Below are 57,671 nucleotides of genomic sequence, written 5' to 3' on the forward strand. Positions count from 1 at the left end.
TGGTAGTGTGGGGTTACCCATGTGAGAGTAAGTCATCGCCAGCTCATTATTCTAAACACCCCGGTCTCGAAAGAGATTGGGGTGTTGCTTTATGGGCGGACTTTAATTTTTAATAAAAGATAGGTCCAAAATTAGATTTGTATTGTTACTATATTCTATGAATATAATGATGAACTCTATTATTTTTGGGTACGTCCATGAAAATCGATTCTTTCTCTCCAATACCTGAAGATGATGAAGAGCTATCTTTGCCTGCATTGATTTATTGGGCATCTCTAGGTGATATCGATCAAGTAAAAGAATTACTAATAGAGGGAGAGGATCCTAATCAGATAGATGATGAGGGATATAGTGCTCTACAAGCAGCTGCTGAAAATGATCATTTAGAAATAGTTCAACTCTTAATTGAAAAAGGTGCGCGTGTCGCTTACAAAAGTGAATACACAGCATTAGAGCTTGCAGAAATGGCAGGTAATACTAATATAGTGGAGTATTTAAAGAGTTTATAAAATTAAAAAGGCCTCTTTTGTTTAGAAAAGAGGCTTTTTGTTCAATTTAAGACAAATGATATTTTTGCAGCTTTTCAACAATTGATTGAAGTCCTTTTACTTCAAATTCATTGGCTTCAAATTTTTCATCTTTATTGCGTTTAAAGATATCTCGTATTTCTATTACAGCATTTGGGTCAACAATATTTAAACTTGAAGTGACTTGGCGTATTTGGCTAATAGAACGAGAGCCATTTGTTGAGCCATAGCCAATAAATGCGGCTGGTTTACCACTCCATTCTTTACCTACATAGTCGAGTGCATTTTTTAAAGCTGGACTGTAACCATGATTGTACTCGGGGCTAATAAAGATAAATGCATCAGCTTTGGCAATTTTATCTGCCCATTCTTGTTGTTTAGGTTGATCATAAATACCTGTTGCAGGTGGGTGAGAGCCTGAAAATAATGGTAAATTCCACTCTTTTAAATCAATTACTTCTGTCTGAAAATCTTCTAGATTAAATGATGGAATTGCTGTTTCTAACCAATTGGCAATTTTAATAGCTGTGCGTCCTTCACGAACACTTCCTACGATGATATAGACCAGCATATATTTTTCCTAAGGATTTTTATCTTTATAACTTAATTCATTACATAGGACGTGAGAATATAGAATTTGTAAGGATTCTTATGTCATGCATAAAACTTAAATAATAAAAAAGCCCTCAATCGAGGGCTTTTTTTACATTAACTTAATGCCTTGCTGGCCAGCTGGAGTTACTTTGAATATCTCTACTTCAAAAGTAATATTTTTGCCAGCTAAAGGGTGGTTGAAATCAATTTCAGTAATATCATCATTCACTGACTTCACGACACCAAATAAAGTTGCTTTTGCTTTATCTTCAAACTCGATCATGTGACCAGGAATAGGTCGTTGTTCGAATTTAACCGTATCAAAAGTTTGTATATTTTCAGGGTTCCAAGGACCAAAAGCATCTTCTGGTGGAAGATGTACAGTACGTCGATCACCTGCACGTAAGCCGAATAAGGCTTTCTCAAAACCTGGTAACAAGTTACCGTCGCCAATAGTCAAGCTAACAGGTTCTTCACGGCTACGTGTATTGTCAATTTCTACGCCATTTTCAAGAGCAACAGAAAAGTGTAGGTCAACTTTAGAACCGTCAGTAATACGAATTTCTTCATTAGGTTGAATAATTTCGGTCATATTATGCATCCGAATTTTTAGGTCTTTGCTTCTCAAGGAAGAATGTATCGATGAGTAACAAAATGGTACCTAGAGTAATGGCACTGTCCGCAATATTAAAAGCTGGAAAGTGATGATTTTGGTAATAAACATGAATGAAATCGACCACATACCCTAAAGTAATACGGTCAATTAAATTACCAAGTGCTCCACCTAAAATTAAAGCGATAGCTACAGGTAGCACCACCATTTTTTTAGGCATACGTAGCAACCAAAATATAAAAAGTATTGAAACTAAGCCTGCCAAAGATGTGAAGAAATAGCGTTGCCATCCTCCAGCATCAGATAAAAAGCTAAAGGCTGCACCATAGTTATGTAATAGTGTCCAGTTTAAAAATGGAAGCACAGGTACAGGATCTGCATAGTTCAGATGTGTACTTGCAATCCATTTTGTCCATTGATCCAAAACAATGGCAAGGACAGAAAGTCCAAGCCAAATGAGGTTGTGCGGATAAAACTGGAATAAGCCTTTTTTAGCTTGTGAATTAGGCATATTTTCTCACTTCGCCACGACCAGTGACGTTCACAATACAACGACCACATAAACCAGGATGATCGGCGTGTGTATTTACATCAGGAAGGACATGCCAGCAACGTGCACATTTTTCACCTTCAGCTGCAGATACTTGTACACGTAAGCCTTCCATTTCAGTTGCTTCACCTTGTTCAGCAAATGGATGTACTACTACTTGCGAAGTAATAAGAACAAAACGGAGTTCATCAGCCAGTTGGTTTAAAACTGTTTGTAATGATTCATTTGCCCAAAGTTCAACTTTGGCTGAAAGATTACTACCGACAAGTTTAGCGTTACGAGCTGCTTCAATCTGTTTATTTACTGCAGATTTTACGCTAATCAATGTTTGCCAGTCTGCTTCAGAAAGCAAGTTTGCTTTTGATGAAACAGGTAGGTCATACCATTCAGCTGTAAATACATACTTCTCAGTTTGTTCTGGAATAAGTGGCCACGCTTCTTGAGCTGTGAAGCTTAGAATAGGACTCATCCAGCGAACAAATGCTTGTACGATATGGTAAAGCGCTGTTTGTGCAGAACGACGTGCTTGTGAGTCAGCCTTAGTGGTGTATTGACGGTCTTTGATGATGTCTAGATAGAAACCACCTAAGTCATTAATACAGAAGCTTGTTAACGCACTACACACAACATGGAAGTTCATTTCTTCATATGCAGTGATAATAGTTTGTTGTACTTCATTTGCACGTTGCAAGATGTATTGATCAAGAGCGATAAGATCATCTACTGCCAGAGCATCTGTACTTGGTTGGAAACCATTTAAGTTTGCAAGCAAGAAGCGTAGCGTATTACGAATACGACGGTAGCTATCACTTACACGGCTAAAGATTTCTTTTGATGCTGCGATTTCATAGCGATAGTCGCTAGATGCTACATATAAACGTAAACCGTCAGCACCAAGTTGTTTGATAATTTCTTCAAGCGGGATGTAGTTGCCTAAAGATTTCGACAATTTACGGCCATTTTCATCCACTGTGAAACCATGTGTTAACAAGGCTTTGTATGGCGCACGATTATGAATTGCCATAGACGTTAATAAAGAAGATTGGAACCAGCCACGGTGTTGGTCTGAACCTTCTAAATATAAGTCAGCAGGGCTTTCTAATTCTTCACGTTGCTCAAGTACAGCGTAATGCGTTGTACCAGAGTCAAACCATACATCAAGCGTATCGCGAACAGCATTGTACTGTTCAGCATCTTCACCAATGAAGTCTTTGGCTTCACGGTTAAACCACGCATCGATGCCTTCTTGTTCGATAAGTTTAGCAACTTCTTCGATGAGTTCAGGCGTACGAGGATGCAATTCATTCGTATCTTTATGAACGAAGAAAGGAATTGGTACACCCCAAGTACGTTGACGTGAGATACACCAGTCCGGACGGCCTTCGATCATTGATTCAATACGGTTTTTACCCCAGTTCGGTACAAACTCGATATCGTTTTCAATGGCGTTAAGCGCACCTTCACGTAAACCTTTTTGATCCATGCTGATAAACCATTGTGGTGTAGCACGGAAAATAATCGGAGTTTTATGGCGCCAGCAGTGTGGGTAGCTGTGTTTAATCGGTTGATGAGCCCATAAGCGACCCACAGCACCTAAAGCTTCGATAATCTTTGGATTAGCTTTATAGATGTGCTCACCAGCAAAGATTGGTGCCGTTGGTAAGTAAACTCCGTTACCACCCACTGGGTTTTCAACTTTAAGATTGTATTGAATACCTACTTTATAGTCGTCTGCACCGTGGCCAGGCGCAGTGTGTACAGCACCTGTACCGCTTGTTGCGATAACGTGTTCACCTAAAATAACCGGAACTTGGCGATCGGTAAGTAAAGGGTGTTGTAAAGTAAGGTTTTCAAGAGCTGAACCAGTAAAGTCAGCTAAAACAACTGGGTTTTCAAGCTTGTAACGTTCAATTGCTGAAGCAACTAAGTCTTTAGCAAGAATAAAGTTTTGCTTACCACGCTCAGTAGTCACTTGTACCAATTGATATTCAATTTCGGCATGCAATGCAACTGCTTGGTTCGCTGGTAATGTCCAAGGTGTAGTCGTCCAGATTACGATATCAGTTGGATCTTGAACGTCTACATTTACACGAGCGCTTAAGTCTTTTAAATCTACAACGCCAAAACCAACGTCAATTGCATCAGATTTTTTGTCTTCGTATTCAACTTCAGCTTCAGCAAGTGCTGAACCACAGTCCATACACCAGTTCACTGGCTTTAAGCCCGGCTGGATGTGACCATTTTTTTGAATTAAACCTAAAGCACGAACGATATCGGCTTCTTGTTTATAGTTCATGGTGAGGTAAGGATTATCCCAATCACCTAAAACACCAAGACGTTTAAAGTCAGCACGCTGTAAATCAATTTGTTTTAGCGCATATTCACGGCAGAGTTTACGGAAAGTCGCTGCGTCAACTTTTTCGCCTACTTTACCTACTTTTTCTTCAACTTTTAGTTCGATTGGCAAGCCATGACAGTCCCAACCCGGAACATATGGTGCATCGAAACCTGCCAAAGTACGGCTTTTTACGATGACGTCTTTGAGTACTTTGTTAACCGCATGACCCAAGTGAATTGTACCGTTCGCATATGGAGGGCCATCATGCAAAATATATTTTTTCTTGCCAATACGCGATGCACGAATCTGCTGATAAATGTTGTCGGTATACCACTCTTCTAACCATTTCACTTCACGTACTGCCAAATTTGCTTTCATTGCAAATTCAGTATCCGGCAGGTTTAGCGTGGCTTTGTAGTCCACTGCATTTTCAGTAGTTTGCTTATCGCTCATGCAAGTTGTCTTCCAGTTTAATCAGCTTGGGAGCCGACATGTTTTACAATCAAAATTCGAATTAAAAAGGAAATTGTGTCGTGTCTTTACGATATTGTCGTAATTGTTGCACGTCATTATCAATTCCTGCCTTAAGTGCCTCAAGCGAAGGGTAGTTCAATTCACCATGAAGATAGTGAAGAAAAGTCACCCGCATAAATAAGCCATACAGATTAGCAGAAACATCAGGGAAATGTACTTCTAATCTCCACTCTGGATGTTCTTGCTGAATGGCTGGGCGAGTACCGACATGACCTGCACCATAAAGGCTATTTTCATGATATCCGGCAATTCCTGGCTTTTCAGGGTCATCCTGAAGCACTTTTTGAGTTAGCGAAGTTGTTTCGCAAATGACTTCAACGCCATAAATACCATTTAAACAAGGCTTATGGCGGTTGAGACGGACATTAATCGTTGGAAAATCTAAAGTTCGTCCAATTTGGTCGCCATATTGAACTCGTCCAGTAATACTGTAAGGACGGCCTAATAATTTAGCTGCTAAAGCGAGATTACCCACTTGAAGCACTTGGCGAATACGAGTTGAACTGACGCGTTCACCTTCGAGTTCAATCGTATGTAAATTTGTGACTTGAAAGCCGTAATTTCTTAAAAATTCGCTGTTGCCTTGACGGTCTTTACCGAAATGAAAGTCATCTCCTAAAACCAAAGCTTGAGCATTTAATTTGTCTTTTAATAAATCTGCGAATTCTGATGCGCTCATGCTACGGAAATGCTGGTCAAATTTGGCAACCGCAATGTAATCCACTCCAAGTTCAGCGAGGTATTCAACTTTTTCTCGTAATGAATTAATACGAGGTGGAGCATCGTAGCCTTTAAAGAACTCAAGCGGTTGGGGCTCAAAAATCATGACCAATGTTTTTAAGCCTTGTGCTGCAGCAATTTTTTTCAGTTGAGCAATCATCGCTTGGTGACCTAAATGGACACCATCAAAATTACCAATAGTTACCGCTGTTTGCGGCAACTGGAAATTGGGCGATAACGCATTAAGACGAAGCAGTTTCATGAACTTAAAATATGGCTATTTTTGCAAGGGCTATATATTGCCATAATCTCACAGATTCGTCTTGTTGTTGTGTTTTTACTCAGGTATTTTTCAATATGAATATCTTTTATATCTAAAAAACTGATGAATTAAATAAAAATAAATCAATTTTTCTTATTATTAATTTATCCTACTATAGCTTCATCCACTCTTTGACTAGAGACTCAAGATGAAAAGACCCTTTTACCAATTAAATCAAAGTAAAGATGTTATACGGCATTTTACCCCAAATTGGTTTACAGCAACTATGGGTACTGGTGTGGTGAGTATGATTTTAATTCAGCTTCCATTTGCCAAATCATTTTTATTTATGCTGGCGACGCTGTTATGGCAATTTAATATTGTTCTATTTAGTGTTTTTTCAGGTCTTTATTTATTGCGGTGGTTTCTTTTCCCTCATGAAGCGAAGCAAGTATTTAATCATCCAAATATGAGCTTGTTTTTAGGCGCTATACCGATGGGGCTCGCAACCATATTAAATGGCTTTTTAAGCTTCGGTGTCGGGCTTTATGGTGAAGTAGCAATCCATATTGCTCAAGCTTTATGGTACGTCGATGTATTTTTAGCACTCGCAATTGCTTGGATTGTGCCGTTTTGCATGTTTAGCCGTCAGAACCATCAGCTACATACCATGACTGCAATCTGGCTTTTACCTGTCGTTGCTTGTGAAGTAGCAGCAAGCTCTGCGGGCATGTTGGTTGCACACTTACCAGCAGATTTGCATAGCTTTCATTTATTAATGGCGGGCTACGTACTTTGGGGAATTTCTGTTTTACCTGCATTCGCTATTTTGACCATTTTAATGCTGCGTATGGCTTTGCATCAGTTACCGGAAAAAGAAGTCGCAATTTCTAGCTGGTTATCTTTAGGTCCAATTGGAACAGGTGCGTTAGGTCTATTGTTGCTAGGTGAACAGGCAAAAAGAGTGGCGCCAAATGTAGGATTTGACCAGTTTGCCAATGTATTTCAAGCATTAGGCGTGGTAGGCAGTTTGGTACTGTTAGGCTTTGGGTTATGGTGGCTAGGTCTTGCGATATTAACAACGCTTCGTCATGCAAAAACAGGTATTCCGTTTAACTTGGGATGGTGGGGCTTAACCTTTCCACTTGGTGTGTTTATTTTGGCTTTATTTAATTTAGGGCATCAGGTTGAAGTTGTATTTTTACAGTATGTTGCAGTGGCACTTAGTGTTTTATTATTAGTGATGTGGAGCGTTGTAATGAAGAAAACCTTAGCCGGAGCCTATAGTGGGCAACTGTTCTTCTCTCCATGTTTAATCGCCTTACAACAAAAAATGCAGTAATAGTGAAAAGGTGCAAAAAAGCTTTTGCACCTGATTTATACTTATTTTCTAATTTATTTAATTTTGATTTGAGCTTTTTGAATGAACAAAGATATCGCTTTAATTATGGCACTTCCTAATGAATCTAAAGGTTTGTTTGAGCAAGCAGGTATTGAAGTCCATTATAGCGGTATCGGTAAAATCAACGCTGCCTTTAAAGCATTTGAAGTTATTCAAAAAACAGGCTGTAAAACTCTAATTAACTTAGGTTCGGCAGGAAGTTCATCTTTTAATCGACATGATTTGGTCGAAGTAAAAACTTTTGTGCAACGTGATATGGATGTTTCACCATTAGGGTTTGAAGTCGGTGTAACGCCGTTAGATGAACACTTACCTGCTGAAATTCATCTTCAATCACATTTTGCTGATTTACCAAAGGGCATTTGCGGGACAGGGGACTCATTTGAAACGGGTCAGCCGAAAGTCGCTTGTGATGTGGTGGATATGGAAGGGTATGCCTTAGCCAAAGTTTGCCATAAGCTAGGTGTACGCCTAATTTCAGTCAAGTATATTACTGATGGCGCAGATGATACCGCTCATTTAGATTGGGAAGAAAATTTATTATTGGGCGCGCAAAAACTCTTGGCTCTTTATCAAAATCATTTCTAAAAAAAAGATCGGCAAATTTGCCGATCTTTTTTTGTTTTAACGAGGGATTACGCCGTAGAGCATGAGATGTACTGTATGCTCAATCGAGCGTTGGAACATACTGCGGTTTCGCAACGTTTTTCCAGTCACCATTTCCATTTGCGTGGCAAAATCGGCATAGTTTTGTGTAAGACCCCAAATATTGAGTATTAACAGTTCAGGATCGATATCTGGGGAAATTTTACCTTCTTCCTGCCAAGTCTGAATGACTTTAGCTTTGCGCTTAAATAGCTTTTTCAAAGGCCCTTTCAGTATAGGTAAAATGTGCGGCGCCCCTTGGATAATTTCCAAAGCAAATAGTCGCGAAGCTTTTGGTTGGCTACGTGAAAGTTCGATTTTTTGTATTAAGTAGTGAGACAAAGCTTCGGCTGGTTCTAACTCAGCTTCTAAGGTTTGTAAGGGAGCAAGCCATTTTTGTAAAACTGTGGTCAGCACTTCCACATATAAAGACTCTTTATTTTCATAGTAATAGAAAATATTCGACTTATGCATGTCAGCGAGTTGGGCAATTTCATCCAGACTTGCACCACTGAACCCATATAGTGAAAACACATCAAGGGCGGCAGCAAGAAGCTGATTGCGCTTTTGAGTACTCTTCTTTTGTTCCATTTGCTGCATAAATTAAAAAGATAGTGCTCCCATTGTAAGGTAAATCGTTTGATTTGTGCACAGGTGTCTCACTTTTTTAGTGAAAAAACGGATAGTTATTTGAGCAATAGATATACTATTGTGCAAAAAATAGAGAGATTCACTAGTTTATTGTTATTCTTGAAAATATTTTTTTATATTCGCCCCAAAAAAGAGCAATAAATCATCAGTTTTATTGCTCGTTAATTGGACATTTTGTAGTTGAAATGGTTCTCATTACTCATCTCAGCTTTAAGTTGCTAAAACAGCATCGAGTACTTGTTGTTCAAGTTGGGCAAAAGTTATGCTCTTTTTACGCGGACGTGGCAAATTCACTTGGAAACTTTGGGCAATTTGGCCCTTATCTAATAGGATAATACGGTCGGCCAGTTGTACTGCTTCACTTACATCGTGTGTGACCAAAATGGCAGTAAAACCTTGCTCTTTCCATAAACGTTCAATCAAGCTTTGCATCTCAAGACGGGTGAGCGCGTCTAATGCACCTAACGGCTCATCTAACAGTAAAATACGTGGAGTATGAGATAATGCGCGAGCTAGCGCTGTACGCTGGCGCTGGCCACCTGAGAGCTGTGAAGGCCACTGTCCCGATTTTTCTTTTAAACCCACCTTTTCCAGTAATTCTTCTGCCAAAGCATGTTGTGATTTTGGTAGTCCAAGTTGAACGTTTTGAAGAATATTTCGCCAAGGAAGTAAACGTGGGTCTTGGAACATAACCCGAATGTCATCGTTAGTAATGCCTTCGCGTAAATGTCGCGCAGATTTAAATTTAATTTCTCCGAAACTTGCTTTTTCAAGTTGGGCAATTAAGCGTAGTAACGTACTTTTACCGCAGCCACTACGACCAACGATCGCTAAAAATTCGCCCGGTTGAATATGCAGATTAAGATCTTCAAGAACTTTCACCTCACCATAAAACTTGTAAAGCTGTTCAATCAGAATCTCTGCACCTACGACAGGTTCTTGTGACTCTGGATGATTTTCTGGAATGAGCTCTACGTCATTCTGATTAATATTTAAATTCAGATTTGTCATATTTTAAGCTCCCTTATTTTTGATAACCAGCGTGCCAACGTAGTAAATAGCGTTCCAAAATTTGTGCTAAAACATCGGCTAACTTGCCTAATAGGGCGTAAAGAAGAATACCGACCAGAACCACATCTGTTTGCAAAAACTCTCGTGCATTCATGGTCATATAACCAATACCTGCTTGCGCTGAGATCGTTTCAGCCACAATGAGTAATACCCAAACCAAACCTAAGGCAAAACGTAGACCCACTAAAATAGAAGGCATTGCACCTGGTAGAATAATTTCTTTGTAGAGCTGCCAGCGGGAAAGCCCATAGCTTTTACCCATCTCAATCAATTGTGGGTCGACTGAACGAATTCCATGATAGGTGTTGATATAAATTGGGAAGAAAACACCGACAGCAACTAAAAACAATTTTGCTGTTTCATCAATACCAAACCACAAAATCACCAGCGGAATAAGCGCAAGAGCTGGGATATTACGAATCATCTGTAAGGTTGTATCGAGTAGGGTGGAGGCGAAACGCGAAGACCCATTGAGCAGACCTAATAGCAAGCCTAAACCACCGCCTACTAAAAGCCCAAGCAATGCACGACCAGCACTTACTTTAACGTGATGCCATAGTTCTCCACTCACCAAAAGATGCCAAAAAGCTGAAATGACAGCACTTGGAGCAGGTAAAATACGGCTTTCTAAAAGACCCGAACTTGAGGCAATTTGCCAAACAACCAATAGAACAATTGGGAAAATCCAGGGCAGCAAACGCTGCCCGATTTGTTTTGTTCCACGTGAAACAATATTTACATCTTGGCTCATGCAGGCTCCTTGACGGAACTATTTTGCTTCTTCTCGTCTGGAACATAGTTGTTGGCAATAATCTCACCGAATGGACCAGTTAAGTTTGGCTGAGCAAGTTTAGCTCGGGTCTCAATTGGTAATAACGGGAATACTAACTCTGCAAAACGGATCGACTCTTCAAGATGTGGATAGCCCGAGAAAATAAAAGTATCGATACCTAAATCAGCATACTCCTGAATACGAGCAGCAACTGTTTCTGGGTCACCTACAAGTGCCGTACCTGCACCACCACGGACTAAACCAATACCTGCCCAAAGGTTTGGAGAGACTTCTAACTTGTCTCGGTTACCGCCATGTAGTGCGGCCATCCGTTGTTGGCCTACCGAGTCCATTTGTGCAAATTTTTTCTGTGCTGCAGCAATAGTTGCATCGTCGAGATATTGAATAAGCTCGTTCGCTGCTGCCCATGCTTGTTCGTTGGTTTCGCGAACAATGACATGCAAGCGAATGCCATAAGTTAATTTACGGCCTTTAGCCTCGGCTTTTGCACGAACATGCTCGATCTTTTGTTTGACTGCTGCTGGTGGTTCACCCCAAGTGAGGTAAGTGTCTACTTGCTCCGCTGCAAGGTCGACAGCGACATCTGAAGAACCGCCAAACCAAAGAGGTGGGTAAGGCTTTTGAACAGGTGGGTAAAGTAGTTTTGCATCATCTACTTGTAGGCGTTCACCGTGGAATGTAAAAGCTTCACCCGTATGTGAGCGTGTCAAAATTTCACGCCAGATTTTTACGTATTCATTGGCAGTTTGATAACGCGTTGAGTGATCTTCATATAAACCATCACCGCGTAGTTCTGCTTCATCGCCACCAGTCACTAAGTTGAGTAGCACACGACCATTCGACAAGCGATCAAATGTAGCAGCCATACGAGCAGCCAAAGCTGGTGTTGTTACACCCGGACGTAACGCAACTAAAAACTTAAGGTGCTGAGTTGCATCAATTAGACTAGCCGCCGTAATCCACGGGTCTTCACATGAACGGCCAGTTGGAATAAGTACACCTTCATAACCTAAATTATCTACTGCCACAGCAATTTGCTTCATATAGGCATGGTCAACCTGACGAGCGCCTTTACTTGTACCTAAATAGCGACTATCACCGTGGGTAGGAATAAACCAGAAAATTTTCATGTGCATTACCTATATGTCTATATGAAATTACTTCGCACCCCAAACAGCTTGTTTAATGCTGATTGATTTTGGAATGATGCCTTGTTGAGTAAAGATGTCTGCAAGCTGCTGTTGTTCAGCAATCACTTTGCTGTTAAGAGGAGCTGCTGCTGATGGACGTGGACGACGTTTAATGAATAAATCACTAGTTGCAGGTTTTAAGCCTGTACTTTGGCCAATCGCACTTGCTGTTTCTGCTTGATGGCTTTGAACCCATTTGTCAGCTTGATTAATCTGTTTGATGAGTTCAGGAACAGCTTTTGGATATTGCTTAACAAAATTTGGAGCTGCTAAATAAAAGGTATAGTTCGGACTTAAACCTTTACCTGAAGCAAGTACACGAGCTTGGTCTTCTAGTTGTGCTGAAGCGTAGTAAGGGTCCCAAATTGCCCATGCATCAACGGCACCTTTTTGGAATGCAGCGCGCGCATCGGCAGGTGTGAGCCAAATTGGCGTAATGTCGCTCCATTTTAATCCCGCTTTACGCACAGCCTGTACGAGCAAGTAATGTGAACTAGAACCTTTTTGCAACGCAATACGTTTGCCTTTTAGGTCTTTAAGCTGGGTGAGCTGCGAGTTTTTAGGAACTAAAATTGCTGACGCTAATGGCTTAGCTGCTTCATAAGCAATGTAATATAAAGGCTTGCCCGCTGCTTGAGCATAGACTGGAGGTGTATCTCCAGTAACGCCAACATCGAGTGAGCCAACAGCCAAGGCTTCTAAAATTTGAGGGCCAGCCGGGAACTCGTTCCAAGTGATCTTGGCATTTGGAAATTCTTGTTCAAATAATTTTTGCTGCTTCGCAATTGCAAAGTTAATCGAACTTTTTTGAAAACCAATACGAAGTTCTTTCACTGTTGGATCAATTGCCCAAGCTGGCGCTGCGATTGTTAAACCTAATATAGCTACTGCACTGATGCGTTTAGCTAATTGTGCCCACTGACTCGTATTGAATAATGACTGATGTTGCATATTGATATCCTTGTTCCCCTTGAGGTCAGGCACAGCATTTATATGATTATTTAAGCTGTGCCCAAGCTGGGTTTATTTCAGTTTTAGAATGGCATCTTGAATGGTGAGCTTGTTAGGAATGAGCTTTTGCGCATAAAAGGCATCAGCTACTTGTTGTTGTTCTTGTGCCACCTTGTCAGATATTGGTTGAACACCAAAACCCATTCGCGAAATAGAAGTTTTGAGTACATCAAATTCAAGTGCCGTAGGTTTTTCGAGTAGCTTGGCCGCTTCATCTTGATGCGTGCTGACCCATTGGGTTGTTTGATTTAGCGTTTGCACAACAGTGTTGAGTACTTTTGGATTACTTTCTGCAAATTTACGATCAGCTAAGTAGAACTGATGATTGCTTACCAAGTTTTCACCTGTTGCTAAAACTCGAGCCTGAATTTGATGTTCAGCTGCTGCAAAGAACGGGTCCCAAATGACCCATGCATCGACAGCGCCTTTTTCAAAAGCAGCACGTGCGTCTGATGGCGGTAAATAAACTGGTTGAATATCACTTAAGCTTAAGTTGTTGGCTTCTAGAACTTTCAATAATAGGTAGTGAACATTCGAACCCTTATTCAGTGCGACACGTTTGCCTTTTAAATCCTGAATTGAGTGAATAGGAGAGTCTTTTTGGACCAATAATGCTTCTGCTTTTGGTGCAGCCGGTTGGTTTGCAACATAGACTAAATTTGGGTTGGCTGCTTGAGCAAAAATAGGTGGTGCTTCGCCAGCCTCTCCCAATGAAACGCTTCCGACATTTAGACCTTCAAGTAATTGAGGACCCGCAGGAAACTCGACCCATTTCACTTGTACGCCTTGATCTTTTAGCGCTTTTTCCAAGTCACCACGAGCTTTTAAAATAGGAAGGATGCCATATTTCTGGTATCCAATATTTAGAGTTGTGGTGGTCTGTTCCTCTTTTTTAGCACAACCACCTAGCATCATCACTCCCGCAAGGCTGGCAGCAATGACTGAATATTTTGCCCATGAAGTGGAATTAAAAAGTGCCATGTGGTTTCGTGCTCCCCGAAAGAGAAAAAGAAAAATAATTGGTTGAGCAGATACCCTAAAGGGATTTTTATTTCATAAAAAATAAGTATTCGGTCTTTATTTATACAAAAAAAAGCTAAAAACATTCGGCGATAAACTTATGCAAAAAAATGATTTATTAAATAGAATAATATTTTGAAAATAACGTTTAAGTTTTTGTAAATAAAATGAAAAATATGAAATGAAGAAAATTTAAAGATTTAAAAAAAGTACAACCATACATTAATGGTATGTATGGTTGTACTTTTGGGACTAAGCTTATCTGAAATAAGAATATCTTAAAAAATGCAAAGACTATGGAAGTAGTTTTTTAAACACTAAAGAATTTCTTTGATAGTTATATAGTGCCTGACGGGCATTTGGTAATTCATCAACAGTGACTTGGTGGAAACCATGTTCTAAAAACCAATGAGCAGTTCGTGTTGTTAAGACAAATAATTGACGAATGCCTTGTTGTTTGGCCTTTTCTTCAAGGAATTGCAGAATTTGGCTACCACGATTTGATTTGCGATAACTAGGGTGTACTGCTACACAAGCAATTTCTGCCGAACGAGTTTCATTAAATTCAGTTGGAATTGGATAAAGAGCAGCACAAGCCAAAATCATACCGTCTCGTTCAATAACCGCAAACTGGCTAATTTCCTGCTCTAAACGTTCACGCGAACGATAAACCAAAATGCCTTCTTCTTCTAACGGGCGCAATAAATTCATTAAGCCACCCACATCTTGAATATGGGCTGTGCGAACTTCTTCATAGTGCGCATCGGTAATCATGGTACCCACACCGTCACGGGTGAAGAGTTCTTCAATGAGCGCGCCATCATAGGCATAAGAAATTAAATGAACACGGTGAACACCCGATAAAGATGCCTTTTTTGCTTCCTGTAAATGTAGGGTTAGGGTGGGGCTACTGGTCTGGTATTGCTGAATATAGTAATCAAGTTGATGCGGGCTCAATTCACGCAATAATTGTCCTTCTTCATTAAGCAAACCTTGTTGTTCACCTAAAAAGATTAATTTGTCTGCTTTTAAATAGGTCGCAGTTTTCGTTGCAACTTCTTCAGCTCTTAAATTAAATACTTCACCAGTGGTTGAATAACCAGTCGGGCCCAGTAAAACAATATTATCGTTATCGAGATGACGCTCAATCGCATCGGTATCTATGGAACGAACTTCACCCGTAAGCTGAAAATCCATTCCATCACGAATACCATAAGGTTTAGCTGTTACGAAATTACCTGATACAACATCTATTCGAGCGCCGTACATTGGAGAATTAGCCAATCCCATAGATAACAGTGCTTCAATTTCTAACCGAATAGACCCCACAGCACTCATGACACAGCCTAATGATTCGCGTGTGGTAATACGGCTATTGTCATAAAAAGGTGTTTCGATACCTTTATCTTTAAGGTTTTGATTAATTTGTGGACGGGCGCCATGGACTAAAATTAAGCGGATACCAAGTGAATGCAATAAAGCAATATCATGAATAATATGTTCGAAATTAGGATCGCGGACGGCTTCACCGCCAAACATTAATACAAAAGTTTTATCGCGATGGGCATTAATATAAGGTGCTGAGTGTCGGAACCAATGTACATAATGTTGGGTGTTATTATGTGATTTCTCTAAAGACTTAGTTGGCATACCGATCTCGAATCAACAGCAAAAAGATATAAAGATGATTCTAAACAAAAAAGCTTAAAGTCGCATGTTTTAGATATAAAAACACCCAAATTAGATTTGGGTGTCTGATATTTTGTTAAATTAACGAATCACTTTAATGATTTTATGGCTTTGTTCATTTACCAGTACATAGTTACCATTCACTTTATACCATTTTTGAAAACGCCCTGGCTTGGTCAGTTTCTGGTGTGAGCGGTAGTCAACTGCATAACGTGGGTGCTGATATTCACGGGGTACAACTTGACCTGCTCGCCAGTCATTGCGATGGTCGTCTTTTTTAATCACTTTAACTGTTTTTACTTCATGGTTTGGGTAATTACCATGACGATCATGGTCATTTGGAGCAGCCATTGCTGTTGTTGCGATTAAACCACTCATTGAAAGAACAATTGCTGTTGTTAGTTTTTTCATCATGAACCTCGAATGATCAATTAAATTTCGATAATTGAAGATTAGTGAATAATTAAAGATAAATCGTGAAGACTAAGAACGATAAATGTGAAAAAATTCTATGAAATAAGAAGAAATTTAGAATATATGAATTTTTATTATCTAATTGATATATAAAATAAAAAAAGGATAAAGCCGATGGGCTTTATCTTTTTTACTAACTGATGAGTGAGGAGCTATCAGTTTTATAAACCACGAATGCTAACAATACTGTTAGAGTCTGTGTCGACTAAAATATAGTCATTGTTAATTTTATACCATTGCTGGTTACGGTCTGGTTTAGGCAAGTTACTGTCTCTATAGTCGACCTTATAGCCATTGCCGCGATAATGCTGTGGCATGACATAACCTGGCTGCCAGCGATGTTGTTTTAGACGCTCAAAACCACGTTCTTCACGCATACGGCGCTCATCGCGAAAACGATCTTCATCATCGTCACGGTCATATTTGTGCCCACGATCATTCCATTCACCACGAGGCCCACCTTTAGGCCCTTTCTGGCCATGTCCTCGGTCAAATGGAGGATCAGCAAAGCTTGCCATACTAGTAGTCAGTACGGTTATGCAAAGAGTTAAGGTAGTGAACAACTTTTTCATGATGCATCCTCGTTTACATCTGATGTCTCTCATGGTGAATACTCTACGCGTAAAATGCAGAGAAACTGTGAAGATCATTTAATGCTTCAATTAAAATTACGGATAGATCCAGAGTTTTTATCAATAATAAAAAAGGCTTGTATATATCTTTTCAGGTATAGCCAAGCCAGATGTGATGATCGGCCGTAATGTATTTTAGCTTTTCATCCGTAATTATTTAATCCTGAGCATCAATACTTTGTCCATTGAGCGCCAAACTATCTTCACCCATTAAATAAAGATAAGCCGGCATAATCGACTCAGGTGTCAATAATGTTTTTGGATCTTCTTCAGGATAGGCTTTTGCACGCATTGCAGTGCGTGTTGCACCAGGGTTAATGCAGTTAAAGCGGATATTTGGATAGGTATGCTCAGCTGCAAAAATTTTACTTACAGCTTCAATCGCAACTTTAGACACTGAATACGCGCCCCAGAGTGCACGTGCTTCGCGGCCTACGCCAGAGCTGGTAAATACCACAGAAGCGTTATCTGATTTTTGTAAAAGCGGGAGTAGGGCTTGAGTAAGAGCAAAAGGCGCACGTAAATTGACTGACATCACATCATCCCATACTTCTGTTGGATAATGTGCCAGTTCTACTCGATCACCTAAAATGCCGGCATTGTGCAAAATACCGTCTAGACGTCCAAATTGCTTTTCGAGAGTATTTACTAAAAAGTCATAATCACGATCAGAAGCACTCGAAAGTTGTAATGGTAAAATTGCAGGCTGAGGAGCACCTAAACCTTCAATTTCATCATAAATTACTTCAAGTTTATTTAAGGTTCTACCATGCAAAACCACAGTTGCGCCGTGTAAAGCATAACTGAGGGCCGCAGCTCGCCCAATTCCATCACCTGCACCGGTGATTAAAATAATTCGATCTTTGAGAAGATCTGGACGAGGTTGATATTCTGAATATTTCATTGGTAAACCTCCTTCTTTTTATATTGATATAAATAACTGTTAAAAAAGCCTGTAAAACTCTTGTGTTAACCTATCATACGCTGATTTCCCTGTAGAACAGGAAGCTTTTGACGTAACATCTCGTGTAATTCTGTCACCGTATTTACAATCGAATCGGCTTGCCAAGCGGCTAAATCATCACGATGTTCGATAGGTAAATAACCGTATGCTGCCAAGATGGTATACATATCGGCATTGCGACCAGCATCAATATCACGTGGATGATCACCCACATAAATAATTTCATTTGCTGGTATATTTAACTGCTTTGCAGCCAAATACATTGGTTCAGGGTCTGGCTTGGTTTTAGAAACGTCTTCTGGACACACTAGAACTGCACAGCGTTCAGTCAGATTTAATTTATCTAACAATGACTCACTTAACCCACGTGGTTTATTGGTCACAATACCCCACGGAATTTGCTGAGCTTCTAACTCTTCTAAAAGCGGATACATGCCTTCAAACAGGTCTGTATCGACGACAATATTATTGCCATAAATATCTAAAAAGTTTTGTCGATGCGCCAAGAAAATTGGATTGGCTACATCCAGTTCTGGATAAACCAATTTGACCATCGCACGTGCACCCTCAGAAACCTGAGTACGGATGAGGTCTGCATCAACTACAGGGCGTCTTGCATCACGACACATTTGTTGAATAATACGAATAAAGTCGGCAGCCGTGTCGATGAGAGTGCCGTCTAAATCAAATAAAACAGCTTTCATCATGCACCTGTATTTACTGTATGAACCATATAGTTAACATCAACATTTGGCGCTAACCAGTAATGCTTGGTAAGCGGATTGTAGTGCAAGCCTGTCATTTCTTTTAAAGTTAAGCCTGCATTACGAATGTCATGTGCCATTTCTGAAGGGCGAATAAACTTGTGATAATCATGCGTGCCCTTTGGAAGCATGCGTAATACGTATTCAGCACCAATAATCGCAAATAAATATGACTTTGGGTTACGGTTAATGGTCGAGAAAAACACATGACCACCTGGCTTCACTAAAGCCTGACATGCTTTAACAATAGATGCTGGATCAGGAACATGTTCCATCATTTCCATACAAGTGACCACATCGTATTGGCCTGCTTGCTCTTGAGCCAATTCTTCAACTGGAATTTGGCGATATTCAATATTTTGAACATTGTCTTGCTGAGCATGCAAACGACCTACAGCTAAAGGTGCTTCACCCATATCAATACCGAGTACATCTGCACCACGGCGAGCCATACTTTCAGCTAAAATACCGCCACCGCAGCCAACATCAAGTACTTTTTTGCCTGCAAGACCACCAACACGTTCATCAATCCAGTTTAAACGTAATGGGTTAATTTGATGAAGTGGGCGAAATTCAGAATGTTGATCCCACCATTTGGCAGCAAGTGCTTCAAACTTTGCGATTTCTTGTAAATCAACATTCAATTGCGACATGGTGCTACCTCTAAACTTGAGTTATCTTTTTGGATGTAGTTCGCCGTTAGTGTAGCGATTATTGGGAAAAAAGCGATAAACCCAATAAAAAACTTCACAGAAGCAAAACGAATTTAGCATATTTGTTTTATATTTAGGGCATAAGCTAATGCATAACAACTTAGAGGAAAAGCTGTAGCAATGAAAAAATTGGTTTTGGGTGGTTTGAGTGCAGCAATTATGGCCGTATCGGGTAGTGCAATGGCAGCAGATTTCGTTGCTGGTAAAGACTACACCGTGATTGCCAATCCAGGCAAAGTGGAAGTACCGGGGAAAATCGAAGTACGTGAGTTCTTTTGGTATGGCTGTCCGCACTGTTTTAAACTTGAACCACATATGCAAGCGTGGTTAAAACAGGCGCCGAGTGATATACGTTTCGTACGTACACCAGCTGCTATGAACAAAGTATGGGAACAAGGGGCACGTACTTATTATACATCTGAGGCATTAGGTGTACGTAAGCGCACGCATTTACCACTATTCCATGCGATTCAGGTAAATGGTCAGCAGATTTTTGACCAAGCTTCTGCGGCTAAGTTCTTCACACGCTATGGTGTGCCTGAACAGAAATTTAATAGTACTTACAACTCATTTGCTGTGACTGCAAAAGTTGCCGAGTCAAATAAACTTGCTCAACAGTACCAATTAACAGGCGTTCCTGCTGTAGTGGTAAATGGTAAATATGTTGTACAGGGTGAAGATGGTAAAGTTACTCAAGTACTTAACTACTTAATTGAGAAAGAACGTAAAGCAAAATAATTTTGATTGCGTTAGAAAAAGGGCTTCATTAGAAGCCCTTTTTTAATATTTAATTACTTTCACAATCACGAAATAATTCAATTAATTTTGATGACCTTCTTCTTCAATCTGGAAATTTAGCGCATCAAAATTGGTGGTTTGAGTAGGTAGTGACAATGCCTGATTAATATATAAATTAATTAATTTTTGGCGAGAACCAATCGAACGCTGATAGTAAGTCGAATTTAAAAGTAGTGATGCGCCGTAAGTCAGTGACCAGATATAAGATAAATAGTCACGAATCGACATATCATAATTTAATGATTTTAAATAACTTTCGGTAATATCTTTAATCGCTAGAATACGTTGCTGACGGATTTCATACAGCTCTTCAAAAAGGTGCTTCAACTTAGACTCTGTCATCGTCAGATTTTCTTCAAGTTGATGCAATAAAATGGTTTTTCCTGGGGTGAGTAAATGATGAAGCATGTAACGCGGTGCATACTCTTTGAAATCAGTATTATATTTTTGAGAAATTTCTAAAATTTGTTTTTCATTTTGAATAATGAGTTCAAGCAGAAGTTCATTTTTACTTCTAAAGTGCTTATAAAGCGTACCTTTTGCAATATCTAGCTCGGCCACTAATTCATCTAGAGTAATTTCCTGATTGTTTTCTAGTAACAATTTTTCAGCAACGCTTAGAATTTTTTCTTTGCGCATCAAAAATTGTGTATGACGATCAAGATTCATAGGTATTCCCGCACCAGTTTGGCCTAACGAATAGTTTACTTCCTGTAAAAAGAAAAAGACTTTTCTCGAAATTTTAGCCTTTTTCTTTCACTCTTTACGTATTAACACATAACCTGTTTTTTGTCATTTGCCAGTTTTACCGTTCCCAGTTGGCAATGCCTCTAAACAGTAAGCGAACTTGTGTAGATGCATTTTCAATAAAGGCAGTTTGCTGCTGTTTGAGTTGCTCACCTTGATATTGTTTGGCTAGGTTGAGCCACGTCATTGCCCACGTAAATGACATATTTGTCAAAATGGTAGATAAGACATTTAAGTCTTGAGGGTTTTGAATATGTTTAAAATTTTCGAGCTTAGTGAGATCTGTCGTTAAGTCTTCAATTAAAAATTCAATTTCTCTGGCAATGGCTGCACGAACGGTTTCCGAGCCGCCCCAACGTTCAGCAATCATAAATTGCCATTGTTTCGGGCTATGGTTCACTGCCTGCACAAATAGCTCAATGCTGGTTTGAGTTTTAGCAGATTTATGTTGTAAATAACTTTGTCCAAGTTGATGCAAAACGCTTTTTAAATGCAGCGCGACTTGATCAACCAGTTCTTTACCGAGTTCATCCATGTCTTGAAAATGACGATAGAACGCTGTTGGTACCAAACCTACTTCACGTGCAACTTCACGCAAACTGATACTACTGAACGAACGCCCAGACGTACTCAGATGCAAGGCTGCATCGAGAAGTGCCTGACGACTTTGCTGTTTTCGTTCATCCCGTATCGACATTAAAAAAACCTATTTAAACCGTGAGCCAAAGTCTAACAAAAAAGAGCAAACTTTCATAAAAAAAAATAGTGAACAAGTGTTGACTGAGTGAACACTTATAAATATAGTGTACACATGTTCACTATACGAACATGTGTTCACTCAAATAAATAGCCAGAAACAAAAGAGGAACGTATGAACGCAACACTTAACTATCAACCGCATTGGGTTCGAGAAGATTTCGTTGATTTTATTTTGCAAAAAATTAACGTGTCTTGGGCTTGGAAAAGGGTACTTGCAGAAGTTACCGTAGTTCAGCCACTTCATACCGATATGGTGCTCATCAAGCTTAAACCGAATCGTAATTTTAATTTTGATCAGGCTCGTGCAGGTCAAAGTATTTTACTGACTTTACTTATCGATGGTGTTTACCAACAGCGTAGTTACTCGATTATTGAAGTAACCACTCAAGGTGAAATCGCTTTAGGTATTAAAGTACAAGGCTTGGTGTCTCGTGCAGCTCAACTATTACATGTCGGTGAGTGTGTTGAAATTTCACAGCCACAAGGTGATTTCACTTTGCATCAAGGCCAGCAGCCTGCGATTTTGATTGCTTCAGGAAGTGGCATTACTGCAATTTATTCACTCTTGCAGCAAGCTTTGAAACAGCAGCTTGAACAAATTCATGTCATTTATTTTAATCGTGCAGAAATTTTTCATGCTGAATTAAAAGCTTTGGCAGAAAAGCACCCACAGCTTCAATATCATTTTTTTAATACTACTGAGCAAAAGCAGCATTTAACGGAAAGCTTACTGCAAAAGCTGGTTCCTGACTTTGAGCAAACAGCAACGTATGTTTGTGGTCATCACGGCATGATGCAACAGGCAAATGAAATTTATGCTCAAAAAGGTGCTCAGTCTCAGCTTCATCAAGAGTATTTCCAACCACTTCAAGTGACTGGTACACATGCAGCACAGCCTGTTATTTTCCGCCGTGCCCAACACGAGTTTTTAGCTGAAACAAATTTACTGAGCAGTGCAGAGCAAGCAGGACTACGTCCGCAACATGGTTGCCGTATGGGTGTCTGCAATAAATGCAGTTGTACCAAAGTAAGCGGAGTGACTCAAAATCTGTTAACAGGTGAAATTGAAGATCAACCGAACCGTCCAATTAAACTATGCGTGAGCCAGGCATTAAGCCCAGTCACGATTGATCTATAAAAAGAATTAAAGAGGATTAACCCTATGAATATGGCATTAGAATTTTCTACCGTTTCTAAATCTGCTCATTTAACACCTGAACAGACTGAAGAGTTTGGTCGCCGTGTTGAACAAATTCGTCAAGAAGTGATGCAAAGTCTTGGTGAACAAGACGCAAAATATATCTACAAAGTACGTAATTTTGTTCGTTATACCGAAATCGCATCGCGTGGCATGTTGATGTTTGGTGGGTGGATTCCACCTGTTTGGTTATTGGGAACAGGCTTACTTGGTATTTCTAAAATTGTAGAAAATATGGAACTTGGTCATAACGTTATGCACGGTCAGTTTGACTGGTTAAATGAACCAAGTCTGAACGGTAATACTTACGATTGGGATACTATTGCCTCGGGTGATGACTGGCGTGAAACACATAACTATGTGCACCACACCTATACCAATATTGTCGGTAAAGACCATGATGTTGGTTATGGCATTTTGCGAGTAAGTGATCAACAGAAGTGGGAACCTCGCCACCTGTTTAATATTCCACTCGGCCTACAGTTAATGTTTTTCTTTGAGTGGTATGTAGGTGTACAAAACTTACATCTTGAAGATGCATTAGTTTATAAAACCAAGAGCTGGAAACAAGTTTGGAAAGATTCGGCTAAAGTCCGTAAAAAAGCCACACGCCAAGTTTTAAAAGATTATGTATTTTTCCCTGTGATCTCTGGCCCTATGTTTTTACCGGTTTTTGCAGGAAATGTAGTTGCGAATATTATTCGTAACTTGTGGTCATCTGCGGTGATTTTTAATGGTCACTTTACTGAAGATGCAGAAACGTTTGAGCCGGATAATACCGACACTGAAACTAAGGCAGAGTGGTATTTACGTCAGATTCGTGGTTCAAGTAATTTTAGTGGGACAGAGTGGCTGCATTTTATGAGTGGTAACTTAAGTCATCAAATTGAACACCATTTATTTCCAGATATGCCTGCCAACCGCTATAAAGAAGTAGCCCCGAAAATTAAGGCACTTTGCGCTGAATATGGTATTCACTACAACGAGGCGAACTTTATGCGCCAGTTCTGGAGTGTATGGGTACGTTTAGCAAAATGTTCACTGCCAAACCATACCACAGGAAAAGTAATGCAGACATTGGAAAAGTTAAAAGCAAAATTTAAATTTGCGTAATCTTAGTTAATCCAAAATAGCTCCTTTTTAGGGGCTATTTTTATTTTTGAGTTATGAAACTTGCAGACTTACATTTGAAAGTAGGGAATAAACTCAACCTGTCAAAATCCTTTGCTATACTATGCCCAAGTTTGTATTTAAGAGAAGTTAGGAAGGATTATGCGTATTGACCAACGTGCATTAGACCAATTACGTGAAGTGAAAATTACACGAAACTACACCCGTTATGCTGAAGGTTCTGTGCTGGTCGAATTTGGTCACACCAAAGTCCTTTGTACTGCAAGCATTGATAACTCAGTGCCACGCTTTTTAAAAGGCCAAGGCCAAGGCTGGGTAACAGCAGAATATGGCATGTTACCGCGTTCAACACATTCTCGTTGTGACCGTGAAGCTGCTCGTGGCAAACAAACAGGTCGTACTCAAGAGATCCAACGTCTGATTGGCCGTAGTTTACGTGCTATGGTTGATTTGAAAAAGCTTGGTGAAAATACCATCACAATCGACTGCGATGTCATTCAGGCTGATGGCGGTACACGTACTGCTTCAATCACTGGTGCTGCAGTAGCCTTAGTTGATGCTATGAATGTTTTACTTGCACAGAAAAAAATTAAGCATGATCCGCTTAAAGGATTAGTGGCTGCAATTTCTGTAGGTATGTATCAAGACGAAGTACTTCTTGATCTTTGCTATGAAGAAGATTCGAACTGTCAAACTGACTTAAACGTAGTAATGACACAAGCGGGCGAGTTTATTGAAATTCAAGGTACAGCCGAAGATAAACCGTTTACTCGTGCACAAAGCAATGCCATGTTAGAAATGGCTGAAAAAGGGATTGCCGAGCTTATCAAAAAGCAGCAAGAAGCTTTAGGCTGGTAATTTCAAGTTATCTAAAAAACGCATCTTCGGATGCGTTTTTTTATGCCTTCATCAAATCGACATAAAAATATCACTTGCCTGTCACCTTTTCGCTTTATTAGTAGTTCGCATTTAAACCGTTTGGAAAAAACTAATGCGAAAACTTTCACTTTTATTTATTACATCTTTAGCGCTTATGCTCAGTGCTTGTAACGATGACAACAACTCAGATAATTCATCGCCAACAACACCGCCAACCAGCAATTGCAAAATGCACTGTGCACCATAATAAAAATTAAGGATGAAAAAATGAATCGTCGCGAATTTCTTTTAAATTCTACAAAAACTATGTTTGGGACCGCTGCTCTGGCGAGTTTCCCGCTGAGTATTCAAAAAGCGCTGGCAATTGATGCCAAAGTTGAAAGTGGAACTATTCAAGATGTTAAACACATCGTGATTTTGACTCAGGAAAACCGTTCATTTGATAATTATTTTGGAACGTTAAAAGGTGTACGTGGTTTCGGTGACCGCTTTACCATTCCAATGACAGAAAGTCGTAAGGTTTGGGAGCAATACGATGCTAAGAAAAATAAAGTATTGCCGTACCATCTCGACAGTCGTTTAGGGAACGCTCAGCGAGTTTCAGGTACACCCCACTCATGGTCTGATGGCCAAGCAGCTTGGGACAATGGTCGTATGAGTGATTGGGTAGCTTACAAAAAACCGCAGTCGATGGGCTACTACAAAAAACAAGAAGTCGAATATCAATTTGCCTTAGCCAACGCCTTTACCATTTGTGATGCCTACCACTGTGCCATGCATGCAGGAACTAACCCAAACCGCAAGTTTATCTGGACTGGAACGAATGGCCCGACAGGCGCTGGTGTCGCGAGTGTGGTCAATGAATTTGATGGAATTGGGCCATCAACAGAAGGTTATGAATGGACGACGTATCCCGAGCGTTTACAGCAGGCTGGCGTGACATGGAAAGTTTATCAAAACATGCCAGATAACTTTACCGATAACCCTTTAGCTGGTTTCAAGCAATATCGCCGTGCAAATGAGCAATCTGGTCAACCTGTCAGTAATGACACCCCAACATGCCCAGCATACGATGAAAAGATTGACGCGACTCAACCACTTTACAAAGGTATTGCCAATACCATGCCAGATGGTGGTTTTCTAGGAACGTTTAAAGCTGATATTGCGCAAGGTAAATTACCGCAAGTGAGTTGGTTAGTTGCTCCAGCGACCTACAGTGAGCATCCGGGACCATCGAGTCCTGTACAGGGCGCTTGGTATATTCAGGAAGTATTAAATGCTTTAACTGAAAACCCTCAAGTATGGAGTCAAACGGTTTTATTGGTGAACTTTGATGAAAATGACGGTTTCTTTGACCATGTTCCTTCACCAAGTGCACCGTCTAAAGATTTAAACGGTGTCGTATATGGAAAAACTACGTTAAGTGATCAGCAAGTATCTTATGAGTACTTTAACCATCCAGCAGTAGCGACTTCAAAATCTCAACCTAAGCCAGATGGTCGAGTGTATGGGCCAGGTGTACGCGTTCCGATGTATGTGATTTCGCCGTGGAGCCGTGGAGGATGGGTAAATTCTCAAGTCTTTGACCATACTTCTATTTTACAGTTCTTGGAAAAACGTTTTGGTGTGCAAGAACCTAACATTAGCCCATACCGCCGTGCTGTATGTGGTGATTTAACAACGGCATTTAATTTTAAAACACCGAACCTTTTACCTGTTGCTGAACTAGATGGGAAGAAAACCAAAGCTGAAGCCGATGCGATTCGTGTTGCTCAAGCTTTATTGCCACAAGTTCCTGTTCCGAGTCAGCAGCAATTTCCTCAGCAGGAAATGGGGATTCGACCATCACGTGCTTTGCCATATATTTTGCACACTAGTGCCAAAGTCGATGCCACTCAAAAAACTGTAAAGCTAATGTTCTCCAATACGGGTAAACAGGCAGCCGTTTTTCATGTCTATAACCGATTAGATCTAACGTCAATTCCACGCCGTTATATGGTTGAGGCGGGTAAACAGCTTGATGACGCGTGGAATGCTACAAATGGACAGTATGATTTGTGGGTACTTGGACCAAATGGTTTCCACCGTGCGTTTAAAGGTAATTTGAGCCAAGTTAACCAAACTCAAGCATTACCAGAAATTAGAGTATGTGTGGAAGAGTGTGATGCGAATTTATATTTAAAAGTACGTCACGACGGCAATAAGTCAGTCAAACTCACAGTTAAAGCAAATGCTTATCTTCCAAATAAGACATGGGCTATAGAAACGAATAGTTCTGAGAAAGAATTAGTTTGGGATATGTCTGAATTTGGTGGTTGGTATGATTTTACGGTGACATTAGCGGACGATGCGACATTTAGTCGCCGTTTTGCAGGACGTATAGAAACTCAAGAAGATTCAATTTCTGATCCGTATATGGGTTATGTAGAGTCTTAAGTTGCTGTAATAGATAAACGATTAAGCTGAAGTCTTAGATTGATAATTATTTTAAATTAGCTATCACGACGGAGTCTTATCGTTTATTCATCCAGTGGAAGTAGCTAATTTGTTACTTTGGTTTCGCCCAAAGTAACATACGTAATAAAGATTAATTAATCTTTATTACGTACCGAAAGACAACAGTTGGCTTAATAACATTCTTGCGCTTCGACAAAGCTATAATCGCTTTGTCTTGCTCAGGTTGTAGATGACATCTCGCACAATCTAATGTTGGGAAATATAACTAAAGGATGGCACCTGTGACTGCCATAAATATTAGGTTTGACCATTCTATAAAATTTTTAAAGGTCACATTCTGCTTTATAGATGAATAATAAAAATAAAGACTTACCTTTTGTAACAGAATCTCCTAAGCTTGGTCATATTTATCTTTTACCTTGAAACCCTGAATTTTTAAAAGTGATGGGGAAAATTTATGCTACAAGGTTTTATTGTATTATTAGCAGTAGTTACTTTTGTTTTAATGGCTGCCGACCCACGAGATAATGGGACACAAGCGACTCAGTCAGCATGGCAAAAAACACAAGCGGCAGACATGGCCAAGTCGCAAAAAAATACCAATAATGATGTGGATTTTATTTAAGCATTAAAACGCATTGATAAATCAACGGCTTTGACATCTTTAGTCAACACACCCATAGAAATATAGTCGACACCAGTCGTCGCTACTTCGCGTAAGTTTTCAATGGTGATATTGCCAGAAGCTTCAAGTTTACAACGTCCAGCCACATGTTTTACGGCATCAATCATTTGTTGCTGACTAAAGTTGTCGAGCATAACAATATCCGCACCAGCTTCAAGCGCTTGGTTGAGTTCATCCCAAGTTTCAACTTCGACTTCAACAGGTTTGCCTGGCGCAATTTGGTGTGCTTTTGCAATTGCTTGAGCAATACCACCAGCTGCCATAATATGGTTTTCTTTAATTAAGAAGGCATCAAATAAACCGAGACGATGGTTTTGTCCGCCGCCAATACCAACCGCATATTTTTGTGCAATACGTAAACCCGGTAAAGTTTTACGTGTATCGAGAAGTTTTGTATTTAAACCTTCAAGCTGTTGAACATATTCAGCAGTTTTTGTTGCAACAGCAGACAAAGTTTGAATAAAGTTCAAAGCTGGGCGCTCTACTGTCAGTAAACTACGTGCAGAACCAGCAAGCTTTAAAAAGGCTTCATTTGCAGCAACACGGTCACCTTCTTGTTTTAACCAAGTCACCTGCACAGTGTTGTCATAAGCTGAGATGAGCGCATTCACCCACGGCTGTCCAGCTAAAACCATATCTTCACGGCTAATGATGGTTGCAGTTGCCTGTTCATCTTCTGGCGTGAGCATGGCGGTAATATCACCGTCCCCAATATCTTCTTGTAATGCTTGTTGAATATTGATTTGAATTGACTGTTCAAGCAAAGACTGAGGTATGCTCATACGGTTTCCATTTTGTCGATGACCCTAAAACTTGCGATATATTAGCACCGTCGACTTTAAAAATAAGCTGTTTTATTCGTTTAATCGCGATAAACAATCGTGCTGACTACTTTGAAAAGCACATAACTGTTTTAAACTAAAACAATTGGCAAGCAATTTATTGGCATTTCAATGAAGCAAATCACACCGTATGAAGTTATAGATGGACAATTAAAAGGGGCGAGACAAGTTCCTTCTCCAAATTTTAACCAGCGTCCGACTGGGACCGAAATTCAAATGATTGTGGTTCATAATATTAGCTTGCCGCCATCTCAATTTGGAGGTGGATACATTGAGCAGTTTTTCCAAAATAAGTTAGATTGGTCAGTTCATCCTTATTTTCAGACTATTGAGGGGATGCAAGTTTCTACCCATCTGTTAATTTTAAGAACAGGTGAAGTCCTACAGTTTGTTAATTTTAATGATCGTGCATGGCATGCAGGACGTTCGAGTTATTTAGCTAAAGTTGAATGCAATGATTATTCAATTGGGATAGAACTTGAAGGAAGTGATGATTTACCTTTTGACGAAGTACAGTACAGCGTACTAACCGATGTAGTTACTGCTATTCGTCAGGCTTATCCTGAAATTAAAAACCATATTGCAGGGCATTCAGACATTGCACCGGGTCGAAAAACCGATCCGGGGCCTTATTTTAAATGGCAACACTTTAGACAACTGTTAGCACAGAAAAAAACTTGAGTTCATTCATCATTTCACAACGAAAAGATTTTCTAGTTTCATTACAATAGCGACTTTCGAATATAGCTGTAGGTGAGTACGATGGCATTGTGGCGATCGACTTTTATTGTCAGTGCGATGACGATGTTGTCACGGGTATTGGGCTTAGTACGAGATGTCGTATTGCTCAACGTGTTTGGTGCGGGTAAAGATTTCGATACCTTTGTCGTTGCTTTTCGTATTCCCAACTTCTTTCGAAGGTTGTTTGCCGAAGGGGCTTTTTCACAGGCTTTTATTCCGGTACTAACCGAATATAAAACAGGCCGAGCACATGCTGAAGTTCAAATCCTGATTAGTCGGGTATTTGGTTGCTTACTCACAGTCATGACCTTACTCACTTTCGTGGCTATGGTCTTAGCACCTGCAATCATCTATATGTATGCGCCGGGTTTTCATAATGACCCTGAAAAGTTCGATTTAGCGGTCAGCATGTTCCGTCTGACTATTCCATATTTAATGTTTATGTCACTGACTGCTTTTGCCAGCAGTATCTTAAACAGTTACGGTTCTTTTGCTTCCCCAGCTTTTTCACCTGTATTGCTCAATGTAGCAATGATTGCAGGTGCATGGTGGCTTACGCCATATATGGCTGAGCCAATTAAAGCATTAGGATGGTCAGTTGTAGCAGCGGGTATTTTACAGTTAGCTGTACAAATTCCTGAGTTATGGCGTAAAAACCTCTTAATTCCACCTAAAGTTGATTTTAAACACGAGGGTGTAGAACGTATTTTAAAATTAATGCTTCCTGCATTATTTGGCGTATCTGTAACTCAGATTAACCTATTATTAAATACGATTTGGGCATCTTTCATGCAGGATGGTTCAGTGTCTTGGCTCTACAGTGCTGAGCGTATGACTGAGCTACCGTTAGGTTTAATCGGGGTTGCGATTGGTACAGTGATTTTACCTTCGCTTTCAGCCCGCCATGCTGAGCAAGATCAGGAAAAGTTCCGTGGCATGATTGACTGGGCAGCAAAAGTTATTGTGTTGGTTGGTTTACCAGCAAGTATTGCTTTGTTTATGCTTTCCACACCGATTATTCAGGCTTTATTCCAACGTGGTGAGTTTGATCTACGTGATACGCAAATGACAGCACTTGCATTGCAATGTATGAGTGCTGGTGTAATTTCATTTATGCTCATTAAGGTATTCGCACCGGGTTTCTATGCTCAGCAAGATACCAAAACACCAGTCCGTGTGGGTTTAATGTCTGTTGCCGCAAATGCCATTTTAAACGTTGTATTTATTGGATTCTTTAAACTAATCAATTGGCAAGCTGAACATATGGCGCTTGCACTGGCATCTTCTGGTTCAGCTTTGGTAAATGCTGGTTTACTCTACTTCTATCTACATAAGCGTAATATTTTCCGATTTGGCGCGCATTGGAAAAAATTAGTCCTTCAATATGGTTTAGCAAATCTTGCCATGATTGCAGCGCTTTGGTTTGGGTTAAGTTGGTACAACGGTGAACTTTCTCAATGGATCCGCATTGCTGAGGTCGCGGGTCTATGCGTAGTAGGCGTAATCGCTTACTTAATTGGCTTACTGATTACTGGTTTTAGACCGAGAGATTTAAAACATTAAAATAAAAAAGCGATCATTTATGATCGCTTTTTTTAACTAAAAAAATTTATTTTGGCAAAACTTGTAGTAATTCAACATCAAAAATTAACGTGCTATTTGGACCGATGCTATCACCAGCACCTACTTCGCCATAAGCAAGTTTAGCAGGAATGAAGAAACGGGTTTTACCGCCTTCTTTCATTGTTTGTAAGCCTTCTGTCCAGCCTGCAATAACTTGGTTTAATTGGAAATCTACAGGATGATTACGTGCAATTGAGCTATCAAAAACAGTCCCATCAAGTAAACGACCTTCATAGTTAACTTTTACACGAGAGGTGGCTTTAGGTGTTTTACCAGAACCTTCTTTTAATATCTGATATTGCAACCCAGATTTGGTCGTAATTACACCAGATTTTTTAGCATTTTCTGCAAGGAAAGCAGCGCCAGCCTGAGCATTTTGTTGACCTAATTTTTGAAACTCGACGAGCTGTTTAGCTTCTAAAGTTTTCTTATACTCATTAATTGCTTTCGCCATTTCTTCGTCTGTTAAGCGGGCATTTTTTTTCTGTGCACCTTCTTGAAGACCTTGGTAAAAGATATCAAGATTTAAATCTGTTAATGCATCAGTATTATTACGACCCATTAAATAGCCATAACTATAGCTAAACTGATCCTTTGCTGGACTTTTATTTGTTATCGGTGTGGCAGCAAGAACAGATAAACTCATTGTGGATGCTGCAATAAACAAACTAATTTTTTTCATGCCATTTTCCAAAAAAAAACAGGAGAGTATAACGGCTCTCCTGAATTGTTATTATTTCACTGAAATAAGTTCTACATCAAAAATCAGTGTACTGTTTGCTGGGATCCCTGGAAGTTCTTGTGGACCGTATGCAAGGTTTGATGGGATAAAGAAAGTCGCTTTTCCGCCTTCTTTCATGAGTTGAAGACCTTCAGTCCAACCTGGAATGACCTGATTAAGAGGGAACTCAACTGGCTGACCACGTTTATAAGAACTATCAAAAACCTGACCGTTAATTAAACGACCTTCATAATGTACTTTAACAACTGACTGAGCTGTTGGCTGCTTACCAGTACCTTCTTTAGTAATGATATATTGCAAGCCTGATGCAGTGGTTTTTACCCCAGCTTTAGTTTTGTTTTCAGTAAGGAATTGTGCATCTGCAGATTCAGAAGCTGTACCTGCTTGCTCTGATTTGTCTGGGTGCTGCATTTTTTGTTGTAACTCTTTTTCATAAGCTGCAACAGCTGCTTTTAAATCTTCTTGAGTATAAGCACTTGGCTGTTTGCCACGAGCATCATGGATCCCTTGAACAAAGGCCTTAGTATCCAATTCTGGAGGAGTTTGTTGTGCAACTTCATAACCAAGAACATAACTGATTTTTTGAATTGGAGAAGCATTTTTGTCTGCTTTACGTCCGACTTCTGTGGTCGGATGTTGAGTTGCATAATATACAGGTACAAGTGCAGCACCGCCTAAAACTACAGCGACAGCAATGGGTAAGGCTTTACTCATAAAAGGTTCCAAAAATAATCATTTGAGTCTAAAAGGCTGCTTCGATCTTAGCATGCTTCGACTTAAGCATAGAATGTTTAACAAAAAAAACGAGTGGTTTTTTTATATATTTTAGTTAGTTTTAATTTGGAGAAACTTAAAAAATCAAATAAAAAAAACCGGATCATTTGATCCGGCTTTTTTTAGAAAACTCTTAATTAGTCTTCTTTTTGTGCTTTATATGCATAAGCATAGTTATAGCCATAACCACCGCTACTCGAGCGTTGAATATCGTTAAGGATAAAGCCATTCACCTTAACACCAGCTTGTTCAAAGCGATTAACTGTTAACTCAAGCTCTTTCATGTGAGACTTAGCATAACGAGCAACAATTAAGTTCACACCTGTGTACTGTGAAATAATAATACCGTCAGTTACTGCAAGCACTGGAGGAGTATCAATAATGATATGGTCATATTGAGTTTGGAACTTCTCTAGTAAGTCTTTGAACTGTGTAGAGCTTAACATTTCTGATGGGTTGGTTGGACTCTTACCACGGGTAATCACGTCGAGATTCGCAACTTGCGTTTTATGTAAAACTTGTGTCAAGTCAGCTTGGCCACTTAGTAATTCAGAAAGACCGGGTTTTACGTCAACATCGAAGTATTTATGCATATAGCCACGACGCATATCAGCATCAATCAATAATACGCGTTTATTTCCTTGTGCAAAAATAGTGGCCAAGTTAGTTGAAATAAAAGATTTACCAACCTCTGGAGACGGGCCAGCAATCATAATAATATTATTTTTTGCTGAGGTTAAAGCGAAGTGAATGGCAGTACGAATACTACGCAAACTTTCAATCGCAATATCATCACTACTTTTAACTGCTAAAATAGGAATACTCTTTTTCTTTTTCAAAATACTCATACGAGTCTCTTGAATAGGAGAGCGAGGTACAGTCGCATAAACTGGCAGATCTAATTCATTTTCAATTTGAGTTGAATCATTAACTCCGCTACGCATCATATTGCGTAATAATGCAATTAATACACCGATAAAACCACCAATAAAAATAGAAAGTATTAGAACAATCAATTTTTTAGGTTTAATCGGTTTAACAGGTTCTACCGCAGTATCAATAATGCGAACATTGCCAATCTCACCCGCATTAGCGATTTTGAGTTGCTGATATGAGTTGAGTAATGATGTATATAACTCAGTATTGACCTTTACATCACGATATAGTTGTAAATATAAACGTTGGGTCTCAGGAAGTTGAGTTAAACGATTATTAAGGTCAGCAATCTTTTTATTAATCTCTGTAATTTGTGCATCAATTTGCAAGATTAATGGATGATCATTAGTATATTTAGCAGAAAGCTCAGCTTGTTTCTGTTGTAACTCAATTTTAAGCTTTTCTAAATCAATATTTTGTTTAAGTAATAATTCAGATTCAGCATTAACATCTACCGTTTTGTACTTTTCACGGAACTGGTTAAATTTGATCTCAGAATCTTCCAACTGTTTTCTAAGTTCTGGTAACTGTTTCTCAAGGAAAGCCAACGTTTGTTTAGATTCTAGAGACTTTCGCTCAATATTTTGTTTATGATAAACATTTAAAACATTATTGAGCACTTGAGTAATATGCTCAGGATCTTGACCTAAATAGCTTAAACCAATAACACCAGTCATTTTACCTTTTTCAGCGACACCGTAAATTGTATTAAACTGGTTTACTGCTGTTGGTAGAGCAAGCTTAGTTAAAGTATAACTATGATCCTTTAGGTTACCTTGAGTATTAAGTTGTACTTGCCAAAGGCCCTTATCTGTATTTAGTATATTTTTCTTGTTTAATAGACCATTAAATACAACTTGATCTTTATAAGTTAGAGTAAATTGATTTACATCTTTAAACTCTAATTTTAAAGGTTTGTCTAAATAATATTCAGGCACACTTAGTTGTTTAACTATTAAGTTATTGTTTTGGTTAGTGTAAATTACAGAATCATGACGATACTCTAGTTTGCTTTGGTCTTGTGAGACAAGTTTACCAATTAAACTAGATTGATTATCTTTAATGCTAATATCAAGGTTAAGATTCTGGATGACCTGCCCTAAAACCATTCTAGAACGAAGAATCTCTATTTCTGGATCAGCTGGTGATTTTTGAGATAGACCTCCACTGGCTTTAGAAAGGTCACCAAGCAAAGCAGCAGAGGCAGCGCCTTTACTGTCCTCAACTTGTACCATTGCATCTACAGAATAAGTATCTGGTGTTATCCGTAAGTATAGCAAGGCACAAATTAAACTTAAGACCACGCAGCACGCTATGATTTTCCACTGTGCAATCAATGAAAAGAATAACTCTTTTAAATCGATGCTATCTTCGCTAGTTTTAGAGTTTTGGTTCATAAATTTACAACTAATATACAATTATAATTGAGTGCGCCAATCTTGCACATAGCTTTGAATGTTGCGGCAAGTCTGATCAAAAAAAGCTTGGTCATGCTGATAGGGGTCAGGGATATTTTGCCCTTGCCAATGGCCAAGCCTAAAAATTTTACCTTTAGCAAAGGGCCATGTTTGCTCAATATGCTTTTGCTGATTATTGCTCATTACCAAAATCAAATCATTTTGTTTAATCAATTCAGCACTGAGCTGACGAGCCACGTGTGGTCTCATATCAATATTCAACTGATCCATACAATGAATAGCTTTATCATCTGCAGTATGACCTACTAGGGCTGAAATACCAGCAGATGAGATGTTTAATGTAGGATGCTGGGCCTTTAAAAAGTACTCTGCCATTGGGCTGCGGCAAATATTACCAACACAGACCACTAAGATGTTTTGTAACTGCATGCTAGTTTTTACCCAATTGATCAAAGGTATAAAGTGCACTTGAGAACGGTACAATCTGGTTCATGATACGCTGCCAGCGTGTTAAACCAGTTGCATCGATATAAACAATATCATTTTTTTGCATTTGAAATTGATTAGATAATGCAAGGTTACCAATACTACTCAAATTGAGTTGATAAATTGTTGATTTTTTTGTTTGTAAATCTGTCCGCATAACATAAATACGCGCAGCACTTGCTGAGTATGGGTTAACGCCTTCACTTTCACCTAATACATCACTCAAAGTCATACCTTGATCTCGTAATGGAATTGCTGAGCTTTTATTAGACTCACCCATAACGTAAAGTTTTTGGTTTTGTTTGGTATTTACATAGATCGTATCATTGGGTTGAACCAATAATTTGTGAAGTGAATAGCCTTGTCTCTCAAGTGCAACAACATTTAAGTTATAAACTTCACCATTACGAATAAGCTGAATATCAGTATTGTCACCAGATTCTTGATTTACACCGCCTGCCATACTGAGGGCTGTATAAATACTGATAGGTTGATCATCTAAGGTATATTGACCACTTTTCATAACCTGACCGTTAACAAAATAACGTTTGGCTTGATAAGATAAAACTCGAACTACAACATCAGGTGTTTTTAAATATTTAGCAAATTGATTACGTAAATATTTATTGGTCTCAGCAAGTGTTTTCCCTGCAATATGAACTTGGCCTACGAGTGGCAATTGAACATTTCCAGCAGAGTCAATTGGATAACCAAATGCTTTAATATCAGTAGAAGCGCCTTGAATAGGGGGAGTAATTTCAGGATATGCCCAAAGTTGAATAGATAAGACATCTCCAGGACTTAAGCGATATTGGTAAAAGGGAGTATTAAACAGAGCACTTACATTTCCCTGTGGACGCAAAGACTCAGAACTAATCTTTGGAATATTGTTTTGGGTAAGTTGGACAACAGAAACTTCTGCTCCTTGAGCTGTTTTAAAGCTCCCTTGTTCGGGTAAGTCGTAAGTTTGTAAGCCTGAGGTGACTGCACATCCTGTAAACGAAAGTGAAATGGCTAAAAATAATAATGTGCTCTGATGCTTCACATTCAAACCCTTTATTGTTTGTAATCCAATGATACTTTGCATGAAGATATTGGATTGTAGTCTATAATTAACCCAAATCATACTTTATTTGCTAAGCGCAGATTGTATATTTCAAGAAATTTTTGTTTAAAGTCTGCTATATTATCGTAGTAGGTCGTATCCATGATGTTTGTCCATTTAGATCTAAATGGTTAGGTTTTATATATGTTTCAACTCGAACAATTAAAAATATCAATTATCGGCTTAGGGTATGTTGGGCTGCCTTTAGCGGCTGAGTTTGGTAAACATAAACCTACGATAGGTTTTGATATAAACCCGCAACGGATACGAGAGTTACAAAGTGGCTATGACCATACATTAGAAGTCACATCAGATGAGCTAAAACAAGTAGAACATCTCTCATACACTGCAGATATCAATGATTTAAAAAATTCAAATTTTTTTATAGTTACTGTACCTACACCAATCGATGACTTTAAACAGCCAGACCTGACCCCGCTTATAAAAGCATCCCAAAGCATTGCTAAAGTTCTAAAAAAAGGCGATATCGTTGTTTATGAGTCAACGGTTTATCCTGGTGCGACAGAAGAGGTATGTATACCTGAATTAGAAAAACATTCGGGTTTAAATTTTAATAAAGATTTCTTTGTTGGTTATAGTCCGGAACGTATTAATCCTGGTGATAAACAACGACGTGTCACTAATATTTTAAAAATTACCTCAGGTTCGACTCCAGAGGTCACTGACTATGTTGATCAAGTATATAACTTAATTATTGAGGCGGGCACACATAAAGCCCCGAGTATCAAAGTTGCTGAGGCTGCTAAAGTCATTGAAAATACACAAAGAGATGTGAATATCGCTTTAATCAATGAATTGGCTCTGATTTTTAATAAAATGGGTATCGATACAGAAGATGTACTCAAGGCAGCAGGTACAAAATGGAATTTTTTAAACTTTAGACCTGGTTTAGTTGGGGGTCATTGTATTGGTGTTGACCCGTATTATTTAACGCATAAAGCAGAGTCAATTGGTTTACATCCAGAAATTATTTTGGCAGCTCGTCGTTTAAATGATCGTATGGGTGAATATGTTGCAACCCAATTGATCAAAGAAATGGTAAAGCAGCGTATACAAGTGGTAGGTGCTCGTATATTAATTTTAGGTTTGAGTTTTAAAGAAAACTGCCCTGATATCCGTAACACCAAAATTGTAGATATGGTGAAAGCACTAAAGGAATACGATTTAGATCTTGATATTTACGATCCTTGGGTGGATAGTGCCGAAGTTGAAGGCGAGTATGGCTTAGCTCCGGTTACGGAATTAAAGCAAGATTATTATGATGCAATAGTTATTGCTGTTGCCCATGATCAGTTTAAAGCAATGTCGAGTCAGGAGCTCATTGCACTAGGCAAAGAGAAACATGTTTTATATGACTTAAAATATGTTTTGGATAAAGAACAAAGTGATATTCGACTGTAAAAATTACTAGTTATTAGCATAGGAATTTTATGAAAATTTTAGTCACTGGTGGTGCAGGTTTTATTGGTTCTGCTGTCATTAGAAATATTATAAAAAATACTCAAGATGAAGTATTAAATATAGATAAATTAACATATGCAGGCAATTTAGAATCATTGTCTGAAATTGATATGGATCCACGATATCAATTTGCACAAGTTGATATTTGTGATAGTGAGCGTTTAACAGAAATTTTTAAAATTTTCCAACCGGATGCTGTGATGCATCTAGCAGCCGAGTCACATGTTGATCGCTCTATTGATGGTCCCGCTGAGTTTATTACAACAAATATTGTGGGCACTTATACATTATTAGAGGTTGCACGTAAGTACTGGCTACAATTAAATGAAGAAAAGAAAGCCTCTTTTAAATTTCATCATATTTCAACAGATGAGGTTTATGGTGATTTAGAAGGTACAACAGATTTATTTACTGAAACAACATCTTATGCGCCAAGTTCGCCGTATTCAGCAAGTAAAGCAAGTTCTGATCATTTAGTTCGTGCTTGGCATAGAACATATGGTTTACCAACGGTAGTAACGAATTGTTCAAACAATTACGGTCCATACCACTTTCCAGAAAAGCTCATTCCATTGGTGATCTTAAATGCGCTGGATGGTAAGGCTTTACCGATTTATGGTAAAGGTGATCAGATCCGTGATTGGTTGTATGTCGAAGATCATGCTAAAGCTTTATATAAAGTTGTGACTGAAGGTAAAGTTGGAGAAACCTATAATATTGGTGGTCATAATGAAAAACAAAATATAGAAGTTGTGAAAACAATTTGTAAAATTTTAGATGAATTAAAACCACAAAATAATCATCAACCTTATGAGACATTAATCACTTTCGTAAAAGATCGTCCAGGACATGATTTACGTTATGCAATTGATGCCTCAAAAATCGCAAAAGATTTAGGCTGGAAGCCTGAGGAAACATTTGAAACAGGTATTAGAAAGACTGTTGAGTGGTATTTAAATAATTTAGAGTGGTGCCGCCGGGTACAAGATGGCAGTTACCAAAGAGAAAGATTAGGTGTAAGTGCATAATGAGTACAAAAGGTATAATTTTAGCAGGTGGTTCTGGGACACGTTTGTATCCGATCACAAAAGGCGTTTCAAAACAGCTGTTACCAATTTACGATAAGCCGATGGTTTATTATCCATTGTCTGTTTTGATGTTGGCTGGTATTCGTGAAGTTCTTATTATTAGTACGCCAGACGATATAGATGGCTTTAAGCGATTATTGGGTGATGGTTCACAATTCGGTGTTGAATTAAGTTATGCGATTCAACCAAGTCCGGATGGTTTAGCTCAAGCATTTATTATTGGCGAAGAGTTTATTGGCGAAAGTAATGTCTGTTTAGTACTTGGCGACAATATTTTCTATGGTCAAGGTTTTACACCAATGCTACGCCAAGCTGTGGCCCGTCAAAAGGGTGCAACCGTATTTGGTTATCAAGTCAAAGATCCTGAACGTTTTGGTGTTGTTGAGTTTGATGAGGAAAAACGAGCAGTATCATTAGAAGAAAAGCCAAAACATCCAAAATCGAATTTTGCGGTTACGGGACTTTATTTTTACGATAATGATGTAGTGAAAATTGCAAAACACGTAAAACCATCAGATCGTGGTGAACTTGAAATTACGACAGTGAACCAGATGTACCTAGACCGTGGTGATCTCAATGTTGAGTTACTTGGACGTGGTTTTGCCTGGTTAGATACAGGAACACATGCAAGCTTACTTGAAGCAGCACAGTTTGTTGAAACTATTGAAAAACGTCAAGGTTATAAAGTGGCTTGTCTTGAAGAAATTGCACTTCATAATGGTTGGTTGACGAAAGCTCAAGTGTTAGAAATCGGCCAAAGCATGAGTAAGAATGATTATGGTCAATATTTGATTTCTTTGGTAACCGAATAACATGAGCCTTGTAAAATTAATTGACTTGCCGAGTTTTGGTGATGAACGAGGTGGTTTAGTTGCGATTGAGTCTAATCAGTCAATTCCTTTTGATGTGAAACGTTTGTATTACATCTTTAATACGTCACAAAAACCGCGTGGCTTTCATGCTCATATTGATTTAAAACAAGTTGCAATATGTTTGAAAGGTAGCTGTAGATTTATTCTGGATAATGGTTCTACTAAAGAAGAAGTTGTTTTAGATAACCCGACCCAAGGTTTGGTTATTGAAGGATTGATCTGGCGTGAAATGCATGATTTTTCAGAAGATTGTGTATTACTAGTTTTAGCAAGTGAACACTTTACAGAGCAAGATTATATTCGAAATTACGATGAGTTTCTGCGTGTAGTAAATCAGCCTTATATTCATCCATTATCCGATGTTAAATCTAAAAATATTGGTCAAAAAACAAAAGTTTGGCAATATAGTGTGATTTTTCCACAAGCGGTTATTGGAGAAAATTGTAATATTTGTGCGCACACTATGATTGAAAATGATGTGCAAATTGGTAATAACGTCACAATTAAATCAGGTGTATATGTATGGGATGGGATTACATTAGAAGATAACGTTTTTGTTGGTCCTAGCGTTACTTTTACAAATGATAAGACTCCCCGTTCAAAGCAATACCCCGATGAGTTTCTAAAAACTATAGTTGAACAAGGTGCAAGTATTGGCGGTAATGCTACCATTTTACCAGGCATAAGAATTGGTCGAAATGCATTAGTTGGTGCAGGCGCAGTAGTAACTAAAGATGTTCCGGAAAATGCAATTGTAGTAGGAAATCCTGCAATTATTAAAGGCTATGTGAAATAATGATTCCTTTCTTAGATTTAAAAAGTATAAATAGTCAATATCGTGCAGAACTCATTGAGGCTTGTACTCGTGTCATAGACTCTGGTTGGTACATAGGTGGAAATGAGCTAGCTCAATTTGAACAAAACTTTGCGGAATATTGTGGAGTAAAATTTGCAATTGGAGTTGCAAATGGTTTAGACGCCTTGATTCTTACGCTTCGAGCATGGAAAGAGTTGGGGAAACTAAATGATGGTGATGAAGTAATCGTCCCATCAAATACATACATTGCAAGTATTTTAGCAATCACTGCAAATAACCTAACTCCAGTTTTAGTTGAACCGGATATTAATACTTATAATATCGATCCAAGCAAGATTGAGGCTGCAATTACTCCAAAAACGAAAGTAATCTTACCTGTTCATTTATATGGGCAATTAGCAGAAATGCCTGCAATCATGGCAATTGCTAATAAATATAATCTACTTGTTTTAGAAGATTCAGCTCAATCACATAGTGCTGAAATTAATGGAATAAAAGCTGGAAACTGGGGAGATGCTTCTGGTTTTAGTTTTTATCCTGGTAAAAATTTAGGTGCATTAGGGGATGCTGGTGCTGTAACCACTAATAATGAAGAACTTGCACAAATGTTACGTGCTCTTCGTAATTATGGTTCTCATGAAAAATATAAAAATTTAGTACCTGGCGTAAATAGTCGTCTTGATGAAATTCAAGCTGCTATGCTAGATATTAAATTAAAATATTTAGATCAAGAAATAGTTCATCGTCGTAAAATTGCGCAATTGTATTTGAAGCATATAGTAAATCCTTTAATCAAATTACCCTTAGCGCAGAAAAATGCTGAAGAGTATCAGCAACACGTTTGGCATTTATTTGTGATTCGTACTGAGCATCGTGAAGCTTTACAAAAGTACTTGGCTGAGCAAGGTGTACAAACTTTAATTCATTATCCTATCCCACCTCATAAGCAACAGGCTTATAAAGAATGGAATGATTTAAGTTATCCTGTATCTGAACAAATTCATGCTGAAGTGATGAGTTTACCTATTGGTCCTACACTAAGCGTGGAAGAGGCTGAGAAAGTAATTCAGATTTGTAATAATTTTAAAGTCTAAAATGAATTTACTAAAAACAAGTGTACTAAATGGCGTGGCTGTTTTAATTAAAACGGCCACGATGTTTATTTTAAATAAGATTTTAGCTATTTACGTTGGTCCAGCTGGTTATGCGGCTATTGGGCAGTTCCAAAATTTTATACAAATGGTGACAACCTTCGCCGGTAGTGCAATTAATACTGCAGTTATTAAATATACGGCTGAGTATTATGAAGATGAAACTAAACAAAGAAATATATGGAAAACAGCGGGAAGTATAGTCTTACTTTTTAGCTTAATTTTCTCGATAATTATATTAATTTTTCAAAAACAACTTTCAATTTATATTTTTCATACTGATCTATATCAAACAGTTTTTGTCTGGTTTGCTGTATTTTTGACATTTTTTACTTTTAATGCGCTTTTTCTAGCTATTTTAAATGGAAAAAAAGAAGTTTTAAGATTAGTTATAGCGAATATTGTAGGTAGTATTTTTTCTTTAGCTATTACTAGCCTTTTGGCAATGAAATATAGTTTATATGGAGCTTTAGTTGCTCTTTCAATTTATCAATCTTTAGCTTTTTTGGTGACATTATTTATATGTTATAAAGCTGAATGGTTTAAGCTAAGTTATTTATTTGGAAAAATAGATAAAGCTATTGCTAAAAAATTTGCGGCTTTTGCTTTAATGGCATTAGTCAGCGCTATATGTGTTCCTATTTCCCAAATGGCTATTCGTAGTTATTTAACATATGAATATGGGTTAACTTATGCTGGATATTGGGAGGCAATGATTCGTTTAAGTGCAGCATACCTTATGTTAGTTACGACGACATTAGGAGTATATTATTTACCAAGACTTTCTGAGTTGTCAGAAATTGAAGAAATAAAAAAAGAAATTTACTTAGGATATAAATTTATATTTCCAGTGGCTGCTATAGGCGGAATTTTTGTTTATTTTCTTCGGGATTGGATCATTATCTTATTATTTACTAAAACATTTATGCCTATGCGAGATTTGTTTTTTTGGCAAATGATAGGAGACTCTCTAAAAATTGGTAGTTGGATACTTGCATATCTAATGTTAAGTAAAGCAATGACAAAACTATTTATAACTACTGAAATTATATTTGCACTTACCTCAATATTATTAACTTATATCTGTACTCAAATTTTTGGTTTTAAAGGGGTGTCTATTGCTCATCTAGTTAATTATGGAATGTACTGGATTATAGTCGGTTATTTTATATTTAGAGTTTTAAATAATAAAGGTTTGAATAATGAGTGAAATAAAAGCCCCTTTAGTATCTATTGTTATTCCATGTTATAACCATATGGATTATGTGCAGGACTGTATTCAAAGCATAATTGATCAGACTTATCAAAATATTGAACTTATTATTATTGATGACGGTTCAAAAGATGAATCTGTTTTAAAGATAAAGGAAATGTTAAAAAAATGCGAGAACCGATTTTCTCGTTTTGAATTCAGACATCGGCCAAATAAAGGACTAAGCGCCACATTAAATGAGGCATTGGAGTGGTGTCAGGGAGAGTATTTTGCGACATTAGCTTCAGATGATAAAATTTTTAACTATAAAATAATGAAGCAGGTCAATTATTTAGAAGATAATAAAGACTTTATTGCAATGTTTGGCGCTGTTGAGTTGATTGATGAAAATAATAAGAGGGTTGGTGAAATTAGACAACCCGATAAAATATTTACCTTTAATGATTTAATATATACTGATCGATTTTTGCCTGCCCCAACTCAAATGATTCGTTTAGATGCCCTAAAAAGAGTGGGTGGATTTATAGATGGCATGATCATTGAAGATTGGTATATATACTTAAAACTTTTAGAAACTGGTAATAAGATTCTATATAAAGATGAATTATATTCATATTATAGAACACATCAAGGTAATACCTTTTCTAATCCCTATAAAATGGCAATAGGGCGTTTGCAAGTTTTAAATGAATTTAAACAACATGAATTATTTAAAAAAGCATATATAAAGGTTTGTTGGGATAATGCATTTGAAACACTAATATTGGACTTTAAGCTTTCAATAACTGTATTGTTGGCTAGACTTTTTCATAAATTTAAAATGATTGTTAATAAAGTATTTGGAAGTAGATGATATGAAAAAGATTTGCTTTTTAATAGGTGATATAAATCATTCTGGTGGAACAGAAAGAGTGACCACATTAATTGCCAATAATCTTATTGAAAAATATAAAGTACATATATTGTCTTTATCAGGCGGTGATAATCCTTTTTTTGAACAAAATAAAGCAATCATTAATAATAGACTTTTTCCAGAAAAAGTTTCAATGAAGACAAATTTTTTTAAAACAGTCTATAAAATTAGAAAATATATAAATGATAATAAAATAGATACATTAATCGTCGTGGATAGTATAAGTTGTGTTTTTAGTGTGCCTGCTTGTGTTGGATTAAATATTAAACACATTTGTTGGGAACATTTTAATTTAAAAGTTAATTTAGGTTCTTCATTTAGAACTTTAGGGCGCTGGATGGCTGCAAAATGGTGTGACAAAATTGTTACCCTAACTAATAGGGATAAAGATTTCTGGATTAAAAATTTCAAGTTAGAAAAAGAAAAAAAAGTTATTGCGATTGCCAATCCTAGCCCTTATCAACTGCAAGATAATCAGCCCAGTTTAGATAGTAAAACTATTTTATGTGTAGGGCGTTTAACATATCAAAAAGGATTTGATCTCCTTATTCCTGCTTGGGCTGAAATTGAAAAAGCTTTAGTTGGTTGGAAAATTGTGATTGTTGGAACTGGAGAAGATGAAGATGATCTAAAACAAATGGCTAAAAATTACAATGTTGAATGTTCTATTGATTTTGTAGGACAGCAAAAAAATATGAGTCAGTTTTATAATAAAGCTTCTTTTTTTTGTATGAGCTCAAGATTTGAAGGGCTCCCTATGGTTTTGTTAGAAGCTAGAAGTTATAACTTGCCTATAGTTTCTTTTGATTGTGATACTGGTCCAGCAGAAGTGATAGAAGATGGGAAAGATGGCTTTTTAGCACAAGCTGATAATTTACATGATTTTAGCCAAAAAATTTTAAAAATGGCTAAAATGGACGAAAATACTTTTTTGAATTTTGTAGAAAGTTCGAAAAGTACTTCGAATCGTTTTGAAATTCAAAATATCATTAATTTATGGATTGAGTTAGTAAGCCAATGATCCAGTTAAAACGAGAGCCTAGCATATTTTTCTTATGTGCTTTATTTTTTTGCTTTACGTTAGATGTACAAGCTCCTCTTGCCTTTTATGGAACGCAGTTTATTGGATTATCAATTTTAACCTTGTGTCGATTTTATATTTATCCTTATATAAGATTAGATATTATTAAAATTTTAATTTTATCTATAGTTCTCTTAGAACTTCTTTGTTTTTTTCAATATTTATATATTCAGCAAACAATTCTAATACTTGTATATCAAAAAGTAATTTTCCTTATAGCCGTTGCTTTATTAATGTATGATTATATTATTAAGGCAAATATAGATACTTTAAGAAAATCTATCGCATTTTATATTTGTTTTTTATCATTTATAGTGATTACACAATTTTCTGCTTTTTATTTTTTAGGTGTAGATCGTAGTTTATTAGATTTTGGTATTTTATTAGGCGGAGAGGAATCTCGAACATGGTATGTTGGAGATTGGATGTATAGACCAACTGGTATAACATCTGAACCAGCAGTTTTTGTTGGAGTTCAATTTGGGTTATTAACTTTACAGTATTTTGTTGATAAAAATGCTAAATTTTCCAGAGTATTAGGTATTCTGTCTTTGACACTTTCCATGTCATTTCTGGGTTTAATTTTATCAGCTTTATATCTTCTTATTATTTATTCAAAAAATATTAAAAACTATATTTTTGGTGGAATTGCAATTTTTGTTTTTTATTTATTTAGTTTTGAAATGATTAATGAAAGAATTCAGCGTTTTAATGATGGAGATGATGGAAGTAATAATGTAAAGTTACAAGCTATACAATATTTTTTTTCAGACTTTAATATGATTGTTGGTGGATATGGATTTCTTTTTCCATCAAAAAATTCACCTCAATTTTACGACGCATTATTGGATTTAACTTTTTATTTAAATACTATAACAGTATTTGGAGTTTTAATCGGCTCTTTTATTCTTATTTTATTTGTTTATTTATTATTTAGGTCAAACACAACAATTAAAGAGAAGTTGTTGATTTGTTTGTCATTGATAAAGCTGTCTAATCCTTCTGTATTGTTTTTTGCATGTTTTGCACTACTTTGTTTTTCAATTTTAAATAAGAGAAATTTTTTAAAATGAAAATCTTATATTTAATTACAGGTCTTGGCGGGGGGGGGGCTGAAAAAGTAGTAGCTGACCTTGCTGATCAAATGCATTCGCGAGGGCATCATGTAAAAATAGCTTATTTAAAAGGTGAAGCTATTGTTAAGCCGCAGTCTGCTAACATTGAATTAATTTGTTTGGAATTAAATAAAATAACACAGTTTGGTAGTGCTTTTAAAAATTTTAAAACTATTATTGAAAATTTTAAACCTGACGTTGTGCATGCACATATGGTACATGCAAATATATTTGCGAGATTAGCTCGTAAATATATATCTTTTCCTCGTTTAATTTGCACTGCTCATAGTAATAATGAGGGTGGGCGCTTAAGAATGCTTGCATATAGGTTAACACATGGTTTAGCAGATATGACTACAAATGTAAGTCGACAGGCATGTGAAAGCTTTGAAAGTTTTAGAGCTGTTCCTAAAGGCGCTATTTTTACTGTTTACAATGGTATTGATCTTAAAAAATTTAATTACTCAGAACAGGTTCGTATTCGAACTAGAAAATTATTAAAAATAGAAGACCATACATTAATGTTTCTAGCGGTAGGACGTTTTCATGAAGCTAAAAACTATCCTTTATTAATTAATGCTTTTGAAGAGTTTGTATATACTATTTCTAATACGAAAGATAGTATTGCTGCTAAATTATATATTGCTGGTGATGGAGAACTCCGTTCCGTTATTGAGGAGTTAATTGCTAAATATCGACTCGAGGAAAAAGTTATTTTGCTAGGCCGTAGAGATGATATTCCTGCTTTAATGTGTGCATCAGATTATTTTGTTCTATCATCCGCTTATGAAGGTTTTGGGCTAGTAGTTGCTGAAGCAATGGCTTGCAATAACTTTGTAATCGCAACCGACTGCGGTGGTGTGTCTGAAGTGATGGGTGGAACGGGTTTATTAGTTAGTTCTCAAGAAAAAGATAAACTAGCAAGTGCATTTTTAACTGCAAGTCAATTAAGTGGAGAGGAGATAACTCAAAATAATATTCAAGCAATGAAGTATATTAATGAAAAATTTAATCTCGATAATATCGTAAATCAGTGGTTAAGTATTTATGCAAAATAAAAAAATCGCTCTTATTGGTACCACTGGCTCAAGTTTCTATGGATTTCGCGCTGATTTAATACGATCTCTCGTAGCTAATGGCCATCAAGTATATGCTTTCACTTCTGAATATACAGAGGACTGTTTAGAAAGAATTAAAGCCTTAGGTGCTGAACCTGTTACTTATCAATTAAGTCGGGGAGGGTTAAACCCTTTTGCTGATATTATATCCACATATCAACTCACTCATAAAATAAAAAAAATTAAGCCAGATATCGTTTTTTCATATTTTGCCAAACCTGTGATTTATGGGACATTGGCTGCAAGCTTTGCAAAGGTTCCCCATATTGTTGGTATGCTTGAAGGGCTCGGATACACTTTTACAGCACAACCGGAAGGTCAAAGCGGTAAAACGAAACTTATTCGTAATATTCAGGTTTTATTATATCGTTTAGCCTTCCCAAGATTGGATGATATGATTTTTTTAAATCCTGATGATGAAAAAGATCTTATACATACATATACTCTACCAGTCAAAAAGGTACATATTCTGGGTGGTATTGGTTTAAACTTGAAAGATTACAGTTATAGTCCTGCTCCAGTAGATCCTGTAAATTTTTTATTTATTGGCCGTTTGTTGAAAGAAAAAGGTATATTTGAATTTATTGATGCAATTAAAATCGTAAAACATAAATTTCCTAACACAAAATTTACAATATTGGGTGGTTTAGACTCGCAGAATATGGGAGCATTGTCGAAGTCTCAGCTAGATGAACTGATCGCAGAGGGTTTGTTTGAATATCCTGGTCATGTCTCTAATGTAAAAGACTGGATTGCTAACTCGAGTGTATTTGTACTTCCATCTTATAGAGAAGGCGTACCAAGAAGTACACAAGAAGCTATGGCTATAGGACGTCCTGTTATTACAACAGATGTTCCAGGATGTAGAGAAACGGTAGTTGATGGTGTGAATGGCTTTATAGTTCCTTGTTGGGATGCCGAGGCTCTAGCAGAAAAAATGTGCTTTTTTATCGAGACACCAACTCAAATAAATCCTATGGGGCTAGAAAGTATGAAAATGGCCCATAAAAAGTTTGATGCTGAAAAAGTAAATAATAGATTATTCGAAATCATGGGTTTAAATAGTTCTTATGAAAAGATTGGTTGATATTTTCATTGCTACAATAGCCTTACTCCTTCTATCTCCTATTTTTTTAATAGTGGGTTATAAGGTGAGAAAAAATTTAGGTTCACCTATTTTCTTTCTTCAAGAAAGACCAGGCAAAGACGGCAAAATTTTTAAAATGATTAAGTTCCGTTCAATGAAAGATGCTTTAGATAAGAATGGAAATCTTTTGCCTGATGAGGAAAGAATCACGCCATTTGGGCAGAAATTGCGCTCTACTACTCTAGATGAAATGCCCCAGCTTATTAATGTTTTAAAAGGTGACATGAGTATTGTTGGACCACGACCTCAACTTGCTGATTTTATGAAACATTATACTCCAAGACAGATGCGTCGTCATGAAGTTAGACCTGGGATGACAGGCTTGGCTCAAGTAAGTGGACGGAATAATTTAAGCTGGGAAGAGAAATTCGAATTAGATGTTGAATATGTTGAGAATCATAATATCTGGTTAGATTTTAAGATTATGGTAAAAACAGTTCTGGTTATGTTGAAAAAAGAAGGTATTAACGCACCAGATCAGTTAGTGGGGGCAAGTCGTTTTTCTGGTTCTCCAAAAAAAGATGAAGTACAGTATTAATTGTTAGTTAAATAAAGTTAGCCGCATGATTAAAAAAGCAGTTCTACCAGTGGCCGGTTTAGGTACACGTTTTTTACCCGCAAGTAAGTCTATTCCGAAAGAAATGGTTACTGTTGTTGATCGTCCTGCTATTGAGTATGTGGTGCGTGAAGCGGTTGAAGCAGGAATTGAACAAATTATTTTGGTGACCCATTCTTCAAAGTCTTCTATCGAAAATTATTTTGATCGAAACTTTGAATTAGAAACAATATTAAATGAAAAGAAGAAATTGGATTTGCTTGCAGAGATTACGCAAATTGTTCCTTCTCATGTGAGTGTTGTGAGTGTACGACAACCTCAACCTCTAGGCTTAGGGCATGCTGTTTTATGTGCGAAAAGTGTAGTAGGACAAGATGATTTTGCTGTGCTATTACCAGATGTATTGGTGAAAGATAGTTCGGGGCAGAATGATTTATCGCGTATGATTTCTCGTTATGATGAAAGTAACGCGGCACAGATAATGGTAGAAGCGGTGCCTGATCACTTGGTAGATCAATATGGTATTGTTGATGTTGCACAAAGTCCAAATGAAGGCGAAAGCATTGCTATGCAGGGTATTGTTGAAAAACCTGCTGTAGGTTCTGCACCGTCTAATTTATCTGTTGTTGGTCGCTACGTTTTACCTGCAAGAATTATGCAACTACTTGAAAACACACCGAAAGGTGCGGGTAATGAAATTCAACTAACAGATGCAATTGCGATGCTGCAACAAACTGATATGGTTGAAGCCTATCGTATGCAGGGACAAACCTTTGACTGTGGTAGTAAGCTTGGTTATTTAAAAGCTGTTCTACACTATGGTATTGAACATCCTAAATTAGGAAATGATTTTAAACAGTTGATTCAAGAACTTAAATTATAAAATTTTGTAGCTCAACTTAAGCATTTGTAAAAATTAATGAATATGTGAGCTTTTCAATATATTCTCTTCCTGATACGGGAAGAGAATTCTATGGAATATTAAAATCAGGTGTACAATGAAAATCGCGGTATTTGGAACCACCTTACACGCTGGTGTAATGGCAGCGTTATTAGCTGAATATGGTAATCAGATCTATTGGTGTACAAGTGTCACCTGTGAAGAAAATATATCTGTACTTTCATATCAGGATCAAGAAGTTAATCATTATTTAAACAAACAAAGAAAGTCAGGTTTTTTAACCGAAAGTCCTTTTTCTCAAATTCCTTTAGATATTGAAGTTTATTTATTTTGTTTTAGCCCTACACAAATAGACCTTGCCTTAAAAACGGTTGAGAAGTTAAGCGAGCGTCCAATTGTTCATCCAAGGTTAATGGTTAATGGTTCAACTTTTGGTTTACATGGTACATCTAAATTAAAACAACATTTGCCTAAAGATGAATGGGTCTATTTTCCTGACGTGATTCAGGAGGGTAATGCAATTAATAGTGTACTCAATGTAAAACATGTCATTGTTGGTGTTGAATCAAGCTATGCTCAAGACACGATGCAAGAATTACTACGACCATTCTTCCGTTTTAGCTATCAATATTTATTTATGCCGATTTTAGATGCCGAATTTACCAAACTCAGTATTTCAGGCATGTTGGCAACTCGCATTAGCTACATGAATGATCTTGCTCTAGTTGCTGAAAAGTTGGGCATTGATATTGCCAATATAAAACATGGACTTGCTGCTGATACTCGTATTGGCGCAGCATACTTATCTGCAGGGGTGGGTTTTGGTGGTGAAAATTTTTCACATGATATTTTAACACTCTCAAGTACAGTTTCTGAAACAGGTGTAAAAAGTCAACTTTTAGAACAAGTTTGGGCGATTAACGAACAACAAAAAGAAATTTTATTCCGTAAATTATGGAACTATTATCATTGTGACTTGAGTGGAAAAACTGTTGCAATTTGGGGAGCTTCATTTAAAGAGAATACTCCAAGTACACATAACTCACCTATTCATATTTTATTGGCTGCTTTATGGGCGCAAGGTGTAAAGGTTCGGCTACATGATCCACAAGCTATTAATGAAATTGCATCTTTATATGGTAGCCGAGAAGATCTGATTTTATGCGCTGATCAATATGAAGCAGCACAAGGAGCACATGCTTTATGCTTAGTCACGGCATGGAAGCAGTATTGGAGTCCTGACTTTAAACAATTACAACAATTGATGCAGCATCCCCTTATTTTGGATGGGCGTAATATTTATGATCCAGCATATGTGAAATCTAAAGGTTTTGCTTATGAAGGAGTAGGTCGATTATGAGTAAATCTATCGAGAAGTTTCCCAAAGAGCTAGTTTCCCCTATCGCGCAGCTTCATTCTTTGGTTGAGAAAAATTCAAATTTACATATAAAAGAATTATTTGCATCAGAGCCCGATCGATTTCAGCAATATTCTGTAAAGTTCGATCAACTGGTTTTTGATTATAGTAAACACCGTGTGACTAAAAGTGTGTTAGAGCAATTGGTGGCTTTAGCAAAAACTAAACAATTGACTCACTGGATTGAACGATTATTTTCTCAAGATAAAGTCAACTGTACCGAACAGCGTGCTGCAATGCATTGGGCTTTACGTTTACCATTAGAATATTCTAAATTTCCGGAATTAACTGAAAAGGTCCATAGCCAATTGCAGCGTATGTATGCGTTGGTTGAAAAAATCCATGCTGGACAATACCGTGGCGCCACAGGTGAAGTCATTCAAGATGTCGTTAATATTGGGGTAGGGGGATCTGATTTAGGGCCTCAAATGGTGACCCATGCATTATCGGATTTTAAAGTAAAAACAGCTAAACCACTCAATGTTCATTTCGTATCAACAATGGATGGTAGTCAGTTATCGGAATTGCTTCATCAACTGCGTCCAGAAACAACTTTATTTATTATTTCTTCGAAGTCATTTGGCACTATTGATACTTTATCCAATGCACAAACTGTTCGACAGTGGCTTGAGAAAGCGTTAGGGAAACACGAACGGGTGGTAAAAAGCCATTTTATTGGTGTTTCTACAAAAGCTAACAAAATGTCAGAGTGGGGGATTGCTCCTGAAAATCAATTATTACTTTGGGATTGGGTTGGTGGACGTTATTCTCTTTGGTCGTGTATTGGGTTACCTATTGCCTTGTCAGTTGGGGTGGAGGGTTTTCAGCAGCTTTTAGCTGGTGCTCATGCCGTTGATGAGCATTTCCAAAATACAAATTTTGAGCAGAACATACCTGTGCTTATGGCATTATTAGGTGTCTGGAATAATAACTTTTTAAATATTCAGACCCATGCTGTATTACCTTATGATGGCCGGTTAAAATATTTCGCTGCCTATTTACAGCAGCTTGAAATGGAGTCTAATGGTAAATCGGTACAACGTGGTGGACAAAAAGTTGAATTAGATACTTGTCCAATTGTATGGGGTGAAGTTGGACCAAATGCTCAACATGCCTTTTATCAGTTACTCCATCAAGGAACTCAGGCAGTAAGTTGTGATTTTATTGCCCCTATACAACGTTACAATGCAGATCATTTTACTTATGTAGAAAATGCTGAAGCATTAGTTGAGCAACATCATCTTGCGCTTTCAAACTGTTTAGCACAATCACGTTTATTGGCTTTTGGTAACGAAGCTCTAGATACAAAAGAACTGGAGAGTTTGCCTATTTATAAGCAATACGAAGGAAACCAACCAAGTTCAACGTTACTTTTAAAAGAGCTTAATCCTTATAGTTTAGGGATGTTGATTGCTTTATATGAGCATAAAGTATTTGTTCAGTCTGTAATCTGGAATATTAACCCGTTTGATCAGTGGGGAGTGGAAAAAGGTAAACAGATTGCTGACCAATTACTCCCAATTTTAAATGGTGTTCAAAACGATCTTTCAACACTCGATGCCTCAACGCGTGGATTGATTAAAATTTTATTAGGAAAAATAGATGGCTAAAATTCTGGTTACTGGCGGTGCTGGTTATATTGGTTCACACACTTGTGTAGAGCTTTTAAATGCAGGCCATGAAGTTATTGTTTTTGACAATCTTTCAAACAGTTCAGAAGAGTCTTTAAACAGAGTTCAGGAGATCGCTCAAAGAAGTTTAACTTTTGTTGAAGGCGATATTCGGAATGCGAATGAATTAGATCGCGTTTTTGAAGATTATACAATTGATGCAGTAATTCATTTCGCAGGTCTAAAAGCAGTTGGTGAAAGCCAGGAAAAACCGCTTATTTATTTTGATAATAATATTGCCGGTAGTATTCAGCTTGTTAAATCAATGGAGAAAGCTAGTGTCTATACACTTGTGTTTAGCTCATCTGCGACAGTATATGATGAGGCAAATACTTCTCCACTAAATGAAGAAATGCCTACAGGTATGCCAAGTAATAATTATGGTTATACCAAATTGATTGTTGAGCAATTATTACAAAAATTGTCTGTTTCTAATTCTAAATGGTCAATTGCTTTACTTCGTTATTTTAACCCGGTAGGTGCCCATAAAAGTGGACGTATTGGTGAAGATCCACAAGGTATTCCAAATAATTTAATGCCTTACGTTACACAAGTTGCTGTTGGTCGCCGTGAAAAACTTTGTATTTATGGTAATGATTACGATACAGTAGATGGTACTGGTGTACGTGATTATATCCATGTTGTTGACTTAGCTAATGCACATTTATGCGCTCTCAATAACCGATTACAAGCAACAGGGTGCCGTGCATGGAATATTGGAACGGGTAATGGCTCATCAGTATTACAGGTTAAAAATACCTTTGAACAGGTCAATGGCGTATCTGTTGCTTTCGAATTCGCACCACGCCGAGCAGGTGATGTAGCAACTTCTTTTGCAGATAATGCCCGTGCTGTTGCTGAGTTGAGTTGGCAACCACAATATGGTTTGGAAGATATGTTAAAAGATAGTTGGAATTGGCAGAAGCATAATCCAACGGGTTATAAAAATTGATTATTTAATTTTTCTAAATATCAATTACCTACCTTTCTTGAATTGAGATAAAGCTCTTTTCTAAAAAGAGGCTACAGTTGTAGTGATTACTTTCATGCTAGTATTCGCCACAATCCTGTTAGCCTCTTTTTGTCGTCATGGTTTTTCTACGTCAACAGCTGTTATTTATCTTTATTGCCTTTTTATCCACCTGCGTAGGTGTATACGTTGCATGGGATATGAATCTGACATGGAATAAGTTTTATAGTTATTTGATTTCAGAAAAAGCTATTTTTTCAATTCTCTTTAACTATGCAGTCATTCAACTATTTTTTATAGTAGTTGGTCGTAAGTATACTGCTCTTTTTTTAAGTCAATTATTCGTTATATTTTTAAATTTTATTAATAAAAAGAAGCAACAATATTTATTTAGTAATTTAAGTCCTGAAGATATTTTTTTACTTCCTGAGGCGATGAAGGCAACCCCTTGGCACTTACAGCTCATCTTTTTTACTCTAATAATTTTCTTTCTTATTGTGCTGCTGATCGCTATACGTAAAGAAAGCAAAGCCACTTTTCATATCTATGTTCCCAATATTGTTATTTTTGGATTACTTGGTAGTGGTTTAATTTACTTAAATTTTATTAAAAATCCTACAGGGGCGTGTTTTTCAGAAAATAAACCCATGATTTGTGCAAGCTTACAGGAATTTCCAAATACGAGAAATGACTGGATTGGAGACTATCGGAAAATTCAAGATTATGGTTTTGTGACTTTTTACGTATCTAAGGTATTGGATAATGTAACCAGTGTTTTATTACCTAACCGTAAAGTATCTGAGCAAGACATACAGCAGATTTTGCAGGAACATCATTTGGTTCAACCTCTAGAAGATAATGAGAAGGAATATCCGAACATTGTTATCGTGATGGAAGAATCTTTTTGGGATTCTCATCATTTAGATAGTGGTTTACCCAAAGATTTACTATCTTTTGTTCATCAAAATCAGGTCTCTAATTTATTGTCTCCTTCTTTTGGGGGAGGTACTGCGAATGTCGAGTTTGAAGTTCTTACGAGTCTAAATACAACTTTTTTCCCAAATGAGTTGTTATATGTCTCTAAGCTAAAGAAACCAATTTATGCTCTACCTTATTATCTAAATTCACTCGGTTATCAAACGGTTGCAATGCATAATAACTATGGATATTACTATAATCGTAATAAGGTATATCCAGCATTAGGTTTCGATAAATTTATATCACTTGAAAATATGATTGCTCAAAAAGATCGGTCTACAGTGTTTAATTTGGGAGGGTGGGCTACAGATGATCTTATTTTTGATTCGATTAAGTCTACTTTAGAAGAGAGTGAGCAACAGCCAAAGTTTATTTATGCGATTACTGTTGAAAATCACCCAATGTATAACGATGATCGATTTGGTAAACAAAATTATAAACTTAACCAAGAACTGTCTGAAACTGAAAAGCAAAAATTAAGTACTTATACTGCTGGAACTGCGCGTGCTAACCAAAAGTTAAAAGAGCTCGCTGAATATTTAAAGACAGTAGATCGACCAACAATTTTAGTGGCTTTTGGCGATCATTTGCCAAATCTACAAGAAGTTTATGAGAGTTATGGATTTTTTAAAGATGATCCTGACCGGACTAATCTCAAAAACTATCAGACACCGTTTGTTGTGTGGAGCAATTATAAATTAGATAAAAAGCCTTTGAAGCAACCTTATATTGCTGCAAGTTTCGTCGCTCCAAAACTATTAAAGTTAGCAGGGTTGCCTTTGTCAGATTACTATCAATTTGTTGATGATGTTTCGAGTTGTTATAGTGCCATTCACCAAAAATTTATTAATGAAAATCCAACGTGTAATTTTGATAAGAAAGTATTGTTGAAAGGTTATGAAAATCTAAATAAGGATGTATTAGATGGACATAATCATACTTATAAAATTATGCAGAATAACCAAGAAGAGATGGAACAATAATGTTCCATCTCTTTGATATGAACGGTATTAAGACTGAATTAATCCAGTTAATTCATCTACATAATGCTGCATTGGCTGAGCTTGACGATCTGCACGGCTTTCAATGTTGAGACGTAGTAAAGGCTCGGTGTTTGAAGCGCGGACATTAAAACGCCATGCACCAAAGTCGAGGCTTACACCATCGGTACGGTCAATTTCCGGGTTTTGAGCAGCATAGAAATCAAAAATCTTTTGAATAGTGATTTGTGTATCGGCTACTTTAAAGTTGATTTCACCACTACAAGGAAACTTGGTAATCATGTTTTCAACGAGTGTTGAAAGTGTTTGTCCTGTTTCAGAGAGTAGGGCAACAGTGAGTAACCAAGGAATCATGCCACTATCGCAGTAAGCAAAGTCACGGAAATAGTGATGGGCACTCATTTCACCACCATATACAGCATTGTGTTCACGCATAACGTCTTTAATGAATGCATGTCCAGATTTTGACTGTACAGCAACACCTTTGTATTCATCTACGATATCAAATGTGTTCCACACTAAACGTGGGTCGTGCACAATTTTTTCACCCGATTGTTTAATCAAGAAAGCTTGAGCCAATAGACCAACGATATAGTAGCCTTCAATGAATTGACCTTTTTCATCGAACAAGAAACAGCGGTCAAAGTCGCCGTCCCAAGCAATTCCCATATCCGCTTTATGCTCAAGAACAGCATTTCGGGTACTGTCACGGTTTTCAATTAAAATTGGGTTAGGAATCCCATTTGGGAACGTACCATCTGCTTCATGGTGAATTTTAATAAATTCAACTGGTATGTTAAGCGCTTTAAATTTTTCTTCAATAGCATCAATCACATGACCAGCTGCACCATTACCCGCGTTTACCACTAACTTAAGTGGACGGATTTTTGCAGGTTCAATATAGGTAATTAAGTGATCAACGAACTCAGGCAAAATGTTATAACTTTGAGTTGTACCTTTTTGACTAACTTCTTCAAAGTTATTGGTTTCTGCTAAAGCTTGAATTTCTTTTAAACCAGTATCGGCACTAATTGGACGAGCATTTTCTCGAACCAATTTCATACCGTTATAGTCCATTGGATTATGGCTCGCAGTAACTTCGATACCACCTTGTACATCTAAATGAAAGGCGGCGAAGTAAACTTCTTCAGTACCTGTCATGCCTAAATCAAGAACATTGACACCCGCATCATTTAACCCGCGGATAGTCGCTTGTTTTAAACCCTCACTGCTTAGACGAATATCACAACCTACAACCACAGTCTTTGGTTTATAGATTTGTCCGTAAGCGCGGCCAATTTTATAGGCGATTTCTTCATTCAATTCGGTGCCGAGTTTGCCTCGGATATCATAAGCTTTAAAACACGTTAAAGTAATCATTATTCAATTCAATACATGTGGTTTGAGTTGTGTGCACATTATACATAGATCATGAAACAGGTATGTTTATAGTTTTTATATTCAAATTTTTCACTTCATTTCGGTAGTTCATATCTAAATTTATAAGAAAGATTTTTACGACTTTAGTCTAATAAATAAATTTATAAATTAGAAATTGCTTGATTTTACTTAGCACTATTGGTCTTACCAATTATAATGATTATTTAATGATTGATCTTACCAATATCTGTGTTTATTATGCGGTCTGTGGTTTAAGGAACAACATTTGCACTTAATTTTTAATTGGTCATACCAATTGTGTT

55 protein-coding genes are annotated in these 57,671 nt (G+C 37.5%); 29 read left to right on the forward strand and 26 right to left on the reverse strand.

Translation table 11 applies throughout. The features are described 5' to 3' along the window. The first annotated feature begins 197 nt into the window (after positions 1-197). Complete coding sequence (locus RMA95_RS06805; RefSeq protein ID WP_311069969.1) at positions 198-509, forward strand: ankyrin repeat domain-containing protein; 312 nt, start codon at positions 198-200, stop codon at positions 507-509. 46 nt (positions 510-555) lie between these two features. On the opposite strand, the gene RMA95_RS06810 is transcribed toward RMA95_RS06805, so the two are convergent. The 5 genes from RMA95_RS06810 to ribF form a co-directional block, all read right to left on the reverse strand. Next, positions 556-1,098 (reverse strand): NAD(P)H-dependent oxidoreductase, encoded by a 543-nt coding sequence (locus tag RMA95_RS06810; protein ID WP_311069970.1) that lies wholly within the window; start codon positions 1,096-1,098, stop codon positions 556-558. A 132-nt stretch (positions 1,099-1,230) separates the two neighbouring features. Beyond that, entirely contained in the window at positions 1,231-1,713 is a 483-nt protein-coding gene (locus RMA95_RS06815; RefSeq protein WP_004884037.1) for a peptidylprolyl isomerase, read from the reverse strand. A 1-nt stretch (position 1,714) separates the two neighbouring features. Further along, a complete protein-coding gene (gene lspA / locus RMA95_RS06820; RefSeq protein WP_311069971.1) occupies positions 1,715-2,245 on the reverse strand; it encodes a signal peptidase II in 531 nt (176 codons plus the stop codon). After that, positions 2,238-5,075 (reverse strand): isoleucine--tRNA ligase, encoded by a 2,838-nt coding sequence (gene ileS, locus RMA95_RS06825; protein WP_311069972.1) that lies wholly within the window; start codon positions 5,073-5,075, stop codon positions 2,238-2,240. Before ileS ends, lspA begins: the two co-directional genes overlap by 8 nt. Before the next feature lie 61 nt (positions 5,076-5,136). Continuing rightward, the gene (gene ribF, locus RMA95_RS06830) at positions 5,137-6,138 is read right to left on the reverse strand and encodes a bifunctional riboflavin kinase/FAD synthetase (RefSeq protein WP_019457890.1); all 1,002 of its coding nucleotides are present in this window, start codon (positions 6,136-6,138) and stop codon (positions 5,137-5,139) included. A gap of 208 nt (positions 6,139-6,346) precedes the next feature. On the opposite strand from ribF, the gene RMA95_RS06835 reads away from it, so the two are divergent. Together RMA95_RS06835 and RMA95_RS06840 are read left to right on the forward strand one after the other, a co-directional pair. Next, positions 6,347-7,480 (forward strand): TDT family transporter, encoded by a 1,134-nt coding sequence (locus RMA95_RS06835; protein ID WP_019457891.1) that lies wholly within the window; start codon positions 6,347-6,349, stop codon positions 7,478-7,480. 81 nt (positions 7,481-7,561) lie between these two features. Then, entirely contained in the window at positions 7,562-8,128 is a 567-nt protein-coding gene (locus tag RMA95_RS06840) for a 5'-methylthioadenosine/S-adenosylhomocysteine nucleosidase (RefSeq protein WP_311069973.1), read from the forward strand. Positions 8,129-8,164: 36 nt separating this feature from the next. On the opposite strand, the gene RMA95_RS06845 is transcribed toward RMA95_RS06840, so the two are convergent. The 12 genes from RMA95_RS06845 to ubiG all read right to left on the reverse strand — a co-directional run bounded on the left by RMA95_RS06845 (position 8,165) and on the right by ubiG (position 19,097). Beyond that, a complete protein-coding gene (locus RMA95_RS06845) occupies positions 8,165-8,785 on the reverse strand; it encodes a TetR/AcrR family transcriptional regulator (RefSeq protein ID WP_004706123.1) in 621 nt (206 codons plus the stop codon). Positions 8,786-9,046: 261 nt separating this feature from the next. Further along, complete coding sequence (locus RMA95_RS06850; protein ID WP_004706121.1) at positions 9,047-9,847, reverse strand: ABC transporter ATP-binding protein; 801 nt, start codon at positions 9,845-9,847, stop codon at positions 9,047-9,049. Positions 9,848-9,860: 13 nt separating this feature from the next. Continuing rightward, positions 9,861-10,658 carry an aliphatic sulfonate ABC transporter permease SsuC gene (ssuC, locus tag RMA95_RS06855; protein WP_004706119.1) on the reverse strand — a complete coding sequence of 266 codons (798 nt, stop codon included), beginning with the start codon at positions 10,656-10,658 and terminating at the stop codon, positions 9,861-9,863. Continuing rightward, positions 10,655-11,830 (reverse strand): FMNH2-dependent alkanesulfonate monooxygenase, encoded by a 1,176-nt coding sequence (gene ssuD / locus RMA95_RS06860; RefSeq protein ID WP_019457892.1) that lies wholly within the window; start codon positions 11,828-11,830, stop codon positions 10,655-10,657. The genes ssuC and ssuD overlap by 4 nt, the downstream gene beginning before the upstream one ends. 27 nt (positions 11,831-11,857) lie before the next feature. Continuing rightward, positions 11,858-12,841 (reverse strand): sulfonate ABC transporter substrate-binding protein, encoded by a 984-nt coding sequence (locus RMA95_RS06865; protein ID WP_311069974.1) that lies wholly within the window; start codon positions 12,839-12,841, stop codon positions 11,858-11,860. Between the two features lie 72 nt (positions 12,842-12,913). After that, positions 12,914-13,882, reverse strand: coding sequence for a sulfonate ABC transporter substrate-binding protein (locus RMA95_RS06870; RefSeq protein WP_311069975.1), 969 nt, complete (start codon positions 13,880-13,882; stop codon positions 12,914-12,916). Between the two features lie 333 nt (positions 13,883-14,215). Continuing rightward, positions 14,216-15,571 (reverse strand): amino-acid N-acetyltransferase, encoded by a 1,356-nt coding sequence (gene argA, locus RMA95_RS06875; protein ID WP_019457895.1) that lies wholly within the window; start codon positions 15,569-15,571, stop codon positions 14,216-14,218. A gap of 120 nt (positions 15,572-15,691) precedes the next feature. Continuing rightward, positions 15,692-16,021, reverse strand: coding sequence for an RcnB family protein (locus tag RMA95_RS06880; protein ID WP_019457896.1), 330 nt, complete (start codon positions 16,019-16,021; stop codon positions 15,692-15,694). A gap of 224 nt (positions 16,022-16,245) precedes the next feature. Then, entirely contained in the window at positions 16,246-16,656 is a 411-nt protein-coding gene (locus tag RMA95_RS06885) for an RcnB family protein (protein ID WP_039249236.1), read from the reverse strand. A 217-nt stretch (positions 16,657-16,873) separates the two neighbouring features. Continuing rightward, positions 16,874-17,620, reverse strand: coding sequence for a YciK family oxidoreductase (locus tag RMA95_RS06890; protein ID WP_019457898.1), 747 nt, complete (start codon positions 17,618-17,620; stop codon positions 16,874-16,876). 65 nt (positions 17,621-17,685) lie between these two features. After that, positions 17,686-18,387 (reverse strand): HAD-IA family hydrolase, encoded by a 702-nt coding sequence (locus RMA95_RS06895; protein ID WP_311069976.1) that lies wholly within the window; start codon positions 18,385-18,387, stop codon positions 17,686-17,688. Then, the gene (ubiG, locus tag RMA95_RS06900; RefSeq protein WP_019457900.1) at positions 18,384-19,097 is read right to left on the reverse strand and encodes a bifunctional 2-polyprenyl-6-hydroxyphenol methylase/3-demethylubiquinol 3-O-methyltransferase UbiG; all 714 of its coding nucleotides are present in this window, start codon (positions 19,095-19,097) and stop codon (positions 18,384-18,386) included. The genes RMA95_RS06895 and ubiG overlap by 4 nt, the downstream gene beginning before the upstream one ends. 180 nt (positions 19,098-19,277) lie before the next feature. Here ubiG and RMA95_RS06905 point away from each other — a divergent pair, with 180 nt between their 5' ends. Continuing rightward, positions 19,278-19,895, forward strand: coding sequence for a thiol:disulfide interchange protein DsbA/DsbL (locus RMA95_RS06905; protein ID WP_263612645.1), 618 nt, complete (start codon positions 19,278-19,280; stop codon positions 19,893-19,895). Between the two features lie 81 nt (positions 19,896-19,976). Here the strand turns inward: RMA95_RS06905 and RMA95_RS06910 are convergent, their stop codons facing one another. Both RMA95_RS06910 and RMA95_RS06915 read right to left on the reverse strand, forming a co-directional pair. Continuing rightward, positions 19,977-20,624: a TetR/AcrR family transcriptional regulator gene (locus tag RMA95_RS06910; RefSeq protein ID WP_311069977.1), complete on the reverse strand. Its 648-nt coding sequence runs from the start codon at positions 20,622-20,624 to the stop codon at positions 19,977-19,979. Positions 20,625-20,760: 136 nt separating this feature from the next. After that, positions 20,761-21,399 carry a TetR family transcriptional regulator gene (locus RMA95_RS06915; RefSeq protein ID WP_000027529.1) on the reverse strand — a complete coding sequence of 213 codons (639 nt, stop codon included), beginning with the start codon at positions 21,397-21,399 and terminating at the stop codon, positions 20,761-20,763. 174 nt (positions 21,400-21,573) lie between these two features. Between RMA95_RS06915 and RMA95_RS06920 the strand changes: the two genes are divergently transcribed. From RMA95_RS06920 to RMA95_RS06945, 6 genes are all read left to right on the forward strand, one after another. Beyond that, complete coding sequence (locus RMA95_RS06920) at positions 21,574-22,599, forward strand: ferredoxin reductase (RefSeq protein ID WP_311069978.1); 1,026 nt, start codon at positions 21,574-21,576, stop codon at positions 22,597-22,599. A 30-nt stretch (positions 22,600-22,629) separates the two neighbouring features. After that, the gene (locus tag RMA95_RS06925; RefSeq protein ID WP_311070023.1) at positions 22,630-23,772 is read left to right on the forward strand and encodes an acyl-CoA desaturase; all 1,143 of its coding nucleotides are present in this window, start codon (positions 22,630-22,632) and stop codon (positions 23,770-23,772) included. A gap of 159 nt (positions 23,773-23,931) precedes the next feature. After that, entirely contained in the window at positions 23,932-24,648 is a 717-nt protein-coding gene (gene rph / locus RMA95_RS06930) for a ribonuclease PH (protein ID WP_004706096.1), read from the forward strand. A 133-nt stretch (positions 24,649-24,781) separates the two neighbouring features. Continuing rightward, positions 24,782-24,916 carry a hypothetical protein gene (locus tag RMA95_RS06935; protein ID WP_264653691.1) on the forward strand — a complete coding sequence of 45 codons (135 nt, stop codon included), beginning with the start codon at positions 24,782-24,784 and terminating at the stop codon, positions 24,914-24,916. Between the two features lie 20 nt (positions 24,917-24,936). Then, a complete protein-coding gene (locus tag RMA95_RS06940) occupies positions 24,937-27,105 on the forward strand; it encodes a phosphocholine-specific phospholipase C (protein ID WP_311069979.1) in 2,169 nt (722 codons plus the stop codon). Between the two features lie 478 nt (positions 27,106-27,583). Then, positions 27,584-27,751 carry a hypothetical protein gene (locus tag RMA95_RS06945; protein WP_311069980.1) on the forward strand — a complete coding sequence of 56 codons (168 nt, stop codon included), beginning with the start codon at positions 27,584-27,586 and terminating at the stop codon, positions 27,749-27,751. Here the strand turns inward: RMA95_RS06945 and nadC are convergent. Then, positions 27,748-28,593, reverse strand: coding sequence for a carboxylating nicotinate-nucleotide diphosphorylase (gene nadC / locus RMA95_RS06950; RefSeq protein ID WP_311069981.1), 846 nt, complete (start codon positions 28,591-28,593; stop codon positions 27,748-27,750). The genes RMA95_RS06945 and nadC overlap by 4 nt on opposite strands. A 171-nt stretch (positions 28,594-28,764) precedes the next feature. On the opposite strand from nadC, the gene ampD reads away from it, so the two are divergent. Together ampD and murJ are read left to right on the forward strand one after the other, a co-directional pair. Then, positions 28,765-29,334 carry a 1,6-anhydro-N-acetylmuramyl-L-alanine amidase AmpD gene (ampD, locus tag RMA95_RS06955; protein WP_216984338.1) on the forward strand — a complete coding sequence of 190 codons (570 nt, stop codon included), beginning with the start codon at positions 28,765-28,767 and terminating at the stop codon, positions 29,332-29,334. A gap of 72 nt (positions 29,335-29,406) precedes the next feature. Continuing rightward, positions 29,407-30,957, forward strand: a complete 1,551-nt coding sequence (murJ, locus tag RMA95_RS06960) for a murein biosynthesis integral membrane protein MurJ (RefSeq protein WP_311069982.1) — start codon at positions 29,407-29,409, stop codon at positions 30,955-30,957. Positions 30,958-31,003: 46 nt separating this feature from the next. Here murJ and RMA95_RS06965 read toward each other — a convergent pair whose 3' ends face one another. The 5 genes from RMA95_RS06965 to RMA95_RS06985 form a co-directional block, all read right to left on the reverse strand. After that, positions 31,004-31,699 (reverse strand): FKBP-type peptidyl-prolyl cis-trans isomerase, encoded by a 696-nt coding sequence (locus RMA95_RS06965; protein ID WP_263612650.1) that lies wholly within the window; start codon positions 31,697-31,699, stop codon positions 31,004-31,006. A 51-nt stretch (positions 31,700-31,750) separates the two neighbouring features. Next, the gene (locus RMA95_RS06970; RefSeq protein WP_311069983.1) at positions 31,751-32,473 is read right to left on the reverse strand and encodes an FKBP-type peptidyl-prolyl cis-trans isomerase; all 723 of its coding nucleotides are present in this window, start codon (positions 32,471-32,473) and stop codon (positions 31,751-31,753) included. 197 nt (positions 32,474-32,670) lie between these two features. After that, positions 32,671-34,866: a polysaccharide biosynthesis tyrosine autokinase gene (locus tag RMA95_RS06975; protein ID WP_311069984.1), complete on the reverse strand. Its 2,196-nt coding sequence runs from the start codon at positions 34,864-34,866 to the stop codon at positions 32,671-32,673. Between the two features lie 21 nt (positions 34,867-34,887). Further along, a complete protein-coding gene (locus RMA95_RS06980; RefSeq protein WP_002050525.1) occupies positions 34,888-35,316 on the reverse strand; it encodes a low molecular weight protein-tyrosine-phosphatase in 429 nt (142 codons plus the stop codon). A 1-nt stretch (position 35,317) separates the two neighbouring features. Beyond that, positions 35,318-36,460: a polysaccharide biosynthesis/export family protein gene (locus RMA95_RS06985; protein WP_311069985.1), complete on the reverse strand. Its 1,143-nt coding sequence runs from the start codon at positions 36,458-36,460 to the stop codon at positions 35,318-35,320. A 162-nt stretch (positions 36,461-36,622) separates the two neighbouring features. On the opposite strand from RMA95_RS06985, the gene tviB reads away from it, so the two are divergent. From tviB to RMA95_RS07070, 17 genes are all read left to right on the forward strand, one after another. After that, positions 36,623-37,900 (forward strand): Vi polysaccharide biosynthesis UDP-N-acetylglucosamine C-6 dehydrogenase TviB, encoded by a 1,278-nt coding sequence (gene tviB / locus RMA95_RS06990; RefSeq protein WP_311069986.1) that lies wholly within the window; start codon positions 36,623-36,625, stop codon positions 37,898-37,900. Positions 37,901-37,929: 29 nt separating this feature from the next. After that, on the forward strand, positions 37,930-38,988 hold the full coding sequence (gene rfbB, locus RMA95_RS06995) for a dTDP-glucose 4,6-dehydratase (RefSeq protein ID WP_100192177.1): 1,059 nt from the start codon (positions 37,930-37,932) through the stop codon (positions 38,986-38,988). Then, a complete protein-coding gene (rfbA, locus tag RMA95_RS07000; RefSeq protein WP_086398840.1) occupies positions 38,988-39,860 on the forward strand; it encodes a glucose-1-phosphate thymidylyltransferase RfbA in 873 nt (290 codons plus the stop codon). The genes rfbB and rfbA overlap by 1 nt, the downstream gene beginning before the upstream one ends. Position 39,861: 1 nt before the next feature. After that, positions 39,862-40,716: a WxcM-like domain-containing protein gene (locus RMA95_RS07005; protein WP_080754087.1), complete on the forward strand. Its 855-nt coding sequence runs from the start codon at positions 39,862-39,864 to the stop codon at positions 40,714-40,716. Beyond that, entirely contained in the window at positions 40,716-41,831 is a 1,116-nt protein-coding gene (locus RMA95_RS07010; protein WP_311069987.1) for a DegT/DnrJ/EryC1/StrS family aminotransferase, read from the forward strand. The genes RMA95_RS07005 and RMA95_RS07010 overlap by 1 nt, the downstream gene beginning before the upstream one ends. A gap of 1 nt (position 41,832) precedes the next feature. Continuing rightward, a complete protein-coding gene (locus tag RMA95_RS07015; protein ID WP_261479818.1) occupies positions 41,833-43,098 on the forward strand; it encodes an O-antigen translocase in 1,266 nt (421 codons plus the stop codon). Then, positions 43,091-43,954: a glycosyltransferase gene (locus tag RMA95_RS07020; RefSeq protein ID WP_261479817.1), complete on the forward strand. Its 864-nt coding sequence runs from the start codon at positions 43,091-43,093 to the stop codon at positions 43,952-43,954. The genes RMA95_RS07015 and RMA95_RS07020 overlap by 8 nt, the downstream gene beginning before the upstream one ends. Before the next feature lies 1 nt (position 43,955). Further along, on the forward strand, positions 43,956-45,035 hold the full coding sequence (locus tag RMA95_RS07025; RefSeq protein WP_196256122.1) for a glycosyltransferase family 4 protein: 1,080 nt from the start codon (positions 43,956-43,958) through the stop codon (positions 45,033-45,035). Next, positions 45,032-46,168: a hypothetical protein gene (locus RMA95_RS07030; RefSeq protein WP_261479813.1), complete on the forward strand. Its 1,137-nt coding sequence runs from the start codon at positions 45,032-45,034 to the stop codon at positions 46,166-46,168. Before RMA95_RS07025 ends, RMA95_RS07030 begins: the two co-directional genes overlap by 4 nt. Further along, positions 46,165-47,268 (forward strand): glycosyltransferase, encoded by a 1,104-nt coding sequence (locus RMA95_RS07035; RefSeq protein ID WP_311069988.1) that lies wholly within the window; start codon positions 46,165-46,167, stop codon positions 47,266-47,268. Before RMA95_RS07030 ends, RMA95_RS07035 begins: the two co-directional genes overlap by 4 nt. Continuing rightward, positions 47,258-48,415, forward strand: a complete 1,158-nt coding sequence (locus tag RMA95_RS07040) for a glycosyltransferase family 4 protein (protein WP_311069989.1) — start codon at positions 47,258-47,260, stop codon at positions 48,413-48,415. Before RMA95_RS07035 ends, RMA95_RS07040 begins: the two co-directional genes overlap by 11 nt. Further along, positions 48,399-49,013: a sugar transferase gene (locus RMA95_RS07045; RefSeq protein ID WP_000826952.1), complete on the forward strand. Its 615-nt coding sequence runs from the start codon at positions 48,399-48,401 to the stop codon at positions 49,011-49,013. The genes RMA95_RS07040 and RMA95_RS07045 overlap by 17 nt, the downstream gene beginning before the upstream one ends. A gap of 25 nt (positions 49,014-49,038) precedes the next feature. Next, on the forward strand, positions 49,039-49,914 hold the full coding sequence (gene galU, locus RMA95_RS07050) for a UTP--glucose-1-phosphate uridylyltransferase GalU (RefSeq protein ID WP_311069990.1): 876 nt from the start codon (positions 49,039-49,041) through the stop codon (positions 49,912-49,914). A 115-nt stretch (positions 49,915-50,029) separates the two neighbouring features. Beyond that, entirely contained in the window at positions 50,030-51,292 is a 1,263-nt protein-coding gene (locus RMA95_RS07055; RefSeq protein ID WP_311069991.1) for a nucleotide sugar dehydrogenase, read from the forward strand. Continuing rightward, positions 51,289-52,959: a glucose-6-phosphate isomerase gene (gene pgi / locus RMA95_RS07060; protein ID WP_311069992.1), complete on the forward strand. Its 1,671-nt coding sequence runs from the start codon at positions 51,289-51,291 to the stop codon at positions 52,957-52,959. The genes RMA95_RS07055 and pgi overlap by 4 nt, the downstream gene beginning before the upstream one ends. Next, on the forward strand, positions 52,952-53,971 hold the full coding sequence (gene galE / locus RMA95_RS07065; RefSeq protein WP_311069993.1) for a UDP-glucose 4-epimerase GalE: 1,020 nt from the start codon (positions 52,952-52,954) through the stop codon (positions 53,969-53,971). Before pgi ends, galE begins: the two co-directional genes overlap by 8 nt. Before the next feature lie 137 nt (positions 53,972-54,108). Further along, positions 54,109-55,950 carry a sulfatase-like hydrolase/transferase gene (locus RMA95_RS07070; RefSeq protein WP_311069994.1) on the forward strand — a complete coding sequence of 614 codons (1,842 nt, stop codon included), beginning with the start codon at positions 54,109-54,111 and terminating at the stop codon, positions 55,948-55,950. Positions 55,951-55,977: 27 nt separating this feature from the next. On the opposite strand, the gene RMA95_RS07075 is transcribed toward RMA95_RS07070, so the two are convergent. Next, a complete protein-coding gene (locus RMA95_RS07075) occupies positions 55,978-57,348 on the reverse strand; it encodes a phosphomannomutase CpsG (RefSeq protein WP_311069995.1) in 1,371 nt (456 codons plus the stop codon). Positions 57,349-57,671 lie beyond the last annotated feature (323 nt).

This window comes from Acinetobacter sp. V110_1, assembly GCF_031798975.1.
Taxonomy (GTDB): domain Bacteria; phylum Pseudomonadota; class Gammaproteobacteria; order Pseudomonadales; family Moraxellaceae; genus Acinetobacter; species Acinetobacter nosocomialis_A.

Excerpts from the sequence above, each read along its gene's own strand:
- RMA95_RS06805 (WP_311069969.1), top strand. The coding sequence starts at position 198 with ATGAAAATCGATTCTTTCTCTCCAATACCTGAAGATGATGAAGAGCTA.
- RMA95_RS06810 (WP_311069970.1), bottom strand. The coding sequence starts at position 1,098 with ATGCTGGTCTATATCATCGTAGGAAGTGTTCGTGAAGGACGCACAGCT.
- RMA95_RS06815 (WP_004884037.1), bottom strand. The coding sequence starts at position 1,713 with ATGACCGAAATTATTCAACCTAATGAAGAAATTCGTATTACTGACGGT.
- lspA (WP_311069971.1), bottom strand. The coding sequence starts at position 2,245 with ATGCCTAATTCACAAGCTAAAAAAGGCTTATTCCAGTTTTATCCGCAC.
- ileS (WP_311069972.1), bottom strand. The coding sequence starts at position 5,075 with ATGAGCGATAAGCAAACTACTGAAAATGCAGTGGACTACAAAGCCACG.
- ribF (WP_019457890.1), bottom strand. The coding sequence starts at position 6,138 with ATGAAACTGCTTCGTCTTAATGCGTTATCGCCCAATTTCCAGTTGCCG.
- RMA95_RS06835 (WP_019457891.1), top strand. The coding sequence starts at position 6,347 with ATGAAAAGACCCTTTTACCAATTAAATCAAAGTAAAGATGTTATACGG.
- RMA95_RS06840 (WP_311069973.1), top strand. The coding sequence starts at position 7,562 with ATGAACAAAGATATCGCTTTAATTATGGCACTTCCTAATGAATCTAAA.
- RMA95_RS06845 (WP_004706123.1), bottom strand. The coding sequence starts at position 8,785 with ATGCAGCAAATGGAACAAAAGAAGAGTACTCAAAAGCGCAATCAGCTT.
- RMA95_RS06850 (WP_004706121.1), bottom strand. The coding sequence starts at position 9,847 with ATGACAAATCTGAATTTAAATATTAATCAGAATGACGTAGAGCTCATT.
- ssuC (WP_004706119.1), bottom strand. The coding sequence starts at position 10,658 with ATGAGCCAAGATGTAAATATTGTTTCACGTGGAACAAAACAAATCGGG.
- ssuD (WP_019457892.1), bottom strand. The coding sequence starts at position 11,830 with ATGAAAATTTTCTGGTTTATTCCTACCCACGGTGATAGTCGCTATTTA.
- RMA95_RS06865 (WP_311069974.1), bottom strand. The coding sequence starts at position 12,841 with ATGCAACATCAGTCATTATTCAATACGAGTCAGTGGGCACAATTAGCT.
- RMA95_RS06870 (WP_311069975.1), bottom strand. The coding sequence starts at position 13,882 with ATGGCACTTTTTAATTCCACTTCATGGGCAAAATATTCAGTCATTGCT.
- argA (WP_019457895.1), bottom strand. The coding sequence starts at position 15,571 with ATGCCAACTAAGTCTTTAGAGAAATCACATAATAACACCCAACATTAT.
- RMA95_RS06880 (WP_019457896.1), bottom strand. The coding sequence starts at position 16,021 with ATGAAAAAACTAACAACAGCAATTGTTCTTTCAATGAGTGGTTTAATC.
- RMA95_RS06885 (WP_039249236.1), bottom strand. The coding sequence starts at position 16,656 with ATGAAAAAGTTGTTCACTACCTTAACTCTTTGCATAACCGTACTGACT.
- RMA95_RS06890 (WP_019457898.1), bottom strand. The coding sequence starts at position 17,620 with ATGAAATATTCAGAATATCAACCTCGTCCAGATCTTCTCAAAGATCGA.
- RMA95_RS06895 (WP_311069976.1), bottom strand. The coding sequence starts at position 18,387 with ATGATGAAAGCTGTTTTATTTGATTTAGACGGCACTCTCATCGACACG.
- ubiG (WP_019457900.1), bottom strand. The coding sequence starts at position 19,097 with ATGTCGCAATTGAATGTTGATTTACAAGAAATCGCAAAGTTTGAAGCA.
- RMA95_RS06905 (WP_263612645.1), top strand. The coding sequence starts at position 19,278 with ATGAAAAAATTGGTTTTGGGTGGTTTGAGTGCAGCAATTATGGCCGTA.
- RMA95_RS06910 (WP_311069977.1), bottom strand. The coding sequence starts at position 20,624 with ATGAATCTTGATCGTCATACACAATTTTTGATGCGCAAAGAAAAAATT.
- RMA95_RS06915 (WP_000027529.1), bottom strand. The coding sequence starts at position 21,399 with ATGTCGATACGGGATGAACGAAAACAGCAAAGTCGTCAGGCACTTCTC.
- RMA95_RS06920 (WP_311069978.1), top strand. The coding sequence starts at position 21,574 with ATGAACGCAACACTTAACTATCAACCGCATTGGGTTCGAGAAGATTTC.
- RMA95_RS06925 (WP_311070023.1), top strand. The coding sequence starts at position 22,630 with ATGGCATTAGAATTTTCTACCGTTTCTAAATCTGCTCATTTAACACCT.
- rph (WP_004706096.1), top strand. The coding sequence starts at position 23,932 with ATGCGTATTGACCAACGTGCATTAGACCAATTACGTGAAGTGAAAATT.
- RMA95_RS06935 (WP_264653691.1), top strand. The coding sequence starts at position 24,782 with ATGCGAAAACTTTCACTTTTATTTATTACATCTTTAGCGCTTATGCTC.
- RMA95_RS06940 (WP_311069979.1), top strand. The coding sequence starts at position 24,937 with ATGAATCGTCGCGAATTTCTTTTAAATTCTACAAAAACTATGTTTGGG.
- RMA95_RS06945 (WP_311069980.1), top strand. The coding sequence starts at position 27,584 with ATGCTACAAGGTTTTATTGTATTATTAGCAGTAGTTACTTTTGTTTTA.
- nadC (WP_311069981.1), bottom strand. The coding sequence starts at position 28,593 with ATGAGCATACCTCAGTCTTTGCTTGAACAGTCAATTCAAATCAATATT.
- ampD (WP_216984338.1), top strand. The coding sequence starts at position 28,765 with ATGAAGCAAATCACACCGTATGAAGTTATAGATGGACAATTAAAAGGG.
- RMA95_RS06965 (WP_263612650.1), bottom strand. The coding sequence starts at position 31,699 with ATGAAAAAAATTAGTTTGTTTATTGCAGCATCCACAATGAGTTTATCT.
- RMA95_RS06970 (WP_311069983.1), bottom strand. The coding sequence starts at position 32,473 with ATGAGTAAAGCCTTACCCATTGCTGTCGCTGTAGTTTTAGGCGGTGCT.
- RMA95_RS06975 (WP_311069984.1), bottom strand. The coding sequence starts at position 34,866 with ATGAACCAAAACTCTAAAACTAGCGAAGATAGCATCGATTTAAAAGAG.
- RMA95_RS06980 (WP_002050525.1), bottom strand. The coding sequence starts at position 35,316 with ATGCAGTTACAAAACATCTTAGTGGTCTGTGTTGGTAATATTTGCCGC.
- RMA95_RS06985 (WP_311069985.1), bottom strand. The coding sequence starts at position 36,460 with ATGCAAAGTATCATTGGATTACAAACAATAAAGGGTTTGAATGTGAAG.
- tviB (WP_311069986.1), top strand. The coding sequence starts at position 36,623 with ATGTTTCAACTCGAACAATTAAAAATATCAATTATCGGCTTAGGGTAT.
- rfbB (WP_100192177.1), top strand. The coding sequence starts at position 37,930 with ATGAAAATTTTAGTCACTGGTGGTGCAGGTTTTATTGGTTCTGCTGTC.
- rfbA (WP_086398840.1), top strand. The coding sequence starts at position 38,988 with ATGAGTACAAAAGGTATAATTTTAGCAGGTGGTTCTGGGACACGTTTG.
- RMA95_RS07005 (WP_080754087.1), top strand. The coding sequence starts at position 39,862 with ATGAGCCTTGTAAAATTAATTGACTTGCCGAGTTTTGGTGATGAACGA.
- RMA95_RS07010 (WP_311069987.1), top strand. The coding sequence starts at position 40,716 with ATGATTCCTTTCTTAGATTTAAAAAGTATAAATAGTCAATATCGTGCA.
- RMA95_RS07015 (WP_261479818.1), top strand. The coding sequence starts at position 41,833 with ATGAATTTACTAAAAACAAGTGTACTAAATGGCGTGGCTGTTTTAATT.
- RMA95_RS07020 (WP_261479817.1), top strand. The coding sequence starts at position 43,091 with ATGAGTGAAATAAAAGCCCCTTTAGTATCTATTGTTATTCCATGTTAT.
- RMA95_RS07025 (WP_196256122.1), top strand. The coding sequence starts at position 43,956 with ATGAAAAAGATTTGCTTTTTAATAGGTGATATAAATCATTCTGGTGGA.
- RMA95_RS07030 (WP_261479813.1), top strand. The coding sequence starts at position 45,032 with ATGATCCAGTTAAAACGAGAGCCTAGCATATTTTTCTTATGTGCTTTA.
- RMA95_RS07035 (WP_311069988.1), top strand. The coding sequence starts at position 46,165 with ATGAAAATCTTATATTTAATTACAGGTCTTGGCGGGGGGGGGGCTGAA.
- RMA95_RS07040 (WP_311069989.1), top strand. The coding sequence starts at position 47,258 with ATGCAAAATAAAAAAATCGCTCTTATTGGTACCACTGGCTCAAGTTTC.
- RMA95_RS07045 (WP_000826952.1), top strand. The coding sequence starts at position 48,399 with ATGAAAAGATTGGTTGATATTTTCATTGCTACAATAGCCTTACTCCTT.
- galU (WP_311069990.1), top strand. The coding sequence starts at position 49,039 with ATGATTAAAAAAGCAGTTCTACCAGTGGCCGGTTTAGGTACACGTTTT.
- RMA95_RS07055 (WP_311069991.1), top strand. The coding sequence starts at position 50,030 with ATGAAAATCGCGGTATTTGGAACCACCTTACACGCTGGTGTAATGGCA.
- pgi (WP_311069992.1), top strand. The coding sequence starts at position 51,289 with ATGAGTAAATCTATCGAGAAGTTTCCCAAAGAGCTAGTTTCCCCTATC.
- galE (WP_311069993.1), top strand. The coding sequence starts at position 52,952 with ATGGCTAAAATTCTGGTTACTGGCGGTGCTGGTTATATTGGTTCACAC.
- RMA95_RS07070 (WP_311069994.1), top strand. The coding sequence starts at position 54,109 with ATGGTTTTTCTACGTCAACAGCTGTTATTTATCTTTATTGCCTTTTTA.
- RMA95_RS07075 (WP_311069995.1), bottom strand. The coding sequence starts at position 57,348 with ATGATTACTTTAACGTGTTTTAAAGCTTATGATATCCGAGGCAAACTC.